The organism is Pedobacter sp. AK013, from assembly GCF_014205835.1.
Classification (GTDB): Bacteria; Bacteroidota; Bacteroidia; order Sphingobacteriales; family Sphingobacteriaceae; genus Pedobacter.
This window is the reverse complement of record NZ_JACHCQ010000011.1, coordinates 1-57,671: the sequence shown is the minus strand read 5'-3', so window position 1 is coordinate 57,671 and position 57,671 is coordinate 1. Positions and strand designations below refer to the sequence as shown.

Sequence of the window (57,671 nt, the reverse complement as noted above, 5' to 3'; positions counted from 1 at the left end):
ATTAAAAATAAGTTTCGCTCCATCTTTTGTATAAAAAAAACGATTGCTACTTGCAATGGAAAACTCTTTCCCGATCAAATCGGCTATCAATTTGGTATCGATTAACTTTCCGGTAAGGTCAAAGGTATAAAGCTTCGTCAGATCCTGTCCGATAATTTCCTTTTCATTTTTCCAGGTTGGGGCATAAACATTTATTTTAGATGCACTATCGAGCATTACATAGCCCGAATTATCAGTTTTAATCACACCTATCTTCCATAGGTTTTTACGGTTAAAAATACTGAAAGCAATTGCTCCTCCATCAGCCGACCACATGGCCTGATAATAATTATTGCCATTTACCTGCAATTTCCCCTGGCTTTTGTTTTCCATATCGGCAACCCAAATTGAACGGTACCCTGCAGAATCGCTCAGGGTATATGCCAGTTTATTTCCATCAGGAGAAATAGCCGGATCGGTGGCACCACCGAACGAAATCTGTTTCATGGTATCGATACTCGTGGCTACAATTTTATCTCCATCCTGGTAGGCCAGCGAAAAATTTTTACTACTTAAAGAAACCGTGTCTAAAACGGCTTTACCACTTTCACCCCCTGCTTTATTGTTATTACAAGAGGTGATTAGTACCACGCAAGAAATTAAAATAAAAAGGAATCTGCTACTGAATTTCGTCATGCACAATTTTACAAATAGTTTTTGTTTCTGTTATTCCAGAGACCGCGGAGAAGCTATATTTTACTTAAAACATACTTTGTGCTGATCGATTTTATGCTCCGCGGTGTTTCTTGACCTCACGGAACACAATGAGTTAAATCTTTTTCTTATCCGCGTAACCAAATACTTTTTGCAGCAAGGTTGTGCTTCTTGAGCTTAAGTTGCCCCTAATTTTGAGCTCTTCCTTAGCAACCTCAAGAAATAAACCATCTATCGCCTTTTGCGTAACGTATTCAGTTAAATTGGTGTTTACAGGTTTTACCACAGGTAAACGGTTGTATTGCGTCGTTAAATCGCTGTAATACTTGGTGGCATTTACCTTATTTAAGCTTGTGGTTACTATCGGGCTAAATTTCTGTATCAATTGTGCTGTGGTTACTCTTTTAAAATATTCGGTAGCTGCGTCATTATTACCCAAAAGGATATTGGTGGCATCGGTTAAAGTCATCTGTTTAATGGCCGATATAAAAATCGGCTTTGCTTCAGTAGCAGCATCTTCAGCGGCACGGTTTAAGCTTACGATCACATTATCGCAAAGTTTGTTCAAACCTATGCTACGTAATGTTTTTTCAACCTTTTGTGCTTCAGGAGGCATCAGGATTTTAACAGCTAAATTGCCTAAAAAGCCATCTTTAACCGAGAGCCTGTCGGCACCAGCAGAAACACCAATTTGCAGTGCTTCCTTAATTCCCTGTCCTATTTCAAAGGTAGATGGCGTTCCGGTAGCAGTAGTTGTGGTGCCCTGTTTTTCGGTTACTTTTTTAAATATATCGCTCAGTTTAATCTGAGCGCTAACATTTAGGCTTGCAAATACCAGCATAGCCAGCGATGCTGATAAAATATTGATCTTTTTCATTTGTGTGTTTAATCATACTTAGCAAAACAACTGCCATAATCTTTACACTCAAAGATAAGTCTTTGCACATGGCAATAATATTAAACTGCTTAAAAAGATAATCGACAATGTAAAAAATTTACGTCCCTCTTTTCCTAAAAAATTAGTTTATGTCCCATCACTCAGAAATATTTTTTATACTTGAAAGATAATTCGAAATAGCTACCATTTTTTTGAGGTTTATAAAAAACACAGCCGGGAACGCCCAGCAAGACGACGCCAAACTGATTGCCGAGTATAAAAATACGGGCGATTTGGACGCGTTGGGTACGCTTTACAATAAATATATGCATCTGGTGTTCGGGGTTTGCTTAAACTACTTCAAAGATGAAGAACAAAGCAAAGATGCCGTAATGCAGATTTTTGAAGAATTGGTAACCAAACTGAAAATACATGAGGTACAGAATTTTAAAAGCTGGCTTCATGTTTTAACGCGGAACCATTGTTTAATGGCGCTACGGAAATCGGCGAAGCAAAATAATGTCTCAATAGACGATACTTTTGTGGAAAATAGCGAGTTTGTGCATCTGGATATAGACAACACAAAAGAAACGCAGCTTACCATTATGGAAAAGTGTATGGAAACTTTGCCCGAAGAACAGCGAAAAAGCGTAGATTTATTTTATTTACAAGAAAAATGTTATAAAGAAGTAGCCGACATTACAGGTTACGATATGCTTAAAGTTAAGAGTTACATCCAAAATGGTAAGCGGAATTTAAAGATTTGTATAGAGAAAAACAGTAGTGAATAACGATTGGTTAGATATTGATGTTCTGGAAGATTACCTGGATGGCAAGCTTGATGCTAAGGCTATGCATTTTGTAGAAAGGCAGGCTTTAGAAGATCCTTTCGTTGCCGAAGCACTGGAGGGACTGAAGCAATCGCCCAAACGCAAGCAAACGCTTTCTATATTACAAAAACAACTGTACGACCGTGTATCAGAAAAGCCTATAAAGCGCAAACTTTGGGGCATTACCACCCAAAGGTTAAGTATTGCGGCAACCGCAACCGTGGCCTTTATTGCCGTAAGCATTTTATTCTTTATGCGCGAAACCAACCGCAGAAATGCAGAACTTGCTACACATAAAAAGGAAGGTGTGATGGTTCATTTAGACAGCTCAACCGCTGTTGCTTCAAGCCAGGTTAAAAAAGATACAACTGCACAGGCAAGCACTAAATCTGCCTTGATCGATAAAGCCATTGCTGATGCCAAAAACAGCAGTTTGGCCAAGAACACCAGAGCCGAAACAACTGTACAACCTGCTGAAAGTGAAATGCTGATCCCTAAACCAGCAGAAGTTACCAGTAATCCTGGCGCCATTAGGTTTAGGAGCATGGAAGCTTATGCAAGCAAAGCAAAAGCTATGCACAGCACCCTAAAAGACACCTCTTTAACTGCAGCCCCGGCACTAGGTTCGAGCAAAATTGCTTTTAGTGGCAACGTGGTAGACCAAGGCAGTGGCCAACCTATCCAGGGGGCGGTGGTAAAGTTAGCCGGCTCTAAAAATGTAACGGCAACTGATGCTAAAGGTTATTTCTATTTACCTGCTGATAGTAATGCAAAAGATAAAGATTTATTGATTAATGCCATTGGCTTTAAAGAATTGCCTGTAGCTGGTTTGCAAGACCCTAATGCCATTAAAAATGCATTAAGTGGCGATAAATCATTAAACGAAATTGCTTTGATTACAGGTTCAAACGGACATAAAAAAGAAAATATTGCTGCACCTAAAATTACACTGCGTGCAGAACAAAACCTGGATGGAAAACCGGCCGATGATATTACGAAGCCTATTCCGGTTTCTACCATTAACTATAGCCAATACTTAGAGAATAACAATAAGCTTTATAACCCCAAAGGTCCGGAGCAATTTGTAATTTTAAGTTTCAAAGTTAAAAGCAACGGACGGCCAACAAATATTAGCATTATAAAATCGCTAAACAAAAAAGCTGATACGGAGGCGAAACGACTGATTCAAGAAGGCCCGGATTGGGTATTACCTAAAAACGGAACGAATTCGGTAGAAATTAGCGTTAAGTTTTAATCTTGATTTAATTCGAAAGGGTACGAAGAGAAAGTGCATAGCATGCCACACAAATATTTTATTGTGGACATATTTTTCCTATGGATTCATCATTTACAGTAGCGCCCAATCTATAGCAAATAGTTTTCTTAGATTTGTCATGTTGAGCCTGTCGAAACGCCTCCCGTAATATCTAAACAGGTCTTTCAACAAGATCAGGATGATAGATCTATTCCATAATAATAGTAATGTATCAAGTTCCCCTCCTACGCAGGAATAATGGGAAACTTTTAACATTGTGGCGCTTTATGTTCTTTGCGAAAAAATTTTAGCGCCCTTTGCGCTTAAAAACAAAAAAAGGCCAAAGTTAATACCTTGGCCTTCTGTGTATATTAAAGGATTTTGTTTTTATTTTAAGTAATAGATCACAGCATAAATAATGGCTGCTAATGTAGCCGAAACCGGGATGGTTAAAATCCATGCCCAAATTAAGTTGATGGTTACCCCCCAACGTACAGCTGAAACACTTTTTACAACACCCACACCTACAATCGAACCTGTAATGGTATGCGTAGTAGAAACCGGTATACCGAAATGCTCCGTAATTCCCAATGTTACCGCACCAGCACCTTCGGCAGCAACACCTTCCAATGCGGTTACTTTGGTAATTTTCGATCCCATTGTTTTAACAATTTTCCAACCACCACTCATGGTACCTAGGGATATTGCTGAATAACAGGCAATTGGTACCCAGGCAGGCATAGCTTCGAAATTAGGAATTACTTTAGAGGCAATTAAAGCCGTAGCAATAATACCCATTACTTTTTGTGCATCGTTACCACCGTGGAAAAAACTTAATGCAGCAGAAGACAGCAATTGTAGGCGTTTAAACCATTTCTCTGCGGTTGCAGGCTTAGCATAACGACAGATATTGATGATAATCAGTGTTAATACAACTGATATCACCATACCGATTATCGGTGCCAATACAATGAAAGAAACAATTTTTATTACATAACCCATGTTTACAGCATCAAGCGGACTAGCGCCAGTAAGTAAAGCATGTGTCATACCCGCGCCGGCAAAACCACCAATTAAGGTATGCGATGAACTTGAAGGTATACCATACCACCAGGTTAACAGGTTCCAGATAATTGCAGCAACTAAACCCGCAAGGATAACCTCTAAAGTGATATAATTTTCGATTACCGTTTTAGCAACTGTATTAGCTACTTTATGGTCGGTAAAATAAAAGTAGGCAGCGAAATTGAACAACGCAGCCCATAAAACCGCCTGAAAAGGCGTAAGAACTTTTGTAGAAACAACTGTTGCAATCGAGTTAGCGGCATCGTGAAAGCCGTTAATGTAATCGAAAGCAATAGCCAGAATTACAACAACAACCAATAAGGTAGTTACCATGTTTGTTTTTTATTAAGCGTTTTTAACCAAGATAGTTTCAAGCACATTCGCCACATCCTCACACTTATCTGTCGCTTTTTCTATCGTTTGTAAAACCTCTTTTTGTTTAATTAATTCAATCGCATTGGTTTCGTATTCGAATAAACGGGCTACTGCTAATGTAAATACATAATCAGCCTGGTTTTCGCCACTGTTAATACGGATACAGGCATCAGCAATTACGCGGATGTTTTTGAAACTGCGTAACTCTTTAATTGCTTTATCAATATCAGTACACATTTCTACCAAAAGTTCGGCAATTTTAACAATCGGCTCGTTAATGGTATTCATGTTATACATCTGCATACGGTTTGCAGTACCATAAATATAATCGGCAACATCATCAACGGCAGTAGCCAATGCATGAATGTCTTCTCTATCAAATGGCGTAATAAAGTTCCTGCTCAGTTCAAGAAAAATTGAATGGGTAATATCATCACCCACATGCTCCAGGCGTTCAATTTCTTTAAAAATTGTTTTTCTGCTTTCAGCATCACCCGTGCTAACCATTTCTAAAAGGGTTTCTGCAATTTTTAATGCATTGCTACCTGCTTGTTCGAAAAGTGGATGAAACTTTCTGTCTTGAGGTGTAAAGAACTTAAAAATATTGTTCATGTTAATTTTTAATATGTTGCAAAGCTACAAGCCCAATGTTAAGTTAATGTTAATTTATTAATTATATTAACTAATTAGTAGCTTATTTACTTAGGTGCAGCTTACTTATATAGCTCTATATAACTGATAATGAACAACTAAAGAAGTTAATTGATCATTAACACAGTAACTTGTCTGCATTTTGCAAATTGCGCCTTCTTAGTAAAGGAATGATGAGCTTTTGTATACGGTAAAAGATGCAAATTACCCACCTTTTTGTAGTGTAAAAGCAAAGGTAGTGCCTATACCTGGTGTACTCCTTACCGAAATGGTTTGTTGGTGTGCCTCTAAAATGTGTTTTACAATGGCTAAGCCTAAACCTGTACCTCCAACTTCTCTTGCCCGATGAGTATCGATGCGATAAAAACGCTCAAACAAGCGTAACAAATGTTTTTCCTCTATCCCGATGCCGTTATCGGTAACCTCAATCAATACCTGATCGTGCAATTCAAAAATTTTAATGGCTGTTTCGCCACCATCAATGCCGTACTTAATACTGTTTACCAACAAGTTAATTAATACCTGCCTAATCTTTTCCCGATCTGCCGAAACCAATGTAATGGCAGTATATTTATCTTTAAAAAAGAGTTTAATGTTTTTTGCCTTAGCGCGGTCTTCGAGGTTTTCCATTACCTCTTTAGCCAATTGTACAAAATCGAATTTTTGGTAGTTAATTGGCGATTCGCCTGTTTCTAACTTTGAAATAACGTCTAAATCATTAATTAAATAACTTAGTCGCTCTACATTATTTTCTGCTTTTTTCAGGAATAAAACTGCTTGATCAGGATCGTCTACCAGGCAATCCTGTAAAGTTTCGATGTAACCTTGAATGGCAAAAAGGGGGGTTTTAAATTCATGCGAAACATTTGAAAGAAACTCTCTTCTAAACTGTTCCTGTTTTTTTAATAGGTCTATTTCTTTTTTCTTTGCGCCTGCCCACTCCTTTACTTCTTGTTCAACATCATTAATCGGATCCGAACTCACGTATTCGCCCAGTGCATCCTTTAAGTCTTTTCCTAATTTAAGGTTATGGATGAGCTTGTAGATCAGTTTAATTTTGGTGTAGATATACTTCTCTAATAAATAATAAAAAACCAAAAAACTGCAAAGAAACGATACGCCAAAAGAAATAGCCAAGTAATACAGGCTATGCTGAAAATAAAAATTAACCATCCCGATGGAAAGACCAACGGCAAGAGCAGTAAATAGAACCAGCACACTTAATTTCATGCTGCAATTTAAAGTTTTTTATGTTAAATGTGTGTTAAGAGACAAAGGGTATTCATTCTCTTTTTACGGATATTAAAACAAAAAAGCTTTCCCTTTTGAGGAAAGCTCTATAAAATACGGGTAAGTATTACTTATTTCTTTGTCGAATCGGTTTTAGCCGGAGTTGAAGCAGCAGGTTTAGTGCTGTTTAAATTTCCGCCAAGTGGAGATGGCGATGGTGTTTTATTTAAGCGCTCCTGTATAGCTGAGTTTCCAACTGCAGCACTACCACCGCTAGTTTTAGCAATTGTAGTAACGGCAAGGGTTAACACTACTATTAGCGTTAACAATACCCACGATCCTTTTTCTAAAACATCGCCAGTACGTTGTACACCAAACATGTTACTGGTGCCACCGCCTGTAGCTAAACCGCCACCTTTAGGGTTTTGAACTAAAACAAATAAGCCTAAGGCTACACACGCAATAATTAATAAAATGATTAAAAAGGTTACCATGGTAATATTATATTTTAAAATTTCTTTTCTATAGATTGGATAAGGTCGGCAAAGTAACGGCTTTTTTCCGGATATTTCAAACTTAATTTTTTATAAGTATCTATGGCTTTGTGATAAAGCATTTGCTCGATATAAATTTTAGCCAAAGTCTCCGAAACAAGGTCGTAATTGTCTTCTGCACTTTTCTTTGCCTTATTTTCGTTATCTATCTGTTCTGGCTTAGGCGGCTTGATTGTTGGATCTTCTTTTAAGAATTTCTCGATGATTTCGGCCCCCTTCGCATCTTTAATTTCGGCAGAAGGATATTCGGCTAAATGATCTGCTACCTCAAAAGGAGTCTGAATGTGAAAGATATGCTCCACATACTGCTGTTGAAACTCAGCTCTTTCTTGCTGTGGTTTATTTTGTGGCTGTAGTTTTGCCTTATCGGCACTAGGATGAGCATAGGGCTGAAAAATCTGTTCGTGCTCTTTACGCGTTTTAGCCAACCACCATAAAAACGTGTATGGAAGCTTATCGTCGTTATATTGTGAAACAAAATTCCTTTCGGGCTCGTCTGGCACTACCGTTTCGATTTCTGGGGCGGCTGCAACCACATCTGTGCTTAATTTCTGCTCAAAGGCAAAGAAATCAGTAGCAGCTACACTTTCGATAAAAGAATCGTCATCCGCAGGCAAGTCCATTAAATGGCTATCAATACCTGGCAGGTGGTTTGGTGTTTCTACGTTTATAGCTTGATTTGTGGATGATTGGGCATCATCTGCAAATTCACTTATTTCTTCAAAAACTTCGGGCTCGTCTTGTGTATATTCCGTAACGGCGACACTAATTTCAGCTTCCTGTTTTGCCTCGCCCACTGGAACCATATTTAGCACATGAAACAATACATGCCCTTGGCTATATAATGCAGCCTTTGGAATAAATGAGGCATTGGCTTTAGCCAAAAGTAGATGGATGGGCTGTGAATACGGAAATTGCTGAACCATTTCCCGCAACATGGATGCATGCTCTGGCCTAACCTTTCCAGGTTGCGCAAGTAAATCTGCCAGTAGCTTTTTGTTATCCATTATCGAGGTTTGCCGCTAAGTTAAAAAAATGTAGACGGGTTTTGAAAATTTTGTCTTTTAGAATCCTGCTTTTTACCACTGTGCAAATGCACGGTTAAAAATATCTTCCGATAATTGTTTGTTAATATTTTCGATAGCGCCAGGCAATAACGTTTGAATTGGTGCCCCATTGATTGGAAAATCAAAATATTTAGTAAAACTCTCTTCAAAACTTTCTTTTTCGTGTTCTTTTATATTGTTCTTATACTTTACCGAAACGGTTATGGTTAACCTATTTGCACCCGAAGTAGGTGTAGCACTATTTTGAAGCGCAACCGGTTTAATATCATAACCTGTTATTCTGCCTTCAAATGATGCATCACCTTCACCTGTAGGAGAAATAATCAATTTGGTCTGATTACGGATACGGCTTTTTAACGATTCGGTAATCTGGTTACTTAGTGTTGGTACCACTAAAGGCGCATTATTTTCAAATACCCGAACAACCACCGTTTTTAACCCTGTTGTTGATGCTCCGCTAAATTTATAAGAGCATGCGCTTGATATTGAAGCAAGAAGGATTAAAGCAAATATTTTTATCTTCATCAGTATTTAATTGTTTTTCAATGGTTATGGAAGCGATGAACTTATAAATTCAATTCTTTAATTTTTCTGTACAAAGTACGCTCTGAAATGCCCAATTCCTGCGCAGCAAACTTACGCTTGCCCTTGTGTTTTTTTAATGCCTTTTTAATCAGGTCTGATTCCTTATCTACTAACGACAAAGATTCTTCTACTTCCTCAGCCTCGTGCGCAAAATAATCAGCATTGTTATTGTTGTTAATGCTATTATTGCTTGGTGTAGGCTGCTGAATGGTAAAGGCATGCTCTTGCCCTGCCGGCAATTCTACATCACGGTACAGCTGATTGATATACTGTGGGTTATCTGCCAAAACGGTTGCGGTATTTCCACCGTGCTGAATAATTTCTGCAACTAGTTTTTTAAGCTCAACCATATCCTTTTTCATATCAAAAAGCACCTTGTACAAAATATCTCTTTCTGTAAAATCTTCTTTCGACTGTGCGTTAATCGCCATTGGCAAATTACTTCCGGCTTCGTTCGGGATATAGTTTAAAATAGCCTGCCCGCTTACATTTCGGTCTTTCTCTAATACACAGATCTGCTCGGCAATATTTTTTAACTGGCGAACATTACCCGGCCAGCTGTAATTGGTTAAGATCTGAATGGCATCTGGTTCGAGGTGTAATGCCGGACTACGGTATTTATCGCTAAAATCGGCAGCAAATTTTCTGAATAATAAATAAATATCTTCTTTACGCTCCTGCAAAGCCGGAATACGCAACGGAACGGTATTTAACCTGTAATATAAATCTTCGCGGAATTTCCCGTTCTTAACACGGTTATACACATCAACATTAGTGGCTGCAATAATACGAACATCTGTTTTCTGTACTTTAGACGAACCTACACGCAAGTATTCGCCACTTTCTAAAATACGAAGTAAACGTGCCTGTGTACCCAAAGGCAGCTCAGCAACCTCGTCTAAAAAAATGGTTCCACCGTTTGCCACTTCAAAATAACCTTTACGTGCTTCGTGTGCGCCTGTAAAAGATCCTTTCTCGTGACCAAACAGTTCAGAATCAATGGTTCCTTCGGGAATAGCCCCACAGTTTACAGCAATAAAAGCACCATGTTTACGGGCACTCATCTGATGGATAATTTGCGAGAACACTTCTTTACCACTACCACTTTCGCCTGTTATTAACACCGACATATCGGTTGGTGCTACCTGGCTTGCAATATCTATGGCACGATTAAGTAAAGGCGAATTACCAATAATACCGAAACGCTGTTTAATATTTTGTGTATCCATTTATGCTTTCTAAAGTTACGTCACACTGAACTTGTTTCAGTGTCTTTCAAATTAAGATGCTGAAACAAGTTCAGCATAACGGATTTTATGATACTATTTTACCAATTAATGTAGCCGATGTACATTTCTCGATAAATACATTTGCATACTGACCAGGTTTAACACCTTCTATAGCCGGAAAAATAGCCATCGCTCCGCTATCTCCTCTTCCGCAATAATCGAGATCAGATTTTTTTGAAGTGCCTTCAATCAAAACCCGTACGGTTTTACCCACCCATTCTTGCAAACGCATTAATGAATGTGCCTGTTGTTTAGCCAAAATCTCTGCTAAACGGCGTTTTTTTACTTCTTCAGGGATATCGTCTTCCAATTTACGGGCGGCTAAAGTTCCTGGTCTTTCAGAGTAGGTGAAGTTGTAAGCAAAATCATATTGCACATAATCCATCATACTCAGCGTTTCTTCATGTTCTTCCTCTGTTTCTGTACAGAAACCAGCAATGATATCGGTAGAAATTGCACAACCAGGAATTATGTTGCGGATGGCATCAATACGATTAATATACCATTCGCGGGTATAAGTCCTGTTCATTAACTCCAATATGCGGGTATTACCTGATTGAACTGGCAAGTGGATATAGTTACAAATGTTATCGTATTTAGCAATAGTATGTAAAACCTCGTCAGTAATATCTTTTGGATGCGAAGTAGAGAAACGTACCCTTAAATCTGGACTAACCAATGCTGTTTGCTCTAAAAGCTGCGCAAAGTTAACGGTTTCTGTTCCATCTTCCGATGTCCAGGTGTACGAATCTACGTTTTGGCCTAAAAGCGTCACCTCACGGTAACCAGCCTCAAATAAGCCTTTTGCTTCTTCTATAATAGAATGGGCGTCTCGGCTTCGTTCGCGGCCCCGGGTAAAAGGAACAACACAGAAAGAACACATGTTATTACAACCACGTGTAATAGAAATAAAAGCGGTTATTCCGTTGCTGTTTAACCGAACCGGACTGATATCAGCATAAGTTTCTTCGCGGGATAATAAAACATTAACTGCTTTATGTCCGCTTTCTACCTGCTCAATTAAGTTAGGCAGATCGCGGTAGGCATCGGGGCCTACTACTACATCAACCAAACGTTCTTCTTCCAAAAATTTAGATTTTAACCGCTCTGCCATGCAGCCCAAAACGCCAACAATTAATTTTGGGTTACGGCGCTTTTCTACACCGAATTGTGATAATCGGTTTCTAACCCTGGTTTCTGCGTTTTCGCGGATAGAGCAGGTATTAATGAAGATTACATCAGCCTGGTGATAATCCCCTGTGGTTTCAAATCCAGTTTCCGATAATATAGAGGCAACAATTTCACTATCAGCAAAATTCATTGCGCAACCATAACTTTCGATATATAATTTACGGGCATCGGCTTTAATCGGTGTATCTAAAATTAAAGCTTCACCTTGCCTGGCTTCATCATGCGTCTTATCCTGTACTTGTAAATCAATCATTATTTAAAAACATTTTGGGGATTGCAAAAATACATAAATAAAATTAAAAGTGACAAATTGACATATTTAGTTTAAATGTTTACAGTACGATTATGATTTTCGTCAATTGCGGGGAACAATCTTCTTATATACCGACGCTATGCTCCAAAACGATAACCGCTTTTTGGGAAATGAAAGCTTCGGTGCGAATGGCAGCCTGCAGTCCCGCCCCCGCTTCTGCCCCAATTGAAAAAATTGTGGCATCCCGCTAAGGTCGGGTTTAGGAACAAAGGACTGTACATGAAGCATACGAACACCATTAATTTTAGCACTCACCTGCCATCTAGCCCTTGGCGAAGCGGTACCCTGCAGGCCAGGAGGTACGACGGCCGAAGCGTACAAGCGAAGCAAAGGAACAAACACTGTTACTTACACTGCCCCTGCGCTCCAAAAAACATAACCACTTTTTTGGAAATGAAAGCTTTGGTGCGAATGGCAGCCTGTAGTCCCGCCCCCGCTTCTGCCCCAATTGAAAAAATTGTGGCATCCCGCTAAGGTCGGGTTTAGGAACAAAGGACTGTACATGAAGCATACGAACACCATTAATTTTAGCACTCACCTGCCATCTAGCCCTTGGCGAAGCGGTACCCTGCAGGCCCAGGAGGTACGACGACCGAAGCGTACAAGCGAAGCAAAGGAACAAACAATGTTAATAGCCCTGAACCCGCGCTCTTAAAAAACTTAACTATAAAACACTTAGCTATCCCCCCTCTTTGGTCTTTCTCCTTTAGTCTTTTAGCTTTCTATCAAAAAACCTTTCGCGTTCCCATCTGTTACCTATCGATAAGCCACATAAATAAATGACAGCGCAGCATAGAACTAAAATTTGGGCCTGGATAGGAAGTATATTCGGCATATTGATTTTAATTGTTGCATTTGGTGCTATGTTTTTAAGTGCCCGATGGAAACCTATACTGACAGAAAAAATTAAAGCCGGCGTTTACAATGGCTCCCACCATTTATATCGGATAGATTTTAAAAGTATTAACTTAAACATAATTACCGGAAGTTTGGCTTTACGTGATGTTACCTTAATTCCTGATACCTCGGTTTTTGATAGCCTAAAGAAAAAACAATTGGCTCCTGCCCATACTTTCGAGCTTAAATTAAAGAAACTACAGATTAGCCGTGTTGGAATATTAACGGCCTACTTTAAAAAACAGATAGATGTAAATGAAATCCTTTTACAGCAGCCCTCCATTAACATGTTTTTTAATAAGGTTGACAGGAAACCCGATACCATAAAAGACGAAAAATCGCTTTATGAGCAGGTTTCGAAAATCTTTAAATCAGTACATGTAAAAAGCATTAAAATTGTAGATGCCGATTTTGACTACATCAATAAAACCGCAGCAAAAAAAGTCAAAAACTCAATCAAACACCTCGATATTAACATTAATGATTTCTTGTTGGATTCGCTTTCAGGCAATGATACAACAAGGTTTTATTATATGAAAGATGCATCCTTTCAGATTGCGGGCTATAAATCGGTAACGAAAGATAAAATGTACGCCATGAAAGTTGATACCATTAGAGGTTCTACTGCATCAAAAAAAATAACGGTTAAGGGCTTTAAACTTACACCATTGTACGATGAACTTACTTTTGCAAGAAAATATAATATCCAGAAAGACCGATACAATTTAAGCTTTGATAAAATTGAATTTAACGGAGTCGATTTTATTGGTTTAAATACCGACCAAAAATTATACGCCGAATCTTTAAAAATTGGGCCCGCCAACGTTGAAGTTTTTATGAGCCGAGAATCGCCACCGCCACCAGGGTTTGATAAAGGCCGAAACTATCCCCATATGGCATTGAAAAGATTAAACATGCCTACCTTGATTGATACGGTAAAACTGAGAAACATTAATGTTAAATATGCTGAATTTAACCCTGCAAGTAAAAAAATTGGATCGGTTAACTTTAAAGCACTAACCGGAAACATTTTAAATGTAACCAACGATAGTTTACAATTGAGCAAAAAGAACCATGCCCTGGCAGATTTAAACACACTTTTAATGGGTACGGGAAAGCTGAATGTGAAAATCGATTTCAACCTTACCGATAATAATGCTGCATTTACCTACAGCGGAAACCTGGGGAAATTTGATCTAAAAAACTTAAACCCACTATCTAAAGCCCTGGGTTTAATAGAGATTGAAAGTGGCGAAGTGCAACATATCGATTTCGGTGCAACCGGAAACTTAAGATCTGCATCGGGCAAACTGAATATGCTGTACACAAACCTGAAAATAAAGCTCTTATCAGACAATATTGATGGAGAAGGGACCAAGAAAAAAGGATTTTTGTCTTTTTTGGCCAATACCGTATTAGTTAAAGATGAAAACCCGCAAAAAGGCAAAGCGCCAAGAACAGCAAGCATGACTAATACCAGGATTAATTCGGCCTCCTTTTTTAACCTGATGTGGAAAACCGTTTTTATGGGTATAAAGGACATTATAGGCCTTGGCATGGTACCTGAAAAGAATCCGGTAAAACAACAAAAAGTAATTGCAAAAAAAATAAGGGAACAAAAACGGGCAGACAGGAAAGCAGCACGAAAGGCCCGGAGAGAAAAAAACTGATTCTACATTTTTCAAATATATGTTTATAACCGTATATTGCTAATAAAACCACAACCTCTCATTGTTTTAATGCCTGATACCAAAAGATACCGTTATAAAGTTTTTAAATGGATTGCGTGTATATTACTCGGTGTTTTTATCGTACTTGCAGGTATAGCTTGGTTGTTAAATGTAAAATCTCGCCCTATTTTAACCGATAGGATCAAAACACTGCTTTATAAATCAACAGATAGTTTATATAGCATTAGTTTTACCAAGGTTTCTACCAACGTTTTTACGGGCAATGCCACCTTACAGAACGTAAAAATAACACCTGATACCAATCGGTTTAGGCAACTTATAGCCTTAAAAAGAGCGCCAAACAATTTATATACTGTTTCTTTAAAAAAACTGGTGGTTAAGCGCTTCCACCCATTAACCTTGTACCGCGAAAAAAAACTGCAATTAGAGGAAATCATATTTGATAAACCTGAGGTAACGATGGTTAATAAACAGTTCGATTTTAATGAAGGGCGTGCACCCAGACCAATTAAATCGCCTTACGATATCATTTCCAAAAACCTGAAAGAGTTTAGCATTAAAACCATCCGTTTTAAGGACGTAAGTTTTAAGTATGTGAATAAAAATGTTCCCAATTCAGTGCCTTTCGGTATTGACGACCTTAACATTACATTGACCGATTTGCTGGTTGATTCTACCTCTGCTGATGATCCTAAAAGATTTTATCTGCTTAAGGATATTGTGGTCAATCTGAATAACTATGTATACCGTACTCCAGACAAGATGTACGATGTCCAATTAGATAAACTGGATTTCAGGGCAACAACAGGTAAGCTAAGGATTAACAGTTTTGCTTTAGTACCCTTACACGATGAAATGAACTTTGGCAAAGTTGCCGGATATGCGAAAGAACGTTTCAGCATCAAGATGCACGACATTATGCTTAATGGAATCGACCTGCCATTATACATCAGCAAACAAGAACTTTGGGCAAAGGAAATGGCCATTACCAATGGTTTCGTTTCGGTATTTAACCACAATGGCCTCCCTAAAAAATCTCAGGAAAGCAAAATTGGAAAGTTTCCCCATCAGCTTTTGCAGCTTGTTCGTGCGCCTATTCTGGTCCAGAAAATACAGCTGAAAGATATAAATGTTAACTATTCGGTTTTTAATGTAGAAAGTAATCAAAGAGGTCGGATCAGCTTTGAAAATACCTCAGGAATTATAAAAAATGCAACCAACCTGGATAATATCAAGGCCATAAACCCGATAATGGAGGTTAACCTGAATACTTACCTATTTGGCCAGGGAAAGCTTGATGTGAACTTTATATTCGACCTTACGGCTAAAGATGGTAGATTTTCTTACAATGGAGTTTTACACAATTTTAACGCGCGGGTTTTAAATCAGATTACCAAACCACTTGGCTTGGTGCGCATTAACCGAGGGAATGTAGATAAATTGAAGTTTAATTTTAAAGCGAACGATTTAGGCGCCAAAGGAACGGTAGCATTCTCCTACTACGACCTTTCTGTTGCACTAATGAAAAACGACCCAGAAAAAGATCACCTGGTTACCCGCGGTTTTCTTTCTTTTCTAGCAAATGCTTTAATCATTAAATCAGAAAACCCAGGTGCAGATGGAAAACTGGTACCTGTAACCGTTAATTACAACAGGCCGGCAAATACATCTTTCTTCAACATGATCTGGAAGAGCCTTTTTACCGGCATAAAATATAGCATTGGCATTACCGAAGAAAAGCAGAACAAAGTACGTGAGCATATTGCAAAGTTTAAGGCCATGCGGGCCAATCACTTACAAAGGAAACAGAGGCGGTTAGAACGGCGGATAAAACGTGAAAGGGAACAAAATGAAAAGCGATAACATGTTGTAACCTTTTCTTATCTTTATTCTCTAAACCTTAAACTAAAATTATGATTATTGCCCTCGTTGTTATCGGATTTATATTTCTTATCGGGATTTTCTTTTACAACTCGCTCATCGGGAAGAAAAACCAGGTAACAAATGCCTTCTCTGCCATTGATGTAATGCTTAAAAAGCGGTTCGACCTTATTCCAAACCTTGTTGAAGTGGTAAAACAGTACACTACCTACGAGCAGGGAACCTTAACCAAAATAGTTGAACTGAGAGCTAAAGCAGGCTCACCAAACATCAGCAATGCAGAAAAAGCAGATTTGGATGCACAATTGGGCAGCAGCGTGAAAGGTTTAATGGTCAACATCGAAAATTACCCTGACTTAAAAGCCAATACCAATTTTATTAACCTGCAAACCACCTGGACCGAGAGCGAAGAACAGATTGCCGCTGCCAGAAGAACCTATAATGCCTCGGTAACCGATTATAATAATTCGATTATGATGTTCCCAGGCAGTTTATTTGCCGGAATGTTAAATTTCCAAGCTATTGCCGTTTTAGAAACCGCAGCTGAAGAGCGTAAAAATATTAGCGCAAAAGAACTCTTTAATAATTAATGTCGTTCGATATTGCAAATAATGTAGCCTTACAACAAGTTTTGGCTACAATGGAGATAGAACGCAAAAGAATTGCCACTACCCAAACCAAAGGCTACATTTTTATTGCCGCAGGCATTCTGCTGTGTATTCTAGGCTTCTTCCTTGGCTTTCCTATTCCTGGTGTAATTGGTGGTTTAATACCTCTTATTTATGGCGGTGTTTTGTTATTTAAAATCAACGATTCTTTAACAGCTTACCAAAATGCCTACAAAACCAATGTAATTGGCGCTGCCCTTAAATTTTTAGACGAAAGTTTATCGATTAATCCTTCTCAGGGAATCGAAGCTTCTGAGTTTATGTATACGCAGTTGTTTAGCAATGAGCCAGATCGTTATAAAACAGAGGATCTGGTAACTGGATGTGCAGATAAAACCCGGTTTTACTTTGCTGAGGTACATGCTGAATACAAAACAGTAACCCAAACCAAAGACGGAACCCGAACAGAGTGGCACGACATTTTTAAGGGCATTATCTTTGCTGCCGATTTTAATAAGAAATTTAATGGCGTAACCATTGTCAGACCAAAAGATTTCGGAGCAGCCTTTGGCGCATGGTTTTCTAAAAACCTGTTCTCCTTTGGTGGTAATGATGTAATCCAATTGGAGAATATAGAATTTGACAAGACCTTTGTAACTTATGGCTCTGATCAGGTAGAATCCAGATATATCCTTACACCTGCGATGATGGAACGCATACTAAACCTCAATCATCAAACAAAGTATAATATCAGTTTATCTTTTATCGAATCGAGGATGTACATTGCTTTCCCTTTGAACCGGAATTATTTTGAGGCGCCCGTTTTTAAATCATTGCTAAGTCCAGAAACGGTAAACGAAGATATTTCTACCATAAAATTTATGTATGATATTGTTAAGGAATTGGACCTGAATACAAGGATTTGGGGTAAGGAATAAGGCGTTTAACCGCAAAGGGCACTGCGTTTTTTCGCGGAGTTGGCAAAGGATATAAAAAGTTATTGCTTAGCGTCCTTTGCAATTTATCTTTGCACGCTTTCTGGTTAAATAGCGCCTAACTCAAATGTTTTTTTACAATTTCTTCGAGTGCAGCAATATCAAATGGTTTCGATAGGTAACTATCCGCACCAGCTTCATCGGCCAGCGAAGATATATCATTATTTGCGGAGAAATAAATTACTGGAATATGTTTTAAATCAGGATTGCTTTTTAAAGCTCTAGTTGCTTGTATCCCTCCCAAATCGGGTAACCAGTTATCCATAAAAATTAGATCAGGCATATATGCTGCAACCTGCTCTTCTATGTTGTTGGCATTTTCTGATGTTTTTATCTCATAACCCGCGTCTTCCAAAATAAATGTACAGAGATCAAGGATATCCCTATTATCATCAAAAACAAATACTTTTTTTGTAACTATCATATTAACCTCCGAAAAGCAATTAACCATTTAACTTATTTATATAATCAGCCATATCGTGGCTATCCAATATTACATGCGGCTCAACATTCAGAACCGCTTGTTGTGGCATATACGGCATTATGGCCGTATTTGGATTCTGTATAACTACCCTACCGCTATAATTGTTTACACTTTTTAACCCTTCTACTCCGTCGGCATTAGACCCTGAAAGCAAAATACAGACTAATTTTTCTTTAAAAACCTCAGCTGCTGACTGAAAGGTAACATCAATTGATGGTCGGGAGTAATTTACTTTTTCAGAATAATCTAAAGATATGCTTTGATCTTCCTCTATCAACATATGATAATCAGCAGGGGCGATAAAAACTTTGCCTGCATTTAAAAATTCCTTTTCTTCTGCTTCGCCAACTGTCAATGTCGTGCGCGATTTTAATAAATCGGTTAAAAGAGATTGATTACTGGCCTTACGGTGAACCACTAACAAAATAGGGAAGCTGATATCCTTTCTTAGGGCTGGAAAAATTTCGAGCAATACATCTAAACTACCGGCCGAACCGCCAATAATTAATGCACCACACGATATAGAATCTACAGTTTCCGCCATATTTTCTCCATTTTAACCCTTTTGTATTCTTTGGCTTTTGGCCAGAACTCCAAACTTTCTTTACTTCCTAAAGCAAGGTACCCCAATTTCTCGATGCTACTATCAAATAGGTTAAATACTTTATGCTGCAAATCTTTATCGAAATAAATTAATACATTTCTACATAAAATTAGCTGAAACTCATTAAAAGAATGATCAGAAACCAGGTTATGCGTAGAAAAGATCATCTTACTATTTAAGCTTTCATCGAATTTTGCCAAAGAGTAGTTCGCCGTGTAATAAGAAGAAAAATCTTTTAAACCACCCGATTGCAGGTAATTTTCGGAATACTGCTTTAAATAATTTAAGGGGAACATGCCTTTTTTTGCTTTATCTAAAACAGATGGATTAATATCTGTGGCATAAATAAGCGATTTATTGAGCAAATTAAGTTCTTTTAAAACAATGGCAAGCGAATAAGCCTCTTCTCCGGTAGAACAGCCCGCCACCCAAATCCGGATAAACGGATAAGTGCCCAGCACAGGAAGTACATCATTCCGCAAAGATTTATAAAAAGATGGATCCCGGAACATTTCGGTAACATTAACCGTAATTTCCTCTAAAAACCGCTTAAAATATTGCTTATCTGTCCTAACCGTATAGCGAAATTCGGCAAAACTCACAAAATTATCTAGTCCGTAAAGGCGTATAATCCTTCTTTTTATCGATGCGTGAGAGTATTCCAGAAAATCATAACCATGAGTTTCTAGAACATCATTCAACAGGAGTTCTACCTGTTCATTATCTATCGCATCACTTATCACCTGCTATTTTGTAAAATTTTCTATTTGTGTTAATAACTCATCAACATTTATCGGCTTTGAAATATAGCCCGATGCTCCTGCACTTAAGCAACGTTCCTTATCGCCAACCATAGCCTGGGCGGTTACGGCTAACACGGGTATATCCTGCATTTTAGCCGATTTCTTCATTACTGCAATCGCTTGATAACCGTCCATATCCGGCATCATCATATCCATTAAAACAATGGCAACATTATCCTGCTTTTCTAGAATAGAAAAACCGTCTTTGGCACTTAAAGCAGATAAACAATCAAAACCTTTGGCCTTTAAAACAGCTTTTAAAGCAAAAATGTTTCGGTTATCATCATCAATTATGAGAATTAATTTTTGAGGCATAAAATAAAAAATGGTTTATGATTTATGGTGATTTTCGTACAACCATACTCTTAATAATGATATCAGTTGATCCATATCTACGGGTTTACTAATGTAATCAGATGCACCCGCAGCAATGCACTTTTCGCGATCGCCCATCATGGCTTTTGCAGTAACGGCTAAAATGGGCAGGTTTCGATATTTAACATCCTGCCTGATGGCTGTTGTAGTTTCGTAACCGTCTAATTCTGGCATCATCATATCCATTAAAACAACATCAATGCCAGGGTTTTCATTTAATAATTTAAGGGCTTCTTTACCATCAGTGGCCGCTACAACTTTCATCTGGTGCTGCTCTAACATTTTAGTTAGCGAAAAGATATTTCGCACATCATCATCAGCTACCAAAACGGTTTTACCAACCAGTACATCCTGCAATTCGGAAAACTTTTTAGGTGTTTTTATTTTTTCCTTGCTTTTTTCTTCTACCAGGTGAAGGAACAGGCCTGCTTCATCCAGAATGCGTTGATAAGAATGTGCCGTTTTTACCACGATGGAGTCGGCATATTGTTTAATCCGGTTTTCTTCTCCTTTTGAAAGGTTTTTACCAGTAAAAATAATAATTGGTAAATTCTCTAAACCCGGCGTTTTCTTTACCACTTCCAGCGTTTCGTAAGCATGTTTGTCGGGAATGCCCATATCCAAAATCACACAATTAACCTCTGGTTTATGTAAGGCAGAAACACTTTCATTTACCTGATTAACAATTTCTGTCTGAATATTAAAATTGCTCAAAAAATAACTTAACGCCTTGGCATGCTGCTCATTTTCTTCTACAATAAGTACCTTTTTAGGGTGTCGGCTTAAGGCATTTTCTAGTTTTGAAAATATCTCCTGCATGTGTTCAAAAGCAAAAGGCTTGTTTATAAAGTCTACCGCACCTTTTAATAAACTTTCTTTCTTAACCTGTAAAGAAGACATAATGTGCACCGGAATCGGGCGAGTTGAAGGGTCTGACTTCAGCTCTTCCATTACCTGCCATCCATCTTTAACAGGTAATTGGATATCGAGTAAAATGGCAAGTGGCTTAAAGGTTTTCGCCATTTCTATACCTGCATCGCCACGAACGGCAACCAAACCTTTATAGTTTCTTTTCCTAGTAAAATCTAAAAGTGTTTTAGCAAAAGGGGTATCATCTTCAACAATTAAAATCACCTTATCATCAGGCTGAATATTATCTCGGTCATCTTCAACCTCTTGCGGAATATTATCTACGGTTAAATGGCTTACTTTTTTTACCGGGGGCTCCAAAGCGATTATCGGTTGGTCTACACTCGGCACAACACCATCAAAGCCTTTATTTCTATCAATGGGTAAAGTAAGCGTAAAAATACTTCCTTCGCCTTCTGTACTTTTTAAATCAATATACCCGCCCAATAGTTTGGCCAGCTCTCTACTAATTGAAAGCCCAAGGCCTGTGCCACCAAACTTGCGGCGTGTAGAGCCATCTGCCTGCTGAAAGGCTTCGAATACCATACCCTGCTTTTCTGGTGCTATACCTACTCCCGTATCGGTAACTTTAAATACCAATGCACCTAACTTTTCATTTTTAGTAATATTTAAGGTTACAGCACCTACAGCAGTAAATTTAATGGCATTTGATAGCAGGTTTTTAATGATCTGCTCTAAGCGCATTTTATCGGTATGAAAAAACTCTGGAACTTCTGGCGATTTTTCGATAACAAAGTTTAAGTTCTTATCTTTAGCTAAAGGGTTAAACAGCGAACGCATGTTGAAAATGACCTCATCAACCTTAATATTTGTTCTATCGAGTTCCATTTTGCCAGCCTCAATTTTAGAAAGGTCTAAAATTTCGTCAATTAAGCTTAAAAGACCCTGGCCTGAACTTTGAATAACCTCTGCATATTCCTGATGCTCCCGATCCATAGCCTCATTTTCGGCCATTAACCTCGACAATAACAATATCGAGTTGAGCGGTGTTCTTAACTCGTGCGACATATTGGCCAAAAACTCTGACTTATACCTTGTACTCAATTCTAAAGCTTCAGCCTTTTGCTGAATCTCTATATTACGTTCTTCTATCAGTTCATTTTTTTCTTCCAATAAGCTGCTTCTTTCCTCCAGTTCCTGGTTACTTTGCAACAGTTCTTCTTGCTGCACGCGTAATTCTTCTTCGCTGGCCTGCAGTTTTTGTGCCTGCGCTTCAAGCTCTGCATTTAAACCTTCTAACTCACTGTGCTGAACCTGCAATTCTTCTGATTGTGCCTGGGTTTCTTCCAACAACTGCTGTAGCTTTTGCCTGTTCTGCGCGCCCAATAAAGCGGTGCCCACGTCAGATGAAACCAAGTTTAAAAAGTGCAATTGCAGATCGCTGTATTTACCAATAGTACCTAGTTCTAAACCGCCAATTGAAATTTCATTTCTAATTATTGGTAACACAATTACCTGTGCAGGCTTAATATTCCCGGTAGCATGTGTAATGGTTAGTTCGTTCTGCGGAACATCATCCAATAATATTGGCTTTCCTGATTTAACCGCCTGGCCAATTAAGCCCTGGCCAAGTTCTATGGTTTGGAGTAGATTTTGTCCCCGTAAAGCATATTGCCCCTTTAAATGCAGATATCCATCATCTTTAAATAAATAAATGGCACCTACCTGGCTCTTGGTATAATTAGCCAAAAATGCTATAATATCTTCTGCCAGATGGAAAACGTCTTTTTCACCAACCATTTTCACGTTTAGGTTAGCTACGCCGGTTTGCAACCATTCGTTCTCTTCTAAAGTATCAAAAGATTTTTTCAATGATGATGACATTGTATTTAGCGAATCAGAAAGTTCGCCAATATCATCCTCGGTTTGACTATCGAGTTTTACGCCATAGTTACCATTAGAAATTTGATAGGCAATTTCTTTAATAGCAGCTATACGTTTCTCCATCTCTGATTTTTTATCTTCAATTTCTTGTTGAAGTTTAACACGTTCATCGAAATCAATTGATACCCTCCGGTAAAAAAACAAAGTAATCAGAATAGCAAGGAGCGCCGCAATTAAAATCAGGATCGGGGTATAAGATGTAAGTTTATTTAATTCGTTGGTTCTTTCTTCAAGTAATCTTTTCTCTTCAACCACCATTTTGCTTACAATTTCCCTAGCCTCATCCATATAAAGTTTGCCCTGAAACAAAACAGTTGGATCAATAACACCGCCCAAAGTTTTAATCTCTATGGTCGATTTAATGATATCCATTCTTTTAAAAAGAATATTTTTAAGTGCCGCTACATTTTTTTGCTGAAAGGCATTATCCTTGGTATCGAGTTCAACTTTTTTGAGTATTAAAGCGGCCGAATCGCTGGCACCGTAATAAGGCGTTAAAAACACCTTGTTTCCTGTTAATAAAAAGCCCCGCTGACCAGTTTCGGCATCCTTTAAATAGGATATAATGTTCTCCGCATTTAATATCACTTCATCACTTTTTTTTACCAGTTCGGTACTTTTAATAAGGTTGCCGATACTGATGTAAGAGGCCAGCGAACTGATAAATAGAATAATTAGCGATAAGCCAAGGCCTAAACGTAAATTATTTTTAAGAGTTGTTTTCATTAATATGGATTAAGGATAATTAGATTTGGTTTTTAAGGATTTCTTCTTCTGTTGTAGGAATGATAAAATAAAATTCAGAACCCTCATCTGGCACACTGTTTACACCTATTGTGCCTCCGTGGCGGTTAATGATTTCAGAGCAGATATATAAGCCAATGCCCAGGCCATTAAACCGGTTACTGTTTTCTTCTACCCGATAAAATTTATCGAAGATTTTGTGCTGCTGCTCTTTCGAAATACCTATACCAAAATCTTTCACGGCCAGATAAAGTTTTTCATCTTTAATATGCGTGGTTACATTAACCTGATTAGTACCTGGCGCATATTTAATTGCGTTGGTAATAAAATTGATGACTACTTGTTCTAAACGCATTTCATCACCAAATATCATTTCGTCTGTTTTACCCAGTTTACTGATTTTAAAATCGGGATTAGATTGCTGTAACATCTCGATAGCATTGTTTACCATATTATCAGCATAAAAGCTTCTCATGTTAAACTTCATCTTCCCGCTTTCAATTTTCGAGATATCGAGCAAATCGACAATTAACTCGTTTAGTTTTTCGAGCTGGATACTGGCTTTTTCGAGGTGGTTTTGAGCCATTGCTTTATCATCTCTATTAAGGCTGCGCTGCAATAGCTGAATATACCCCTTTACACTTGTTAAGGGCGTTTTAAGCTCATGGCTCGCAATACTGATAAATTCATCTTTTTTATGTTCGGCCTGTTTCCTGAATTCGATTTCTTCGAGCAGTTTTTCCTGTACCTCGTTAAGCTTTCTATTTTGCTCGTAAATGCGATAAAATGTTTTTATTTTAAGGAGCAATACATTAATATCAACGGGCTTGGTAATGTAATCCAATCCACCACTAAGGTATCCTTTTGTAATAAATTTTAACTCGGTATTTACAGCAGAAAGAAATATAATGGCGGTATCTTTTGCCTTACTAAAACCCGAAATGGTTTCGGCCACCTCAAAGCCATCCATATCTGGCATTTGTACATCGAGAATAATCAGGACGTAGTTATTTTTTAAAACTTTTTTCAGCGCTTCCTCCCCAGATGATGCGGTATCAACCTCAAAATTATGTGCCTGGAGTACTTTCTGTAACGAGATCAGGTTTTCGGGCCTGTCATCAACTATAAGGATCATCTTTATTAAAACAAATAAGAAGCCGGGATAATTATGTTTGGTTTGAGATTAAATCTCATTAACTGTAAACAAACAATCTGCTTTTAAAAAAGTTTTTATTTTTTTATAAATTACTTGAATTAAAGGTATCGCCCTGTCTAATATCTCCAGTTTCAAAGCCTTTTTTAAACCAATACACACGCTGTGCAGAGGTACCGTGGGTAAAAGAATCGGGTTGAACATCACCTGTAGCCTGTTTTTGCAATTTATCATCGCCAATGGCATTCGCCGCAGTTAATGCTTCTTCTATGTCGCCTTCATCCAATTTAAAATCTTTAAGGTTTTGTGCATTGTGCGCCCAAAGTCCTGCAAAGAAATCGGCCTGTAGCTCTAATTTTACTGACAAACGGTTATATTCTTTTTCGCTAACCTGGCCACGTGCCTGATCTAACTTTTCAGAAATTCCTAATAAATTTTGAACATGATGGCCAACTTCATGTGCAATTACATAAGCCTGGGCAAAATCTCCGGCAGCACCGAAACGGTTTTTTAAATCGTCATAAAATGACAAATCGATATAAACTTTATGGTCGCCCGGGCAATAAAACGGCCCAACATTGGCACTTGCATTCCCACATGCTGTTTGCACAGCTTCCCTAAATAGTCTGAGTTTAGGATATTCATACTGCTTGCCCATAGCTTGAAATTCTTTATCCCAAACTTGCTCCGTAGATTCTAGAACACCTGCCACAAACTGGGCCTGCGGATCGTTAGCTGGTACGCCCTGTTTTACTTCCTCCGTTCCTGTAGTTGCCGGAATCTGGCTAACCAAACCTGTTAAATCTCTACCAAAAATTAAGCCCAGCACTACAATTATTATACCTACGCCACCACCGAGGATGGTTTTTCCGCCCCCACCACTTCTACCGTCTTCAACATTATTACTGCCTTTACCAAACCATTGCATAATCTCTTTTTTTAGTTTAATGAATAACCTTAATTCCGGGACAATTGTTATGCTAAAGTATAAATTATTTTGATTGATTTATCCATTCTCATTTTTGTCAAAAAAAAAGAAGCCAAGTTTAAAACTTGACTTCCCTGTATTGTCTTCTTGTACTACCTGAAAGATTTACTAGCTATTAAAAACAGTAATTGCTTTTGCAATTCTTGCCTTAGTTTCTGCTATGCCCAATAATACAGCAATATCAAAAACACCTGGGCCAAATTTACCGCCAACCAGCATAATACGGAAAGGCAACATCAATTCGCCTGGTTTAAATCCTTTTTCTTCGGCAAGGGCTTTAAAAGCTGCTTCGGAAGTAACCGCATCAGTTAAAGTTAAACCATCAGCCAAAGCATTAAAAAATGCTGCTTTTTCGGCTGTCCATTTTGGCTTTACCGAATTTACGTCATATGTTGTTGGTGAGGCAAAAAAGTAACTGCTTTGTGCCACAAAATCGGGTAACAGTGTACAGCGATCTTTAATTAAATTAATAACGGTATTTAAAAAAATATCATTGTTAACTTCAATACCTGCTTTTTCGAGCTCGGTTTTAACGGCTAAATGTAAATTGCTAACTGAAGACTGTTTAATCCACTCATGATTATACCACTTGGCTTTTTCGAAGTCGAATTTAGCCCCAGCCTTACTAATTCTTTCTATCGAGAATTTTTCTTCCAGTTCTTTTAACGAGAATAACTCCTGGTCGGTACCATCATTCCAGCCTAAAAGCGCTAGCATATTGATAAAAGCTTCGGGCATAAAACCCATTTCTTTAAATCCCTTGGTTATATCTCCGGTTTTAGGATCGGTCCAGTTCATGGCATAAACCGGGAAACCTAATCGGTCGCCATCTCGTTTACTTAATTTTCCATGTCCATCTGGTTTTAAGATCAGAGGTAAGTGTGCCCATGCAGGCATCTCTGCTTCCCAGCCTAAATATTTCCAAAGTAAAATATGAACAGGTGCGGAAGGCAACCACTCTTCCCCCCTAAACGCATGACTGATTTCCATCGCCTTATCATCAACCACAACGGCTAAATGGTAGGTTGGCATTCCATCGGCCTTTAATAATACTTTATCATCAACCAACGAGGTTTCGAAACTTACATCACCACGGATTAAATCGTTAAAATGTACAATTTCATTGGCTGGTACTTTAATGCGGATAACATGCGGTGTTTTGGCCGCCAATAATTCTTCAACCTCGCTAATGGTAAGGGTCAATGAATTGCGCATCTGCATACGTGTGGCCTGCCCGTATTGAAAATTTGGAATTTCTTTCCGTTTGGTCTCTAAATCTTCCGGTGTATCGAAAGCGTAATAGGCATAACCATCGCTAATTAACTGTTCGGCAAATTTACGATAGCTTGCTTTGCGTTCGCTTTGACGGTACGGGCCATAAGCACCAGGGTTGTTAGGGCTTTCATCTGGTGTAATGCCACACCAATCTAAACAGTTTACAATATATTGTTCTGCGCCTTCTACAAAGCGGTTTTGATCGGTATCTTCTACTCGAAGTATAAAAGTTCCATTATTTCCTTTCGCAAACAAATAATTAAACAAGGCAGTGCGCACACCACCTAAATGCAAACCTCCGGTTGGGCTTGGGGCAAATCTTACTCTAACTTTCTTATCCATGATTGAATTGTTGAGCGGTTGGCGCTGGACGGTTGGCGTGATGAACGCCTATCGCCATACGCAAAGCGCAAGACGGCACAAAGATATGTTTTTCATCCATTTTATAGCGTTTTCATCTATGATGAAGCTATTATGCTTTCAAAATGATTGCTGTAAGGTTTTTGAAAAAGCATAATGGTTTTATGTTTTTTTCGTTTTGTTATTGTAATTTGGCTAGCTAAAGCATGAATCCCTATCAAAAGAAACGCCGCTGGAAGTTTTTTCTTCTCATTTTTGCCATCTTAATTGGCATTGCTTCAGTATTTTACACCGATTCTTTTGTAAAAAAAATGGAACGCGAAGAGGCCGACCAGTTTCACCTTTGGGTGAAAATCCAGGAACGGGCCATGTTTCTTTATGACAATGACGATTATCGTGATATAGTAGAAACCGTTAGGAAAAACACAAAAACGCCTGTAATCATGACAGATTCGGCCGGAATGATTACCTCATTTAACGGTCTCGACAGTACAAAAACCAATTACCCCATTTCGGATGCCAAATTAACTTACGATAGTCTTTATTTTGTGCGTCAGTTAAGGCAGATGAAAGCACAGCATCCGCCAGATGAAATGAATTTTTTAGGTAAAAAATTTAAAGCTTACTATCGCGATTCTTTCATTTTAACGCAGCTGAGGTATTTTCCCTACATCCAAATGGGTGTTATTTTTCTTTTCCTGTTAACGGCCTACGCGGCATTTAGTTCGGCCCGGCGGGATGAGCAGGACCACGTTTGGGTAGGTTTGGCGAAAGAAACGGCACACCAGCTGGGTACACCGATATCATCGCTCATGGCCTGGACGGAGTTAATGAAATCTAAGTTCGATGCTGAAGATGATCCGCTGATTGCCGAGATGGAGAACGATATTAAACGTTTGGAAATTATTACCGACCGTTTCTCTAAAATCGGTTCTAAACCTATACTCGAAGACCATACGGTTTATATCGTTATCAGCGATTTTATCCGCTATTTTAAAGTGCGAACGTCAGACAAGGTTAAATTTAACATTACCGGCGATGAGCAGGTAAGGGCGATGTTAAACGTTCCATTGTTTGATTGGGTGATTGAAAACCTTTTAAAAAATGCAGCAAACGCGATTGAAAACGAAGGCTCTATTTCCATCAATATTATAGAAAATTTAGCCAAAGAGCAGGTATTTATTGATGTGAGCGATACCGGAAAGGGTATTCCAAGATCTAAGTTCGATGCGGTTTTTCAACCTGGCTATACCACGCGTAAACGCGGTTGGGGCTTGGGTTTATCGCTTACCAAACGGATTGTAGAAAATTACCACAGTGGAGAAATTTTTGTAAAAGACTCTGAACTCGGTAAAGGCACAACTTTTAGAATAATATTAAAAAGCAGTTTAAGATATGAACCGACCACAGCCTAACGAATATCCAATTTGGGGCGAAACCTATATCAGTAAAGTTGACCGAGATATTTTCGAAATATTAAATGATCAGATCCAAAGTCTTCCGGCCCTGTTTAGGGCGAATGCCGATAAAGCTGATTATGCCTATGCCGAAGGTAAATGGACACTAAAAGAAATGCTAGGCCATATTATTGATGCTGAACGTGTTTTTGCTTTTCGCATTACCTGTTTTGCCCGAAAAGAACAGCAACCTTTACCAGGTTTCGAAGAAGATGACTATGTACTAAACGCCCGCTTTGCTGAACGCGATCTGGAAGATCTGATTGAAGAGTTTATCGCACTGCGTAAAGCCAATTTATACCTTTTTAAATCTTTAAATGAAGAAGAACTAAACAGAAAAGGTATTGCTTCGGGCAGAGAAATTAATGTAAAATCTATTTTATTTATTGTAGGTGGTCATATTTTTCACCACATTTCCATTTTAAAAGAACGTTATCATGTGGTTTAAAAATTTTACTGTTGATGAGCTGAACAGCCGTCCAAAAAATCATCTTGGAGCGCTACTCGATATCCGTTTTACCGAAATAGGTGAAGATTTTATTATCGGAACCATGCCAGTTGATGAGCGCACACACCAACCCGCTGGGATTTTACACGGCGGTGCCTCGGTGGTTTTGGCAGAAACACTGGGCAGTATTGCTTCTTATATGTGTATCGACCCAGAGAAATATGTGGCTGTGGGTTTAGAAGTAAACGCCAACCATTTACGGCCAGTAAAAAGCGGTTTGGTAAAAGGCATCTGCAAACCCTTACATATTGGGGCAAAAACCCATGTTTGGGAAATTAAAATTTACGATGAGCGGGGAAAGATGAACTGTATTAGCCGTTTAACCGTAGCGATTATTAATAAACCACAGTAAAAACGACCCTGGTTTATTTAGTTGGTTTTTGCAGGTTTCCCAATAGCCAGTTTTGCAATATTCCGGGTAAGCTCGGTTGGCGAATTGCAGTCGCAGTTAGTGAGGCCAACTACATAAATATCTTCGCTGGGAATATAAACGCCCATGGTTTTAAATCCAAATATACTTCCGCCGTGCTCTCTGGTAGCTATTCCATCGATATCTTTTAGGTGCCAGCCATAGCCGTAGCTTAACATTTTGCCGTTATTTAATTTATACTGCGAAAACATTTTCTTTGTTTCATTGGCATTGAGCAATTTATTTTGATTTAAAGCATTCTGCCACTTCAACAAATCAGCCACAGTAGACATTAACGAACCAGAAGAAAAAGGAACGCTAAAACTAATTGCCGTTTTATTTACATAAGTATTTTCTTTCTTCTGGTATCCGTAAGCCCTTTGGTTTATCACCCACCTGTCGCTGGCATAATAAGAATGGCTCATACCAACCTGATCAAAAATATGCTTTTTAATAAAATCTTCGTAACGTTCGCCCGAAACCAGTTCTATAAGATAACCCAATAGCACATAGCCTGAGTTATTGTATTCGAATCGCTCGCCAGGAGCAAAATCGACAGGTTCATTTTTGAAAAAGTCGACCATCATTTTAGGTGTCATCTCCTTTTGAGCGATGCTGCCAAGCGATTTTATTTGGGTAAAATCTCTAATGCCCGAAGTATGCGTAAGGAGCTGGTGTATGGTTATTTTATCGCCAGCCTGGTAATCGGTAATATATTTGGAAATAGGATCACTTACACTCAGTTTACCCTCCTGCTCCAGCATCAGTACCGCAACAGCCGTAAACTGTTTCGTCATTGAGCCTAGTTGGAAAACATTTTCAGGAGTCAGGTTTACCCCAAGTTCCAGATTAGCCTTTCCAAAAGCTTTTTGGTAAATCATTTTTCCTCTTTGGGCAATCATAAATACACCCCCGGGCCCTTCCTTATCTTTTAATACTGTCGTAATTAAACTATCTACCTTATCGTTTAGCTTTTGCGCCCTTACCGGAACAGCATATACTAAACTACAGGTTAAAACAAGGAAACACCCTAGGGCATAAATACGTTTTGGCTTCATTGGTTAAGATTTAATACGATTATCTTTTTTCGTTATCCAACCATTTCTTTTCCACCAGGTAAGAAACGATTAAACCCAATCCGCCGAAAATTCCGATGCAACCAAAATAAATGGCTACTGACTGCCCTTCCTCACTGTGCGTCATATCATTGCCGAATACTCCCCTAACGGTAAAGAGTGCTACCAGCAAGCCAATTCCTAAACCAACCAATAGCAAACCGAACTTTAAACTTAAAAACGGTTTTGGCGTGGCCTTATGCACACCTGGATCGATTCCCCTTTCGATCATTGCCATTTTCTCTTTATTAGATAGATAGCGGATTCCAAATACCATTGCGAATGCGCCTAAAAAAAGCGAGATTGGAACTAATATACCTTCCATGATTATAATTTTTTAATTTGTAAATATTCTATTGCTTAAATTGAACCGTGTTCTGTGTATTATGACTACATGCTTTTTAATCAGGTTACACCCTTGCTAAAAAAAATCGATAGCTTTATCAAACATTCAAAATTCCCTTGTACAGTCTGTTAAAAAATATAGAAATCTTTAAACCACTCAGCAATGAAGCTTTAGAAAGGCTGGCAGCTGTTTCCAAACTGGTAGAACATCAGAAAGGAACGATTTTACTCTATGCTGATAAAATTGAACCTTATTTCTACATCCTCGAAAGTGGTATTGCCAGAGCCTATTCTGACGGCGAAAACCAGCAGATCACCTTTTGGTTTGGGCAAAGTGGTGCCGTTCTTTTTTCTTTTAACAGCTATATTAATAACTGCCCCGGATACGAGAATGTTGAGCTTTTGGAAAATAGCCGTTTAGTTCAGATCAGGTTAACAGATCTTTTTTCGCTTTACAGCCAACATTTAGAAATTGCCAACTGGGGTAGAAAAATTGCCGAGCAGGAGCTAATTGCTACTGAAAGAAGATTAATAGACCGGGCTTTTAAAGGGGCGGCAGAGCGTTATCGGGATTTTGTAAATCAATCTCCTGAGCTGATTAAAAGAGTAGCCTTAAAACATATTGCCTCTTACCTTGGTGTAACACAGGTTACCTTGAGCCGAATAAGGGCTGCTCATAAATAAAATCATTTTTTAACATTTGTAAAATGTTGCCCGGTAAATGTGCCTTAAATTTGCGGAAACACATTTATCATGAACTGGATTATCTTAATTATAGCTGGTCTTTTTGAGGTTGGCTTTACTACCTGTCTTAAATTATCGAACAATTTTTCGAATATAAAATGGAGTACCGCTTTTTTTGTCTGCATTATTTTAAGTTTCTTATTGCTAAATAAAGCAACCCAAACTTTACCCATGGGAACTGCTTATGCAGTCTGGACAGGTATCGGTGCCGTAGGAACGGTAATTATCGGGATTTTTTACTTCAATGAACCTGCAACCTTTTGGCGGATATTTTTTATCTGCACGCTTATCGGGTCAATTGCAGGACTCAAGTTTTTCGCCTCGAATTAGTGGATAACCTGCGAAGTTTATAAGGCCAATAACACAAGCAAAACTTCGCAAGTTTTACCGGGGTCTAACACATATTTTGGGTTTACAAGGTGCACTTACGCTGTTCATAAACCTGGTGGCAGCGGCAGCCCCGAAACTTGAGTGTAAGACGGAACTCCTCTATGAAAAGCTGCCCTTCCATTTCCAAATCATAAAAAATACATCGTTGGTTTTATCTTTTTGGAGCGCAATACCTGTGCAAGAAAATAACGGAGTTCCCGTGTTCAGCTTGTACGCTTCGGCTTCGTTCCTCCGCCTGCAGAGTACCGCTTCACCCGGGGCTAGATGGCTAAAACAGCATTTCATTTTTAGGGTTTTCAAGGCGCACATACGCTGTTCGTAAACCTGATGGCAGCAGCAGCCCCGAAGCATGAGGGCTACAGCGAACAGCAGGACTGCAATCCGCCATGAAATACTGCCCTTTCGTTTCCAAAAAAACAATTCTACATTATTCATCTGACTATTTACAAATAATAAATCTCTTTAATGATGTTTCACGTGTAACCTACTTATCTTTAATGTAGTCTTACTACGAAAGATGGAGCAAAAACCTACAGATTTAGAGCTGATCCAGAAGGTATTGAACGGTGAAACCGATCAGTATTCCTTATTGGTAAAACGCCATCAGCGCTTCGTGTTTACGCTTGCTTTAAGATTTTCGAAAAACAGGGAGGATGCTGAAGAAATTGCGCAGGATTGCTTTGTAAAAGCATATAAAGCTTTGGGCACCTTTAAACAGACGGCTAAATTTAGTACCTGGCTGTACACGATCACCTATACTACGGCCATGACTTTTTTAAGGAAAAACCGCTTAGATACCACATCTATTCATGATGAAAGTACCGTTTTACAGCTCGAAAATCAGACTTCTGGCTTTAACGCTAATGGTTACGAGAGACAAGACAGCCATACTTTTTTAAACATTGCCATTACCCAGCTTTTACCAGATGATGCGGCCATTATTACGCTATTTTATAAAGGCGAGCAGAGTTTAGAAGAAATTGGCGAAGCATTGCACATGGAGCCCAACACCATAAAAGTTAAGTTGCACAGGGCCAGACAAAGACTTAAAGAAAAATTACAATATTTGTTAAAAGATGAAGTAAAGGAGTTACTATGAACACAATAGAACAACAGCTTTGGGACTATATTGATGGGAATTTGAACGATTCTTCAAAAAAAGCCATCGAAGAAAAAATTGAATCAAATGCTGAGATTAAATCGCAGTATGAGGAGCTGTTAAAGCTTAATTTAGTTTTTAATGAACTCGATCTTGATGAACCCTCTATGTCTTTCAACAGAAATGTAATGGAAAGCGTTGCTTTAGCTCCGGCCCCGGTAGCAATGAAAACAAAGGTCGACAAAAAGATTATTTACAGTATTAGCGGTTTTTTCTTGGTCTCTCTACTGGCCATATTGGGTTATGTATTTTATAATGTTAACTTCAAAATGCCTCAATTCCATTTCAAGGCGAATTTAGACTTCAATGTAGAGAAATACATTACACCTACTGCTATTTATGCCTTTCTTTTTGCAGACCTGGTGATCGGATTAATCTTTCTCGATCAGTTTTTAAGGAAGAAAGTTACTCAGAAGTAAGAAAGCTTAAATAGCTCCCGCAAATCAATTGATTTACACAGATTTATGTTCATCTGTGCTTTTCCCGAAATCTGCGCGAACTCAGCAAGGTAAATATTAACCCAAGGTTTTTAAAATCTCCAGTCCCTTGGGCCAAATACCAAAGCCAGCATCGGCATTAATATGTCCGGCGGCTCCGATATTAATAAATTCGCTTCCCCAATTTTTGGCAAAAAACTCAGCCCTTTCTATAGTTACCCATTCATCATCGGTACTGGCTACAACAATTGTTTTGAAGTTTAATTTATCTAGGCGCACATGATCGAAACCAACTGTTGCAAATGTATAACGTGGCGCTTCCAAATCGCTTGGCGCAACCAATAAGGCCCCTTTAATTATCCTTTGGTATTGTTTTGCCCAGTTAGCTATTGCAGTACAACCTAGGCTATGGCCAATTAAAACTACATCGTCAAGATTATAACCGGTAAGGGCATTATCTATATTTTCTATCCAATCTTTACTTGCCGGTAAGTCCCACTCCTGTTGATTGATACGGATAAAATTGTCTCCTGATTTTTCGAAGTGCGTTTGCCAATGGTCTGGCCCAGAATTGCCCAAACCAGGAATGATGAAATAATAAGTCATGATCTGTGAGGTAGAAAAAAGAAAATAAAAAAGGCCGCCATCGCAAGAAAGCAGCCTTCTCTGTAAATATGATAAATAAATTAAATTACTTTCACATTAACGGCGTTTAAGCCTTTTTTACCGTTAGCAACTTCGTACTGAACTTTGTCGTTTTCACGGATTTCGTCGATAAGACCTGTTGAATGAACAAAAATTTCGCTATCGCCATTCGCAGGAATGATAAAGCCAAAACCTTTAGTTACATTGAAGAATTTTACTGTGCCTTCTTGCATTGTATTAAATATTAAAATTAAGTATGCAAGGTAAGTTTTAATTTTTAAAATCAAAATAAATTTTAACATTTTTTTAACGTTAAAATTTTGTAAATAGCAGATTACTAAGGCTTTTTAATTGCCTTCCCGATCATTGTTAAAGTAATTTCGCTATTGTGCGGAATCCCTAACGTTGTCCCTGGAGCCACATCAAAAAGGTTTCGAACATAGATATCAGCAATTCCCTGAGCCACCTTTTTTTTAGCTTCAGCATTCTCGGGAAGCACATTGTAAATCGTTTTTACATGTATCCCTCCCTGAAAATCGACAACCGCCGCAACCTGGTAAGCAAAATCTTTATAAGCCCGATCTATTCTGATAATATACTGTGGAAACATATAATCGTAAGCTTCTGTCCGGTTGTTTGTTCGGTCTACCGTACTGATTTTCTCGACCCTAACAATTTTGCTTTTAGGAATAAATTGAACCGGGTTTGTAGCGGCAAAAGCACTATCGCTATTAGCATTAACCTTAGCAGAACGTTTCTCGATAAAAGCAGTATCGGCTTTGGTTGGTTTTTGCAAATCGGCAGCCTTAGCTTTCAGTTTATTTTTAATGTAATCCTGTGCATAAAAGGTCATGTTTACATCCGAACGGACATCTGAGGCTATTACCTTTCCGTCTACCTGTATACGTTGAAAAACCAGACTATCTTTACTGATGTGTTTTACTTTAAAAAATTCTGCGGCGAAGTTATATACGTTTCCGTGATCGTACTGCAGGTAAAAATTCTGCATCCTCTGTTTTTGGGGGCTCCAGGCCGACATGGTATCTTCTTTAACCACTTCTATGATCCAAGATGGTTTTTGCATAAAACCATCCTGATTAAAAGAATACCCATCTTTAAAACGGCGTTTTACTTCCACATAACGGATGCCTTTAACAGGTTCAAAAGTAAAATCCCTAAGGGTTGGATCGCTAGTTTTAGTGCCCATTTTACAGGCACTGAGCATGAGCACAAAAAAGAAAAAGTATATCGAATTTTTAATCATTTCAACAAAATCTTCGGCTAAAATAAGTTTTTTTAAGCAGTGTTGTGTTGCAATGAATTTTATCTTTTAACCTGCTTCTTTACCAAAATGACGTTAGCAACTTTACGCTGCCCTTCATGGTCCCATTTTTTATTATCAGTTGGATAGTTGATGACACCATTATCGGGCATTCCGTTTACCCACAAAGTTGTAGAACCACCGCCATCAAAATTAATGGCACTGGCACAGCCCAACCAACGCATTAATTTGGTTAGTTCGAATAAACTCATGCCTGCGGAGTTTTCATTCCTTCCATCAACGGTTAATAAAATCACGCGCCCGTTTGGTTTTATGCCCAGGCAGGTGCGAGGATGGCGTAAGCGGCTAAAGCCGGTAGTATCTAACGTTTCATCAGCATGGTTCAAAGTTAATAAAGGACCGTTTAACAAAATATTTTCAGCGGTCAGTTTGGTTTCCCAATCGGTTGTTCCATCCCACTTTTTGATCGAAATTTTTCCATTCTCAATTACAACCGCAGCTTCCTGATGCCTTGCCCGATTTCCACTCTTATCCAAGCGGTTAGTATTAATGGTTTTCCCATTAACGCGAACAAAATCTACTGAACCTCCATTTTTCACATCGAAAAAATTGCCATTTATTGCAGCAATTGCTGTATCGCGTAAACCGAAATTACTGGTGGTAAGCAGTTCTTTCTCTTCTGCACCAATAGCAAAAACGGCCTTTCGACCAGTATTTTTTATTTCTAAAAATGAAATATTTTCATTTGCAGCGAAAAGATTTTTCTGATCAAAGTGATGCTGAAATAAAACCACCTGCCTGGCAATTTTGTTTTTATGCCATTTGGTTTTTACGATTGTTAATGAATCTGTACTTTGGCCAAAAGCAGATAAACCGTATGTGAATAAGGTAGCGACAAACAATAATCTTTTAAACATGATGGCTGTTTTGATCATAAAATTAGAAAACTGTTGCGTGTTTAGCTCAAAGCATCAAGAATTATACAAACGCGGTCAATAAAAAAACCTCGCAGGTTTTGAAAACCTGCGAGGTTGCTAGCGCGAGCGACCAATTGGATGATCTGCGACGTTTTTAATATGATTGCATAACGTAATTAAGCTGTCAACTTAATCTTTATTATTTCTTCGGATCTAAAATATCTTTAATTCTTATATTTAAATCTTCGTAATGTGCTTTGGTAATGGCATCGCCTGCTGCTGCCCTGGCTTTTGTAGTAGCTAATAAGGTTTTCAGCTCTGCTCTAACTAATGGCCTGATATCAGATAAGCCAACATTAATTGGCGTTAAACCATAACTTGCTGCATAATCTGCAGGAAATCCAACCGGAAGTTCGTTTTCTTTAGTCATTAGATCCTGTAAACGGTCTACATAAGCACGTTGTAAATTACGTTTAAATGCATCTGCTCTTCCTGCAACAAAAACTGATGATCTTAAATCAGTAAATAACTCAGGTAAGGTATATGCTTTTGCAGCGCCGTTTTTTGTTTCGTTATCTAACAAACGTGCAATACGGGATGCCGATAGCAGGTTCCCCAAAGTATTTGTTTGAACACCTTTAATGCGGTTTAAAAGCACTCCGTTATCGAATTTACTTAATTGATCGTTACTGATTAACCAAAGTGGCGTAGTAAATAATTGTTGATTGAAGAAAGCAATGGCTTCTTTTTGCTTCGCCTTGGGTAAATAAGCGTAAACTGGTCCTTTTTGATCGTAGGTTTTAAAATTTTCGCTTAATCCACCAACGTTTGTGGCCACATGCCCCATATAACGGTTAAACTGGCCAACAATTTCGGTGTAGATTTCTTTTAAATCGCTGTAATCTTTTCCTTTTTGATAGGTCCATTTTTCTACGTTTGGAAGAATGCGTTTTAAATTAGCAATACCATAAGTACTTGCTTTCATCGCATTATCGCCTAAATCTTCGCTCTGTAAACGAGGATCTAATGATGTTCCCTGACGGCCATAGAAATATAAAGGATTACCTGCATTTTTTAATGTCCACTGATCTAAAACCTCTTTTTCCTGTTCTGCAGTTTTATTTCCAGGAATCCAAGAATATCCCCATTTCACTACCCATTTATCGTATTCTCCAATTTGCGGGTGAAGCTTGGTTACGCCATCGCCAGGCTGAGCGATGTAGTTAAAACGTGCATAATCCATAATAGATGGTGCGGTACCATGTTTATCTGTAAACGATTTTGAACGTAATGAATCAACCGGGTAAGCATAGCTTGAGCCAAAATTATGCGGTAAGCCTAAGGTATGACCAATTTCGTGTGAAGAAACAAAACGGATCAATTCGCCCATTTGTGCATCAGTAAATTTAGCTTTACGCACTTCAGGGTTAATAGCTGCTGTTTGTACAAAATACCAGTTACGCAATAGATTCATTACATTATGGTACCAACCAATATGCGTTTCTAGAATTTGTCCGGTACGAGGGTCGCTAATATGCGGGCCATAAGCATTTGCAATATCTGAAGCAAAATAACGAACAACCGAATATCTAGAATCTTCTACACTAAACTGAGGATCTTGTTGTGGTGTTGGCGCTTCTTTACCTATAATAGCATTTTTAAAACCAGCTGCTTCGAACGCTACCTGCCAATCGTTAATTCCCTGAATCAAAAACGGCACCCATTTTTTTGGTGTCGCAGGGTCGATATAAATTACAATAGGTTTAACCGGTTCTACCAGTTCGCCACGTTTGTATGCATTTGTATCTTTCGGAACTAAACTCCAGCGGTGAATATAGGCTGTACGCTCTGCCTTTTGTGCATTGCTTCCATAATCGATTTGAGATTGACCAAAAAAACCAACTCTGCTATCCATTATTCTGGCTTTTACAGGAGTTTTTGGCAATAATAACATCGAGGTATTGAATTCGAAAGTAACCGCTCCATTACTATTATCGGTTGGAGATTCTGCTGCGCGGTAAGTTTTAGCCGTTTTTACTTCAACATTAATAGGGAAAGTTTTTACCGTATCGATATAAGACCGTGTTGCATCGTACATGGTAACTTTATAGGCTTTACGGATCTGATCAGTAGCGCCAATTGCCATTACATCACCATTATAAAAATCGGTAACATCAATCACAACGCCAGTAGTGTCTTTATTATAGGCCTTAATTTCAAAGCTTGCCAAAATCTGTGCAAGATTAGAGTTTTGTACCGATTCGTACATATCACTGTTCGGGTCGGCCTTAGTTGAATAACTTGGTACGCGGATGTAAACCTGTTTACCTCTACGTTCCCATTTCCAAACCTGTTCGTTTAATTCTTCACCGCCATATTGCTGGTTGCCAACTTTTACGCCTGCGGGTACTTTTGCCAGTCGCGTAACCACAAGCATTTCGCGGTTAATCATCGAATCTGGTATTTCAAAATACCATTTATCGTCTACTTTGTGTGTTTTGAATAAGCCATTTGTTGTTCTGGCTTTTGCAGTAATTACTTCAGAGAATGGTTTAATTCCTTCTTTTTTTGGTGCTGCTGCTGGGGATGCAGTTGGAGCTGCAGGTGTAGCCCCTTTTGTTGTTTTAGATTTTTTCTGGGCATATGCCGAACCTGATCCAGCTACACCAAGTGCTACGATACCTGCTAGGGCAAGTACCTTAAAGTTTTTCTTCATGTGTATATAAAAGTTAGTTTGCTTGGCAATAAGAGGTTAAAGTTAAAGGCTTGTTACAGCACAATTCATTTGTAACTGGAAAATTACGCTTATCAGATCCGCTTTTCAAGGCGTACCACTTTAAAATAGACTTGATTATCTCTAAAAATTTCAAAAATTATATTTCTATCTGCTTTCGATTTAAACATTTCGGTAAGGTCGTTTAAAGAATAGGCATCAATGTTTTTAAAGTTTACCGCAATAATTTCATCATCTGGACACAAACCTGCTTTTTCCGCCGGGCTATTTTCGTCTATTTCTCCAATCATAACCCTTTTATACTCTTTCTGATCGAGATAAATCACCATACCCACCATATCGTGTTCGAAAGGGGTCTTACTTAATCCATTAGGTTTAACATAAATAAAGCCATCCTGGTAGTTAAACTGGATATTAAATTTCCGAAGTAAATCGGCACCCAAATTCCCGTTCCGTTTTGATAAATCGATCTTATCTGCAATGCTCTTAAAATTAGGGAATCCGGCAACAACATCTTTAAAAATATAACCTCCAACATTAAGTTTATCTACACGCCCAATATACCCTTTAATCTGCCCGCTAAGACTCATTCCTAAATTAGCTTTGATTTTTTTTTCTGGCAGCGGGAATTCGGTTCCTCTTAACATTTCGAGCGATAAAGCATGGCTGGCTCCGGTATCCATTAAAAACCTGGCTTCAACTGTTTTGTCGCCCGGAACATCAACTGTAGCTAAAATATATGGTTTCTGGCTCTCTATTTCAATGGGTATTTTTTTTCCGCGATATTTAATCTTAGCATCGTGATCGTAAATAATCAGCCTATTTTCACTGTACCTGATATCAACAATAAAGCTGTTAAAAAAACTAAAACCCAGTAAACCATAAATTTTCAGCCCTAAATGCCCCGACAGGTTAAAGAGATCTTCTTTTAAGATTGCCGTAGGTATATGCTTGATGCTTGCACTCCCTACTTTAACATCGAGGTTTTGAGAAACATAAGCCTCAACGGTTTCGATGCCCAGGCCAGAGACCGTAATTTTACGGAGCATACTAAAATTCAACGAATCGATAATAGATGGATCTGTGATAATCATAGGCCCAACTCCGGTGTCAAGAACAAAATCATATGGTCCTTTTCCGTTTACATACACCGGAATAACCATTAGGTTTTTGATACACTTAAAAGAAATAGACTGTTTTTGGCGATTTCTTTTAAAAAGGAACTCTTGCCCAAACCCAGAAAAAGCAAGAAATATAAATCCCAGGCAAATTGTTAGTTTACGTAAACAGATTATTACACCGGGGTTATACTTGGTTAACATTAAACTAAATTTAATAAATTAGTTGATAATTATGTCCCTAAATTTAGAACATGTTTCCCTTAAAAAATCATAATTTTATTTTTCTTGCATTTGTACTATCTGTTTGTTTATTAACAAGTTGCTCAACCAATAAAATCATTTCAAAAAAAGTAGCTAAAGAATTTAAAAATTCGCAGGTGATTAAGCAATATCAGGTTGGCTTTGCACTTTATAACCCGACAGATAAAAAAATGATTTTTCAGAAAGATGCCGATAAGTATTTTACCCCGGCATCTAATACCAAACTTTACACTTTTTTTGCGAGCTTAAAAATGCTGCCAGACTTAATGCCTGCCTTAAGATATATTGAGCAGAATGATTCATTGATTTTTTGGGGAACCGGAGATCCGGCTTTTTTACAATTTGCAGTAAAAGACAAATCGGCCTACAACTTTCTCCTGTCATCAAATAAAAAGCTGTTCTTTTCTGCAGGGCGATATTCGGGTAATTTCTTTGGCGATGGCTGGTCGTGGGATGATTACGATTATTATTATCAGCCAGAAATTACCGAAATGCCTATTATGGATAACATGGTTACTTCTACTTATGCCGGTCCAAATAAAATTAATATTGAACCAAAGGTTTTTGCTCCATGTTTTGAAATAGATTCTACAAAGAAAATGGGCGGCTTTCAAGTAAGCAGAGATTTTTTAAGCAACCGCTTTCATTATCCAGCCGTTGCGGTAAAGCCAGGCTACAATCAACAAAACCCATATAAAACCAGTGCACAAGTTACTGTCGAAATATTAGCAGATACTTTACACAAACCTGTTGGCATAATAAATCTAAAAATACCATCAGATGCTAAAACCTTACCTGGCGCAAAGCGCGATTCGGTTTTAAAGCATATGATGCTGCCCAGCGACAATTTTATTGCTGAGCATTTGTTGTTGGTTTGCTCCAACCAGATTGGCGATACCTTAAGTACAACAAAAGCGATAGATTACATCACGAAAAATTATCTTTCTTTTCTACCTGATAAAATAAAATGGGTTGATGGATCTGGCTTGTCCCGTCAGAATTTATTTACTCCCCGTGATAATGTATACCTCCTTGATTCTATTTACAGATTGGTAAACAACCCGGAAAAGCTTTTTAATCTATTACCTGCCGGTGGTAAAAGTGGCACTTTAAAAAGTGCCTACCCCAAAACCGATAAACCTTTTGTTTTCGGAAAAACAGGTTCGCTCGGGGGTGTTCATAATCAAAGTGGATATGTACGCACAAAAAAGGGAAAAACATATATTTATTCTTTCATGAACAACAGCTTTATAAAACCAACTGCCGAGGTACGTACAGAAATGGTGAGGATAATCACTTATATACACGATAATTTTTAAATGTATGTAGCATAAAAAACACCTAACCTATGAAAAAAATCTACCTATTGATTGGCATTTCTACCCTGCTCATCATGTCATCTTGTAAGAAAAACGATCCTATAACAGTTCCAACTGAACCTCCTATGCCTAATACACCATATGTGCCCGACAACAGTTTTAAAGTTATAAGCTATTTTCCAAGTTACCGGGATCCGGCCGGTGTTGCAGACTCGAAGTTCAAAATGATTACGCATCTGTTTTATGCCTTTCTAAACCCCAATACAGATGGAAGTTTAGTGGCATTGGCACAACCTGACCGGTTTACAACCGTAATGCAAAAAGCAAGGGCAAATGGCGTAAAAACAGGTATTTCGATATCTGGCACGAAAAGTATTTTTGTAACCATGGCAGCATCAGCAACAGCCAGAAACCTGTTTGTAAAAAACGTACTCGCTTTTGTTAAAACAAATAATCTTGACGGCGTAGATATGGACTGGGAGTATCCAAGTACCAGCGATGGATCGGCAGACAATTACGTCCTTTTAATGAAAGAACTTTCAGATTCGCTGCACAAAAACCATAAATTTTTAAGCGCAGCTATAACCCCGGGTGTATATGCGGGCAGTATTCGTGATGGATTAAAATTGGAAGTTTTCCCTGCCGTAGATTTCTTTAATATTATGGTTTATGATGGCATTGGTTGGGATAAAAATGAGCCTTTTCAACATGCATCGTACAATATGGCCGTTGCCAGTTTAAATTACTGGCTAAGCACGCGCGGTATGCCAAAGGAAAAAGCCGTTTTAGGTATCCCGGCTTATGGTAAAAATGCCAGTAATTCGGCGAAAGCTTATCGCGATTTTGTAGCCGCGGGCGCAGATATAAGTTTAGATAATGCATTAATTGATGGTGTTCAATTTTACTTTAATGGAACGATAACCACCAGGAAAAAAGCTAAACTCGCTAAAGATATTGCAAATGGAATCATGTTCTGGGAATTTTACCATGATGACAATGGCGATAAATCTATTATCCGTGCTGCAAATGATGAGCTTGGCAGAAACTATAATTAATATGAAGCTTAACTTTAAATCGATTGGTCAACCCTTTTCTAACAAAATAAATATTGGGGGAAGTACCTATTTATATTTTGGCGGAACAGCTTATTTGGGCATTCCTCAAAACCAGGATTTTATTGATTTATATATTGAAGGGATTAAAAAATTCGGTTTAAACAACGGAACAAGTCGCACCAATAATATTCAATTAGGTATTTACGACGATGCCGAAAAAGTAGCTGCGGCTCGGTATGGAGCAGAAGCGGCCCTAATTACTTCAAGTGGTTATTTAGCTGCGCAGCTTACTGTTAATGCTTTGTCGAAACTAGGACAGGTAATTTATGCCCCCGCAGCACACCCATCCTTGTGGTTAGCAGAAAATCAAACCAGAAACTTCATATCGTTTAAAGCATGGGAACTGGAAACGATTGAAAGGATAAACAGATCTGATGAAAAGACCTGGGTTTTGATTAGCAATTCTATGAACAATCTTATACCCGAAATTTATAATTTCGATTTTGTAAAAAAAATCAGCAGGGATAAAAATATAATTCTGATTGTTGACGATTCTCATGGAATAGGTGTAAACAACAATGGTATAGGGGCCATTGTAAATCTCCCCAAACAAGAGAACATCGAAAATGTAGTTGTTGCCTCTATGGCGAAAGCTTTGGGTGTAGATGCAGGTATTGTTTTGGCCTCCAATAAAATAACGGATAAACTTAAGAGTACAAACACTTTTATTGGTGCCTCTCCATCTAGTCCAGCCGCGCTCTATGCATTTATCCATGCCGAAGAAATATATCGAAAGGCTTTAAACAAACTTAAAAACAACATGCTGCTGTTTGAAACAGCATTAGATCTTACCTGGAAACATGAATGGGATTTTCCTGTTTATCTGCTGGGTGATGTAAATTTCTCACAGCATCTTTTACAAAAGCAGATCCTGATTTCGTCTTTCCCTTATCCAGATCCTACCGGCGAAACCTTAAACCGTATAGTGCTTTCTGCCTGGCATGAAAAAGATGATATTGAAAAGCTAATCGCTGCTATAAATTTTTAACCTTTTATCCAATTAATTTTCGAATATTTATAACATGAAAAAACTGTTCGTATTACTTTTGTTAACGCTGCTCTTTGCCAATATGGTTTCTGCACAAACCACTAATGTTTGGATTGTTAGACATGCAGAGAAAGATAAATCGAACCCACAGGATACCAACCCCAACCTCTCTGATGAAGGAAGAATCCGTGCAGGAGATTTAGCAACCTACCTAAAAAAGATAAAATTTGATGTTGCTTTTGCCACACCAACAAAAAGAACGCATCAAACATTAGATTCATTGGTGATTCCGAAGGTGATTGATTATAAAGACATCAAATCACTTGTAGATAGTATTAAAACCAATTATGTTGGCAAAACCGTTATTGTAGCGGGCCATTCTAATACCGTGTTGCAGATTATTGAAGCCCTTGGAGGCAAAAAGCCTAAAGATGAATTAACTGATGATGATTACGATTATATTTTTGAGCTATCAGTAAAGGCAGATAAGGCCAGGGTAAAAATGGAACAATACGGGAGGCCGCATCATTTGTAGTTTAGTGGTGTCTGGTGTTACCACCTGACACTTGTTACACTAAATACCAATAATTAGTGTAAGATGACAGCATCTTATACCACGGATAGATAGTATAATAAAAATAGTCGACGTTAGGTTAATTCTAGTGGTGTCCGGTGTTACCACCTGACACTCGTTAACTAAATACCAATAATTAGTGTAAGATGGCAACATCTTACACCACGGAAAAGGTTAGATTTCTCCATTCCATTGCGTTCCATTCGAAACGACTAAACTAATTTGGTATACTCTCGCCTATTGAACTATGACTATTGAATAAATTTACCATTGAGAAGTTAAGAAAATTAAGGTTTTAAGAATGTAGAATCAGGTCCTGAAAAAGTTCAGGATGACGCTCATCCTAAAGATTATAACTTGGTATCCAAACTAATGAACTACTGGCTAATGAACCAATTAACCACTAAAGCTTCTCGAAGGGAATATCCATTAAGTCGAACTTTTTCCAACCAGAGAAATCGTAGTGCCACCATTCATTTTCTAGCACATTCATCTGATACTTGCCCATTATAGCAATCAGAAAATCGCGGTTTTTTTTTGCCTCTGGCGATACATTTTTGTATTTCGCCGCGGCAGCAGCCAAAAAACTATCGTAAGGAGTTGGCATTGTTATTTCTTTGCCCGTTTTCAGATCAATCAGGGTTAAATCTACCGCACAGCCCCTATTATGCTTAGATCCTTTCGATGGGTTAGCTACAAAATTTTTATCACTGGCCTTTTTATAAAACTCAACAGTAACAGCATAAGGCCGATAACCATCGAATATTTTTAAACCATAGCCTTTTTTATTTAATTCCTTTTGGATTTTTTTTAACGATTCTACTACTGGCTTTCTGGCAAAAGCTCTTGCCTGTTTATACATCACCTGTTGCATAAAATTATTATTGGTAGCGTAGCGGATATCTAATTTGATATTGGGAATGGCTTTTTTAATTTCAATCAATTCATTATCCGAATTCGTTTTTATAGATGTCAGATATTGATTATAAGAACTCACCACTACCAGCTTCTTTTTAGGTATTGGTGTGCTTTGGGCAATAGCAAATAAAGAAAATAATACAAAAAATATAAGGCAACTTACTTTCATAACAGAATTGGCTTAAGTTGGCCGTCATTGTGAGGAGGAATAACGAGGCAATCTTAAAACGATCGCTACAGACCAAAGCTTTAGAATTGCTTCGTGCCTCTCAATGACGAAAATGTAATTATTGATTCGAAACCACTAATAACTCAAGATCTTTAAATGGTAGATTAAACATATCGGCCAAATCTTTATTGGTACAATTACCTTGATAAATATATAGCGCTTCGCGTATACCTGGATTATTCCAAACCATATTCATTAGGCCACCAAATTCACCAATATCTAACAAAATAGGTGCAAAAATGTTCGTCAATGCGTATGATGCCGTTCTTGGCACACGCGAGGCAATATTAGGCACACAATAGTGGATTACATCGTATTTTCTGAATACGGGATTGGTATGGTTGGTCACTTCTGAAGTTTCAAAACAACCTCCCTGATCAATACTCACATCGATTACCACCGAGTGTGGTTTCATTCGGGCAACGGTTTCTTCCATTACTACACACGGGCTACGGCCGTGCGAAGCTCTTATGGCACCTATTACCACGTCGCAGGTTACAATAGCTTTGTTCAAAACAATAGGTTGCATTACCGAAGTAAATACCCTGCTACCCAAATTATTCTGCAAGCGGCGTAAGCGGTAAATGGAACTATCGAAAACTTTTACTTCGGCACCTAATGCCAAGGCCGTTCTGGCGGCATATTCGCCCACCGTTCCAGCGCCCAAAATAACGATTTCTGTTGGGGGAACACCAGTAAAGCCTCCTAGCATTAATCCCTTACCTCCTGTTACATTGCTCAAATATTCTGCAGCAATTAAAATGGAGGTCGACCCTACTATCTCGCTCATAGCACGTACCACGCTCAACACATTACCCTCATCGCGAAGATTCTCAAAACATAATGCATTAATCTTTTTGTGCATTAATGCCTTCAGGTAATCTTGCTTTAAAGTTCCCGTTTGTAGCGAAGAAATAAGTGTTTGCCCCTTATGCATCATCTCAATCTCTTCCAGCGTGGGCGGCGCAATTTTCACCAGGATATCTGCATCAAAAACTTCTTTTTTGTTATAGGCAATTTTAGCGCCCTGCTCGGCATACTCCGTATCAGAAAAATTAGCTCCAGTGCCGGCCCCACTTTCTAAAACAACACGGTGCCCGTTGTTTATCAACAACGCTACAGATAAAGGGGTTAATGCAATTCTATTTTCCTGAAAAGAAATTTCCTTGGGTATTCCTATATATAGACTGTTTTTTTTATTTCTGGTTTCCAGCTTTGCCTCTTGCGTTTGTAGTAAACCCTGACGAGCTATATCGGCCATTCCTTCGCGTAATCCTGTAGCCATGTTAAATTTAAAATTTTGATAGTTTTAGGTTGTTCAAGGTACGGAAAATCTGTTAATTTATTGATAACTAAATGTTATACCTTCGAAAGCCTGAATAATCTGCGGTTTTCATCCAACACATTAATCTCAATTTTAATAAGTTTTTCGGGTAACAATTCTTCCACCCGCTCCGGCCATTCTATTAAACAAACACCACCACCATAAAAATACTCTTCATAACCCAAGTCATAAGCTTCATGAATATCTTTTATTCTATAAAAATCGAAATGGAACACCGGACCTTTAGGGCTTTCGTATTCATTAACGATAGAATAGGTCGGGCTCGAAACTACATCATCAACACCCAAGTGTTTACAGAAATTTTTAATGAAGGTTGTTTTTCCAGCTCCCATATCGCCTTCAAAAATGAAGACCTTTTGGTCACCGGCAAAATCTGAAAGCTGCTGTGCAACAGCAGGTAAATCTGCTAAACTATTAACTTCGATATCCATTTAATAAAATAAAAGCAAAAGTAATACATAATTGCATTGCTTTTGCCTTTTATACATCGTTTCGACCGCATTGGAGAAATCTTTCCCGAAATGACCTTGCCAAAGATTTCTCCATTCCGCTGTGCTCCAGTTGAAATGACGAATTTATTTATATTCTATCTTGGCGAATACGTCACCACCGGAATAATCATTTCCTCGAGTGAAATACCTCCATGCTGGAAGGTTTCGTTGTAATAGTTCACAAACTGATTGTAATTATTCGGATAAACGAAATAGCTATCCTCTCTTGCAAAGATATAACTGCTACTGATGTTGATTTTAGGCAACAAAGCATCGTGAGGGTTTTTAATCAAAAACACATCCTTTACGTTAAAATTGAGGTTTCTACCTTGTTTGTATCTTAAATTGGTATTTGTACTTCTATCGCCGATTACCTTAACCGGTTTTTTAACACGGATGGTTCCGTGATCGGTGGTAATGATTACTTTTACCTTTTTCTGAGAGATTTTTTTCAGTAAGTCCCAAAGTGGTGAATGCTCAAACCAAGATAAAGTTAGGGAGCGGTAAGCAGCGTCATCATTAGCCAGCTCGCGGATCATCTGCATATCCGTTCGGGCATGACTTAACATATCAACAAAATTGAATACAATCGCATTGAAATCGTTTTGTAACAAATTATTCGTCTGGTCTACCAAATCCTTTCCCTGTTCGAAAGTTAAGATTTTGTTATAACTAAACTTACAATCTTTCCTGATGTTGCGTTTAATATTATCGGCTAAAAAAGCCTCTTCGTGCATATTTTTCCCACCTTCGTCATCATCGTTCTGCCAAAGCTGAGGGAAACGTTTCTCCATATCCAAAGGCATCATTCCTGAAAAAATGGCGTTACGGGCATATTGTGTGGCCGTGGGTAAAATACTGGTGTACATATCCTCCTCGTCAATCCTGAAATATTCAGAAATTAAAGGATTGATGATTTTCCACTGATCGTACCTTAAATTATCAATGAGGATAAAAAAGACAGGTGTTGTCTCGTTAATATGTGGGAAAGCCTTTTTCTTTAACAGTTCGTTAGAAAGCAACGGGGCTTTATCTTTTTCTTTAATCCACCCTAAATAATGTTCTTCAACAAATTTAGAAAACTGCGCATTGGCTTCTTGTTTTTGCATGGTTAAAATTTCATGCATCTGCGGATCATCTAATTTTTCTAGCTCAAGCTCCCAAAAAACAATCTTCTTATAAACCTCAACCCACTCTTCATAATTCAGCCTATCTCCTAAGGTCATTCCTAAACGGCGGAAATCCTGTTGATAAGCCATAGAAGTTTTCTCGCTTACCAGGCGTTTGTTATCAATCAGTTTTTTAATAGTTAACAAAACCTGTTTCGGGTTTACCGGTTTAATCAGGTAATCGTCAATCTTGCTGCCAATCGCATCCTCCATCAAATTTTCTTCTTCACTTTTCGTAATCAGCACAACGGGAACATCTGGATTAAGATTTTTAATGGCCGATAGGGTTTCGATCCCACTCATACCGGGCATATTTTCGTCCAAAAAAACCAGATCAAAATGAGCTTTCCCAAATGCTTCCAGCGCATCGTTTCCATTGGTAAATGTGGTTACATTATAACCTTTATCATTTAGTAATAATATATGAGGTTTTAATAAGTCGATTTCATCATCGGCCCATAATATTTTAGTTTCTTGCATGTTATTGTAAAAATAGGTAAGTATTGCTTTTTAATTTTGGCAGGTAAATCAAACTGTAAATAAAAATAGCAATTTTTGTACCGTATCTATCTATTTAACTATTTTTAACGATTGAACAAGAAGAAAATAATAAATGACCCGGTATACGGTTTTATCAGCATTCCGTCCGAATTAGTTTACGATGTGATCTCACATCCTTATTTCCAGCGTTTGCGCTACATCAAACAGCTCGGAATGACTCATTTGGTTTATCCAGGTGCTCTACATACACGTTTCCACCATGCATTAGGTGCCATGCATTTAATGAATTTAGCCATAAATCTTTTAAGGAGTAAAGGCCATACCATAACCGATGGTGAAGAAGAATCCGCCATTTTGGCCATTTTATTGCACGATATCGGCCATGGTCCTTTTTCGCATGCATTAGAACATTCTTTGGTAAGTGGAATTAGGCACGAAGATATTTCGACAAAACTGATGCATGATCTGAATGCACATTTTGATGGACGTTTAACCCATGCCATTGAGATTTTTAACGGTACCTACCCTAAAAAATTTCTACATCAATTAATTTCTGGTCAGTTAGATCTAGATAGAATGGATTATTTAAACCGCGACAGCTTTTTTACGGGTGTTAGCGAAGGTGTAATCAGTTTCGATCGGATTATTAAGATGTTTAACGTTTACGATGATGATTTGGTAATTGAGGAGAAAGGCATTTATTCCATCGAGAAATTTTTAATCGCCCGGAGATTGATGTACTGGCAGGTTTATCTGCACAAAACCGTTATTTCTGGCGAGATGATTTTGGTAAAATTATTAGAGCGTGCAAAAGAACTATCAGCCGCTGGAGCCGATTTATTTGCTTCACCATCATTAAATTATTTTTTGAAAAACGATATTAACGAGGCTAATTTCTTCTCTCAGCACGAAAATCTCGAGCATTTTACCAACCTCGACGACCAGGATATTTATGCAGCCGTTAAAGTTTGGGCCAAACATGACGATAAAATTTTGTCTACTTTATGTAAAATGCTTACTTCCAGAAATCTCTATAAGGTAGAAATGGGTAACGAAATGGCTAATCGCGACCGTGTAAACTTTTTGCAGGATGCCGCTATTAATTTATTAGAAATCAAACCGGAAGAGGTCCGATATTTCGTTTTTACCGATTCTATTCAAAACCGCGCTTATAATGCCGGTGTTGGAAATATTAAGATTTTGATGAAAAATAACGATATTGTTGATATTGCAAAGGCATCTGATTTATCTAACCTGGAGTCGCTGCAAAAAACGGTAGAAAAATATATCCTCTGTTACCCCAGAGGGATTTAAAGTTATTTAACAAAATATTTAACTTTTAGTGCCGTTTTAAGTCTTATTATTGTGTAAAATATACACCTTTAACCCGAGCAGGTTTTTTTGTTCATATCAATTTAACATATACCTTTGTACGATGCAATTTACTGCCACGCAGATAAGTCAGTTTCTAAACGGTTCCATTGATGGTAACCCTGATGTAGCCGTTACCGAACTTTCTAAAATAGAAGACGGGAAGGAAGGCTCTTTGTCTTTTCTTTCGAACCCTAAGTACGAAAACTTTTTGTATTCTACTCAGGCGTCAGTTGTTATCGTATCAAAGGATTTCGCTCCTACACAACCATATACCAGTACATTAATACGTGTAGAAAATCCATACAGCGCTTTTACAATCTTATTAGATAAATACAACGAAGCCGTTAATGCCCAAACCACACAATCCGGAATTGATAAACTGGCATTCGTTCATCCAACGGCAAAAATTGGCAAGAATGTCTTTATAGATGCTTTTGCATATGTTGCTGAGAATGTAGAAATTGCCGATGGCTGTAAAATAAATTCGCAAACCTTTATCGGTGCGAATTCTAAGGTCGGTAATAACAGCACTTTTTTCCCTGGTGTAAAAATTTATCACAATTCTATAATCGGTAGCAGAGTTGTTATTCATTCCAATACCGTTATCGGAAGCGATGGCTTTGGTTTTGCCCCACAAAAAGACGGCACTTACAATAAAATCCCACAGATTGGAAACGTTATCATCGAAGACGATGTAGAAATTGGCGCAAATACAACCGTAGATCGTGCAACAATGGGATCAACAATTGTAAAAAAAGGTGCAAAAATCGATAATCTGATCCAAATTGCGCACAATGTAGAGATTGGCGAAAACACTGTGCTAGCCGCTCAATCAGGTATATCAGGAAGTACAAAAATTGGCCCTAACAGTGTTGTTGGCGGTCAGGTTGGTATAGCCGGGCACTTAACATTGGCAAAAGGCACACAGATTGGTGCACAGGCTGGCATTAATTTTAATATTACAGAAGAAAATAAACAATGGCATGGTAGTCCGGCGCAGCCACTGCGCAACTGGATGCGTGCCTCAGTAATTTTCAAACATCTTCCAGATGTAGAAAAAAGAATAAATGCGCTCGAAGAGGAATTGAAAAAGCTTACAGCTGAACTGGAAAAGAATACAATACACAATGAACGTTAGACAAAAAACGATTAAACAAGAAATATCAGCATCTGGTGTTGGTTTACACACAGGCGCTAATGTTACTTTAACATTTTGCCCGGCCCCCGAAAATCATGGCTTTAAATTTCAGCGTATTGATTTAGATGGCCACCCCATTATTGAAGCCGATGCAGATAACGTTACCGATACCTCACGAGGCACCACACTTACCCAAAATGGCGCTAGCGTAAGTACTGTAGAGCACGTAATGGCGTCGCTGGTTGGTATGGACCTCGATAACGTACTCATTAAATTAGATGGTCCAGAAACACCAATTATGGACGGAAGCTCTATCCAGTTTGTTGATTTACTGGAAGAAGTAGGTACAGTTGAGCAAAATGCGGACCGCGAGTATTTCACCATTCCGCATAACATTACCTATACCGAAGAAGATAGGAAAGTGGAAATTGTGGCCATGCCGTTAGACGACTATCGTTTTACGTGTATGATCGATTATAACTCTCCTGTTCTGGGTAGCCAACACGCAGGCATTAATACCATTGCAGAGTTTAAGAAAGAAATTGCCTCTTGTCGTACTTTCTGTTTCCTTCACGAATTGGAATACCAGTTATCGCACAATTTAATTAAAGGCGGCGATTTAAATAACGCCATTGTAATTGTAGACAAAGAAGTTACGAAAGATGAATTAAGCCACCTGGCTAAATTATTTAACCGTAAAGATATCGATGTTGCCCCGCAAGGGATTTTGAACAACATGGAACTGCGTTATCAAAACGAGCCTGCCCGTCATAAATTATTAGATATGATTGGCGATTTGGCTTTAGTTGGGATGCATTTAAAAGGCCATATTATGGCTGCCCGCCCTGGCCACGCTGCAAACGTTGCCTTTGCAAAAAAGATTAAAGCAGCCATTAAAAAAGAGAAAAACAAAAAAATACAAAAGGTATACGATCCAAATGCAAAACCATTATTTGATGTAGTTAAAATAATGGAGATTTTGCCACACCGTCAGCCATTTTTATTTGTTGATAAGATATTGGAACTCTCTAAAAACCATGTGGTAGGCGTTAAAAACGTAACCATGAACGAAGAGTTCTTTAAAGGCCACTTTCCTGGTGCCCCGGTATTTCCGGGTGTATTGCAGATTGAGTCTATGGCACAGGTTGGCGGAATCCTTGTCCTCTGTACGGTTCCCGATCCTGAAAATTACCTTACTTATTTCCTAAAAATAGATAACGTACGCTTTAGAGCTCAGGTTCTTCCTGGCGATACTATTGTTTTCCGTTGCGATTTACTTGAACCCATCAGAAGGGGCATTGCCCAGATGAAAGGTGTGGGTATGGTTGGCGAAAAAATCGTTGTCGAAGCCGAAATGATGGCTCAAATTTCAAAAGTTAAACAAGCAGAACCCGCTCAATAATGATACAACCCTTAGCATATATACATCCTCAGGCAAAAATTGCCGAAAACGTGGTAATTGAACCTTTTGTCGTGATACATAAAGATGTTGTGATTGGAGAGGGAACGTGGATCGGATCGAACGTTACCATTATGGATGGTGCACGTATCGGTAAAAACTGCCGCATCTTTCCTGGTGCGGTGATTTCTGGCGAGCCTCAGGATCTAAAATTTGCCGGTGAGGTAACCACTGCAGAAATTGGCGACAATACCACCATCCGCGAATGTGTAACCATTAACCGGGGTACTAAAGATAAATGGAAAACGGTTATCGGTAGTAATTGTCTTATCCAGGCCTATTCGCACATTGCACACGATTGCGAGGTTGGAAACAACTGTATTTTTTCTAACAGCACCACTTTAGCTGGCCACATTACCATTGGTAACAATGTTGTTCTGGCTGGTTTGGTTGCCATACATCAGTTTGTTAAAGTAGGTTCTTACGCCTTTGTAACTGGTGGTTCATTGGTACGTAAAGATGTTCCACCTTATGTTAAAGCAGCTCGGGAACCACTTTCTTATGCGGGCATTAACTCTGTGGGTTTGCGTAGAAGAGGTTTTACCAATGAGCAGATTGATGAGATTCAAGAAATTTACCGCGTGCTTTTTGTAAAGCACAATAACGTAACGAAAGCTTTAGACATGATCGAAGCCGAATTTAAACCTACTGAAATACGTGATGAAATTGTAGATTTTATCCGCAATTCTAACCGGGGGGTAATGAAGGGTTTTGGCATGGGAAGCTAATAAGGTAGAAGGCCGAAGGTTTTGAGGTAGAGGGTAAAATCCATTGCCTTAACCAAATTCAAACAAATATTCATGAGTGATTTAACGCTGATCAGAACCGATTCAGAACATACCGATTTTAGAACATTGGTTGCCTTGCTCGATCAGGATTTAGCGATTAGAGATGGTGACGACCACTCTTTCTATGCTCAGTTTAATAAGATTGATAACATTAGGCAAGCGATTGTTGCTTATCACAATGGAAATCCTGTTGGCTGTGGCGCTATTAAACCTTTCTCAGCAACTGAGGCTGAGGTTAAAAGGATGTTTGTTCATCCGGATAATAGAAAACAAGGTATTGCCGCTAAAGTTTTAAATGCCCTGGAAAGCTGGGCCGCTGAACTTGGTTTTACTGCATGTGTATTAGAAACGGGCAAAAAACAGCCAGAGGCCTTTGCGCTTTACAAAAAAGTAGGCTACAACATTATACCCAACTACGGGCAATATATTGGCGTTGATAACAGCGTTTGTATGTCTAAACTCCTAAACGCCTGGTAAAATGAATATCTCTTTAAATAACGTTGGAAGAAGGTTTAATAAGGAGTGGATCTTCAGAAATTTAAGTGCTGAATTTTCTTCTGGAAACAGTTATGCAATACTAGGCCCTAATGGCTCTGGTAAATCAACATTATTAAGTGTGCTAACAGGCAGTTTATCTCCTTCTGAGGGAGTAATCTCATTCTCCGATACAAAAGACATCCCGGTAGAAAACGTCTATAAATATATCAGTTTGGCTGCACCATACCTTGAATTGGTTGAGACTTTCACCCTAAGAGAGATTATTGACTTCCACTTTAAGTTCAAAAATTTTGCCCCGGGCCTTGATGCCAAAAAGCTGATCGGGATTTTAGGACTGGAAAAAGCAACAAACAAAGAAATTAAATACTTTTCATCGGGAATGAAACAAAGAACAAAACTGGCTTTGGCTTGCTGCACAGATACGCCAATTTTATTTTTAGATGAGCCAACCAGTAATTTAGACGTTCAGGGAATAAGTTGGTACCGTGAACTAATCGAAAATTTCGGAAAAGCGCGCTTAACAATAATTGGCTCTAATCAGATTCAGGAATATGATTTCTGCACAAATCAAATACAAATATCAGATTACAAGTAAGTTAACCAAAAACATCACCCCTTACGAAACGTCTGCTTTGTCATACATTTGTATTAAAAATAAATTTTTAAAAAAATATTTTGTAATTCACAAATTATATCTACCTTTGCACCACCAAAAAGAGAAACAATTATTTAATTTATCTCTCTAAGTAAAAGATCAAATTTTCCGTATTTCGGAATCAAAATATAGCCTGCAAAGGCAAAGAGTTTTTCATAGTTTAGTTTGAGGTTTAGGTTGATTATGCCTTTGGAGTGGTTCCCAAAGGCATTTCTTTTATACGGGTATTTTTCTTCATAAACCTCACAGATTATATTTTTTGCACATCCTATGAAACCCGTGAGGTTTTGATAGATCGGTTTTAAGGATTACATTCCTTTTTTTAACTTTGGCATTCAAAAATTGACAAAACAATATTTCATTATCAAATGGCAAAGGCATCAGAAGTAAAAAACGGAAACGTGCTTCGTTTTAACGGAGAGTTGGTAAGTGTTGAAGAGTACATCCACCGTACCCCAGGAAATTTAAGGGCTTTTTATCAGGCCCGTATGCGCAATGTAAAAACCGGAAAAATTGTAGAATACCGCTTCCGGACCGATGAGGAGGTGACCATATGCCGTGTAGAAACCAACGACTACCAGTATCTTTATGAAGATGGCGATTATTTAGTGGTCATGGACAACAATACTTTTGAGCAGTACAATATCCCCAAGTTGCTTTTCGGAAACTCCATTAAGTTTTTAAAAGAGGGCATGAATGTAACTGTCGCTTTTGAAAGTGATGAACCGATTGTTGCCCAGCTTCCTAATAGTGTAGAGCTGGAAATTACCTACTCTGAACCAGCTGTTAAAGGCGACACCTCTACCAGTGCACAAAAATATGCCACTGTAGAAACCGGCGCCGAAATTAGGGTTCCTTTGTTTATTAATCAAGGAGATAAGGTTAAGGTTGACACCAAAACCGGCGAATATATGGAACGGGTAAAATAATATGAATCGGGTTATAAATTTGCTTAAACCCTAAGCCTTATACCTTAAACCTTTATAGGTTTTTATCAAAATAATTTTACCTTTGCCGTCACGAAAAACTGAAATATAAATCCAATTTAGGATAACACAATATGGCAAAAGCATCAGAAATCAAAACAGGTAACATTCTTCGTGTAAATAACGAGCTGGTTACTGTTGACGAATGGAATCATCGTACACCTGGTAAAGGTGGTGCATTTTACACCGGTAAATTCCGTAACATTAAAACAGGTAGAATTGTAGAAGCCCGTATGAATACAGACGAGGCTGTTGAAATTTGCCGTGTAGAAACCAACGATTACCAATACCTTTACGAAGATGGCAACTACCTGGTAGTAATGGACAATAACTCTTACGAGCAATTTAATGTTGAAAAAACCTTATTCGGTTCTGCAATTAAATTCTTAAAAGAAGGTATGAACATTATTGTTTCTATGGAAAGCGATGAGGCTATTATGGCACAATTACCGAACTTCGCCGAATTTGAAATCACCTACTCTGAACCAGCTGTTAAAGGCGATACTTCTACAAACGCTTTAAAAGCAGCAACATTAGAAAATGGCGTTGAAGTTAAAGTACCAATGTTTGTTAACCAGGGAGATAAAATTAAAATTGACACCCGTACAGGCGACTACGTTGAGCGTGTAAAATAGTTAGTAAGATTTAACTGAGCCCTTGAATTAGCTTTCAAGGGCTTTTTTATTTAGATTTTACGTCATTTCGAGGGATAATTTATGCACAATATCAGTGAAAGAGGTTTTTTTGCAATGATAGGCTGCGAGGAATCATCATTGCGAGAAGGCTTTTCAGCCGACGAAGCAATCTTACAACGAGCGCTACTAGCGTGTGCTTTAAGATTGCTTCGTTCCTCGCAATTGTAAAGGTTTAGTAATTCGGTAACAGAATTAGCTTTGTAAATAGCTAATTATGATTTATGCGAATAAACACTAATGACCTTACCTTAAAGCGCA

The 57,671-nt window shown here is 38.3% G+C and carries 56 protein-coding genes (1 of these 56 running past the window's edge); 25 read left to right on the top strand and 31 right to left on the bottom strand.

The window, feature by feature from the left end:
- Together HDC90_RS09575 and HDC90_RS09570 are read right to left on the bottom strand one after the other, a co-directional pair.
- Positions 1-675: the 5' portion of a PD40 domain-containing protein gene (locus HDC90_RS09575; protein WP_184465743.1), read on the bottom strand. Its footprint begins 261 nt before the window's first position; the window shows 675 of its 936 coding nt (coding positions 1-675); it begins with the start codon at positions 673-675; its stop codon lies beyond the left edge, outside the window.
- A gap of 133 nt (positions 676-808) precedes the next feature.
- A complete protein-coding gene (locus tag HDC90_RS09570) occupies positions 809-1,570 on the bottom strand; it encodes a DUF4197 domain-containing protein (protein ID WP_184465741.1) in 762 nt (253 codons plus the stop codon).
- Positions 1,571-1,782: 212 nt separating this feature from the next.
- Here HDC90_RS09570 and HDC90_RS09565 point away from each other — a divergent pair, with 212 nt between their 5' ends.
- Entirely contained in the window at positions 1,783-2,361 is a 579-nt protein-coding gene (locus HDC90_RS09565; RefSeq protein WP_167295996.1) for an RNA polymerase sigma factor, read from the top strand.
- Positions 2,354-3,655 (top strand): carboxypeptidase-like regulatory domain-containing protein, encoded by a 1,302-nt coding sequence (locus HDC90_RS25735; RefSeq protein ID WP_184465739.1) that lies wholly within the window; start codon positions 2,354-2,356, stop codon positions 3,653-3,655. Before HDC90_RS09565 ends, HDC90_RS25735 begins: the two co-directional genes overlap by 8 nt.
- Positions 3,656-4,042: 387 nt before the next feature.
- On the opposite strand, the gene HDC90_RS09555 is transcribed toward HDC90_RS25735, so the two are convergent.
- From HDC90_RS09555 to miaB, 8 genes are all read right to left on the bottom strand, one after another.
- Positions 4,043-5,053, bottom strand: coding sequence for an inorganic phosphate transporter (locus HDC90_RS09555; RefSeq protein WP_108197143.1), 1,011 nt, complete (start codon positions 5,051-5,053; stop codon positions 4,043-4,045).
- Between the two features lie 12 nt (positions 5,054-5,065).
- Positions 5,066-5,707 carry a DUF47 domain-containing protein gene (locus HDC90_RS09550; RefSeq protein WP_184465737.1) on the bottom strand — a complete coding sequence of 214 codons (642 nt, stop codon included), beginning with the start codon at positions 5,705-5,707 and terminating at the stop codon, positions 5,066-5,068.
- Between the two features lie 243 nt (positions 5,708-5,950).
- Complete coding sequence (locus tag HDC90_RS09545; RefSeq protein ID WP_184465736.1) at positions 5,951-6,976, bottom strand: cell wall metabolism sensor histidine kinase WalK; 1,026 nt, start codon at positions 6,974-6,976, stop codon at positions 5,951-5,953.
- Positions 6,977-7,107: 131 nt separating this feature from the next.
- Complete coding sequence (secG, locus tag HDC90_RS09540) at positions 7,108-7,470, bottom strand: preprotein translocase subunit SecG (RefSeq protein ID WP_184465734.1); 363 nt, start codon at positions 7,468-7,470, stop codon at positions 7,108-7,110.
- Between the two features lie 14 nt (positions 7,471-7,484).
- Complete coding sequence (locus HDC90_RS09535) at positions 7,485-8,537, bottom strand: hypothetical protein (RefSeq protein ID WP_184465732.1); 1,053 nt, start codon at positions 8,535-8,537, stop codon at positions 7,485-7,487.
- Between the two features lie 72 nt (positions 8,538-8,609).
- Positions 8,610-9,122 carry an LptE family protein gene (locus HDC90_RS09530; RefSeq protein ID WP_184465730.1) on the bottom strand — a complete coding sequence of 171 codons (513 nt, stop codon included), beginning with the start codon at positions 9,120-9,122 and terminating at the stop codon, positions 8,610-8,612.
- A gap of 41 nt (positions 9,123-9,163) precedes the next feature.
- A complete protein-coding gene (locus tag HDC90_RS09525) occupies positions 9,164-10,411 on the bottom strand; it encodes a sigma 54-interacting transcriptional regulator (RefSeq protein WP_184465727.1) in 1,248 nt (415 codons plus the stop codon).
- 85 nt (positions 10,412-10,496) lie between these two features.
- Complete coding sequence (miaB, locus tag HDC90_RS09520; RefSeq protein WP_184465725.1) at positions 10,497-11,915, bottom strand: tRNA (N6-isopentenyl adenosine(37)-C2)-methylthiotransferase MiaB; 1,419 nt, start codon at positions 11,913-11,915, stop codon at positions 10,497-10,499.
- An 839-nt stretch (positions 11,916-12,754) separates the two neighbouring features.
- On the opposite strand from miaB, the gene HDC90_RS09515 reads away from it, so the two are divergent.
- The 4 genes from HDC90_RS09515 to HDC90_RS09500 all read left to right on the top strand — a co-directional run bounded on the left by HDC90_RS09515 (position 12,755) and on the right by HDC90_RS09500 (position 17,990).
- Positions 12,755-14,542: a DUF748 domain-containing protein gene (locus HDC90_RS09515; RefSeq protein WP_184465723.1), complete on the top strand. Its 1,788-nt coding sequence runs from the start codon at positions 12,755-12,757 to the stop codon at positions 14,540-14,542.
- 69 nt (positions 14,543-14,611) lie between these two features.
- A complete protein-coding gene (locus tag HDC90_RS09510) occupies positions 14,612-16,426 on the top strand; it encodes a hypothetical protein (protein ID WP_184465722.1) in 1,815 nt (604 codons plus the stop codon).
- Between the two features lie 50 nt (positions 16,427-16,476).
- On the top strand, positions 16,477-17,034 hold the full coding sequence (locus tag HDC90_RS09505) for a LemA family protein (protein WP_184465721.1): 558 nt from the start codon (positions 16,477-16,479) through the stop codon (positions 17,032-17,034).
- Entirely contained in the window at positions 17,034-17,990 is a 957-nt protein-coding gene (locus tag HDC90_RS09500; RefSeq protein ID WP_184465720.1) for a DUF3137 domain-containing protein, read from the top strand. Before HDC90_RS09505 ends, HDC90_RS09500 begins: the two co-directional genes overlap by 1 nt.
- Before the next feature lie 115 nt (positions 17,991-18,105).
- Here HDC90_RS09500 and HDC90_RS09495 read toward each other — a convergent pair whose 3' ends face one another.
- From HDC90_RS09495 to gltX, 8 genes are all read right to left on the bottom strand, one after another.
- The gene (locus tag HDC90_RS09495; RefSeq protein WP_184465719.1) at positions 18,106-18,471 is read right to left on the bottom strand and encodes a response regulator; all 366 of its coding nucleotides are present in this window, start codon (positions 18,469-18,471) and stop codon (positions 18,106-18,108) included.
- A 19-nt stretch (positions 18,472-18,490) separates the two neighbouring features.
- Positions 18,491-19,075, bottom strand: a complete 585-nt coding sequence (locus tag HDC90_RS09490) for a chemotaxis protein CheB (RefSeq protein ID WP_184465718.1) — start codon at positions 19,073-19,075, stop codon at positions 18,491-18,493.
- Entirely contained in the window at positions 19,060-19,878 is an 819-nt protein-coding gene (locus HDC90_RS09485; protein ID WP_184465717.1) for a protein-glutamate O-methyltransferase CheR, read from the bottom strand. Before HDC90_RS09485 ends, HDC90_RS09490 begins: the two co-directional genes overlap by 16 nt.
- A 3-nt stretch (positions 19,879-19,881) precedes the next feature.
- On the bottom strand, positions 19,882-20,253 hold the full coding sequence (locus HDC90_RS09480) for a two-component system response regulator (protein ID WP_184465716.1): 372 nt from the start codon (positions 20,251-20,253) through the stop codon (positions 19,882-19,884).
- A gap of 15 nt (positions 20,254-20,268) precedes the next feature.
- Positions 20,269-23,853 (bottom strand): response regulator, encoded by a 3,585-nt coding sequence (locus HDC90_RS09475; RefSeq protein ID WP_184465715.1) that lies wholly within the window; start codon positions 23,851-23,853, stop codon positions 20,269-20,271.
- 19 nt (positions 23,854-23,872) lie between these two features.
- The gene (locus HDC90_RS09470; protein ID WP_184465714.1) at positions 23,873-25,006 is read right to left on the bottom strand and encodes a hybrid sensor histidine kinase/response regulator; all 1,134 of its coding nucleotides are present in this window, start codon (positions 25,004-25,006) and stop codon (positions 23,873-23,875) included.
- A gap of 103 nt (positions 25,007-25,109) precedes the next feature.
- Entirely contained in the window at positions 25,110-25,952 is an 843-nt protein-coding gene (locus HDC90_RS09465) for a neutral zinc metallopeptidase (RefSeq protein WP_184465713.1), read from the bottom strand.
- Between the two features lie 168 nt (positions 25,953-26,120).
- The gene (gltX, locus tag HDC90_RS09460) at positions 26,121-27,629 is read right to left on the bottom strand and encodes a glutamate--tRNA ligase (protein ID WP_184465712.1); all 1,509 of its coding nucleotides are present in this window, start codon (positions 27,627-27,629) and stop codon (positions 26,121-26,123) included.
- Positions 27,630-27,853: 224 nt separating this feature from the next.
- Between gltX and HDC90_RS09455 the strand changes: the two genes are divergently transcribed.
- Genes HDC90_RS09455 through HDC90_RS09445 form a run of 3 tightly spaced genes read left to right on the top strand, consistent with a single transcriptional unit; the run spans position 27,854 to position 29,964 of the window.
- Positions 27,854-29,062 carry a HAMP domain-containing sensor histidine kinase gene (locus HDC90_RS09455; RefSeq protein ID WP_184465711.1) on the top strand — a complete coding sequence of 403 codons (1,209 nt, stop codon included), beginning with the start codon at positions 27,854-27,856 and terminating at the stop codon, positions 29,060-29,062.
- The gene (locus tag HDC90_RS09450) at positions 29,043-29,552 is read left to right on the top strand and encodes a DinB family protein (RefSeq protein WP_184465710.1); all 510 of its coding nucleotides are present in this window, start codon (positions 29,043-29,045) and stop codon (positions 29,550-29,552) included. Before HDC90_RS09455 ends, HDC90_RS09450 begins: the two co-directional genes overlap by 20 nt.
- On the top strand, positions 29,542-29,964 hold the full coding sequence (locus HDC90_RS09445) for a hotdog fold thioesterase (RefSeq protein ID WP_184465709.1): 423 nt from the start codon (positions 29,542-29,544) through the stop codon (positions 29,962-29,964). Before HDC90_RS09450 ends, HDC90_RS09445 begins: the two co-directional genes overlap by 11 nt.
- A gap of 17 nt (positions 29,965-29,981) precedes the next feature.
- Here HDC90_RS09445 and HDC90_RS09440 read toward each other — a convergent pair whose 3' ends face one another.
- A complete protein-coding gene (locus HDC90_RS09440) occupies positions 29,982-31,079 on the bottom strand; it encodes a serine hydrolase (protein WP_184465708.1) in 1,098 nt (365 codons plus the stop codon).
- A gap of 19 nt (positions 31,080-31,098) precedes the next feature.
- Positions 31,099-31,461, bottom strand: coding sequence for a DUF6249 domain-containing protein (locus HDC90_RS09435; RefSeq protein WP_184465707.1), 363 nt, complete (start codon positions 31,459-31,461; stop codon positions 31,099-31,101).
- Positions 31,462-31,598: 137 nt separating this feature from the next.
- Here HDC90_RS09435 and HDC90_RS09430 point away from each other — a divergent pair, with 137 nt between their 5' ends.
- Positions 31,599-32,165: a Crp/Fnr family transcriptional regulator gene (locus HDC90_RS09430; protein WP_184465706.1), complete on the top strand. Its 567-nt coding sequence runs from the start codon at positions 31,599-31,601 to the stop codon at positions 32,163-32,165.
- Positions 32,166-32,234: 69 nt separating this feature from the next.
- A complete protein-coding gene (locus tag HDC90_RS09425; RefSeq protein ID WP_184465705.1) occupies positions 32,235-32,555 on the top strand; it encodes a multidrug efflux SMR transporter in 321 nt (106 codons plus the stop codon).
- A gap of 159 nt (positions 32,556-32,714) precedes the next feature.
- On the opposite strand, the gene HDC90_RS09420 is transcribed toward HDC90_RS09425, so the two are convergent.
- Entirely contained in the window at positions 32,715-33,050 is a 336-nt protein-coding gene (locus HDC90_RS09420; RefSeq protein WP_184465704.1) for a hypothetical protein, read from the bottom strand.
- An 82-nt stretch (positions 33,051-33,132) separates the two neighbouring features.
- Here HDC90_RS09420 and HDC90_RS09415 point away from each other — a divergent pair, with 82 nt between their 5' ends.
- Positions 33,133-33,714 (top strand): RNA polymerase sigma factor, encoded by a 582-nt coding sequence (locus tag HDC90_RS09415; RefSeq protein ID WP_184465703.1) that lies wholly within the window; start codon positions 33,133-33,135, stop codon positions 33,712-33,714.
- The gene (locus HDC90_RS09410; protein WP_184465702.1) at positions 33,711-34,193 is read left to right on the top strand and encodes an anti-sigma factor; all 483 of its coding nucleotides are present in this window, start codon (positions 33,711-33,713) and stop codon (positions 34,191-34,193) included. The genes HDC90_RS09415 and HDC90_RS09410 overlap by 4 nt, the downstream gene beginning before the upstream one ends.
- Before the next feature lie 96 nt (positions 34,194-34,289).
- Here HDC90_RS09410 and HDC90_RS09405 read toward each other — a convergent pair whose 3' ends face one another.
- The 6 genes from HDC90_RS09405 to HDC90_RS09380 form a co-directional block, all read right to left on the bottom strand.
- Complete coding sequence (locus HDC90_RS09405) at positions 34,290-34,817, bottom strand: alpha/beta hydrolase (protein WP_184465701.1); 528 nt, start codon at positions 34,815-34,817, stop codon at positions 34,290-34,292.
- Between the two features lie 80 nt (positions 34,818-34,897).
- Positions 34,898-35,089, bottom strand: a complete 192-nt coding sequence (locus HDC90_RS09400) for a cold-shock protein (RefSeq protein ID WP_010599196.1) — start codon at positions 35,087-35,089, stop codon at positions 34,898-34,900.
- 104 nt (positions 35,090-35,193) lie between these two features.
- Complete coding sequence (locus tag HDC90_RS09395) at positions 35,194-36,063, bottom strand: hypothetical protein (protein ID WP_255497572.1); 870 nt, start codon at positions 36,061-36,063, stop codon at positions 35,194-35,196.
- A gap of 116 nt (positions 36,064-36,179) precedes the next feature.
- Positions 36,180-37,055: a phosphodiester glycosidase family protein gene (locus HDC90_RS09390; protein WP_184465699.1), complete on the bottom strand. Its 876-nt coding sequence runs from the start codon at positions 37,053-37,055 to the stop codon at positions 36,180-36,182.
- A 199-nt stretch (positions 37,056-37,254) separates the two neighbouring features.
- The gene (locus tag HDC90_RS09385) at positions 37,255-39,771 is read right to left on the bottom strand and encodes a zinc-dependent metalloprotease (protein ID WP_184465698.1); all 2,517 of its coding nucleotides are present in this window, start codon (positions 39,769-39,771) and stop codon (positions 37,255-37,257) included.
- A 92-nt stretch (positions 39,772-39,863) separates the two neighbouring features.
- Complete coding sequence (locus HDC90_RS09380; RefSeq protein ID WP_184465697.1) at positions 39,864-40,952, bottom strand: aspartyl protease family protein; 1,089 nt, start codon at positions 40,950-40,952, stop codon at positions 39,864-39,866.
- Between the two features lie 209 nt (positions 40,953-41,161).
- Here HDC90_RS09380 and HDC90_RS09375 point away from each other — a divergent pair, with 209 nt between their 5' ends.
- Genes HDC90_RS09375 through HDC90_RS09360 form a run of 4 tightly spaced genes read left to right on the top strand, consistent with a single transcriptional unit; the run spans position 41,162 to position 45,128 of the window.
- Positions 41,162-42,490 carry a D-alanyl-D-alanine carboxypeptidase gene (locus tag HDC90_RS09375; RefSeq protein ID WP_184465696.1) on the top strand — a complete coding sequence of 443 codons (1,329 nt, stop codon included), beginning with the start codon at positions 41,162-41,164 and terminating at the stop codon, positions 42,488-42,490.
- 29 nt (positions 42,491-42,519) lie between these two features.
- A complete protein-coding gene (locus tag HDC90_RS09370; RefSeq protein ID WP_184465695.1) occupies positions 42,520-43,545 on the top strand; it encodes a glycosyl hydrolase family 18 protein in 1,026 nt (341 codons plus the stop codon).
- Positions 43,487-44,593, top strand: a complete 1,107-nt coding sequence (locus tag HDC90_RS09365) for an aminotransferase class I/II-fold pyridoxal phosphate-dependent enzyme (RefSeq protein WP_255497571.1) — start codon at positions 43,487-43,489, stop codon at positions 44,591-44,593. The genes HDC90_RS09370 and HDC90_RS09365 overlap by 59 nt, the downstream gene beginning before the upstream one ends.
- Positions 44,594-44,627: 34 nt before the next feature.
- Positions 44,628-45,128, top strand: a complete 501-nt coding sequence (locus HDC90_RS09360) for a phosphoglycerate mutase family protein (protein ID WP_184465694.1) — start codon at positions 44,628-44,630, stop codon at positions 45,126-45,128.
- A gap of 442 nt (positions 45,129-45,570) precedes the next feature.
- Here HDC90_RS09360 and HDC90_RS09355 read toward each other — a convergent pair whose 3' ends face one another.
- From HDC90_RS09355 to HDC90_RS09340, 4 genes are all read right to left on the bottom strand, one after another.
- Positions 45,571-46,254, bottom strand: coding sequence for a M15 family metallopeptidase (locus tag HDC90_RS09355; protein ID WP_184465693.1), 684 nt, complete (start codon positions 46,252-46,254; stop codon positions 45,571-45,573).
- A gap of 118 nt (positions 46,255-46,372) precedes the next feature.
- The gene (locus HDC90_RS09350) at positions 46,373-47,599 is read right to left on the bottom strand and encodes an alanine dehydrogenase (RefSeq protein ID WP_184465692.1); all 1,227 of its coding nucleotides are present in this window, start codon (positions 47,597-47,599) and stop codon (positions 46,373-46,375) included.
- Positions 47,600-47,673: 74 nt separating this feature from the next.
- On the bottom strand, positions 47,674-48,090 hold the full coding sequence (gene tsaE / locus HDC90_RS09345; protein ID WP_184465691.1) for a tRNA (adenosine(37)-N6)-threonylcarbamoyltransferase complex ATPase subunit type 1 TsaE: 417 nt from the start codon (positions 48,088-48,090) through the stop codon (positions 47,674-47,676).
- Positions 48,091-48,245: 155 nt separating this feature from the next.
- Entirely contained in the window at positions 48,246-49,799 is a 1,554-nt protein-coding gene (locus HDC90_RS09340) for a PglZ domain-containing protein (protein ID WP_184465690.1), read from the bottom strand.
- Positions 49,800-49,910: 111 nt separating this feature from the next.
- On the opposite strand from HDC90_RS09340, the gene HDC90_RS09335 reads away from it, so the two are divergent.
- The 8 genes from HDC90_RS09335 to efp (HDC90_RS09300) all read left to right on the top strand — a co-directional run bounded on the left by HDC90_RS09335 (position 49,911) and on the right by efp (HDC90_RS09300) (position 57,353).
- A complete protein-coding gene (locus HDC90_RS09335; protein WP_184465689.1) occupies positions 49,911-51,134 on the top strand; it encodes an HD domain-containing protein in 1,224 nt (407 codons plus the stop codon).
- 121 nt (positions 51,135-51,255) lie between these two features.
- The gene (lpxD, locus tag HDC90_RS09330) at positions 51,256-52,332 is read left to right on the top strand and encodes a UDP-3-O-(3-hydroxymyristoyl)glucosamine N-acyltransferase (RefSeq protein WP_184465688.1); all 1,077 of its coding nucleotides are present in this window, start codon (positions 51,256-51,258) and stop codon (positions 52,330-52,332) included.
- Positions 52,322-53,734, top strand: coding sequence for a bifunctional UDP-3-O-[3-hydroxymyristoyl] N-acetylglucosamine deacetylase/3-hydroxyacyl-ACP dehydratase (locus tag HDC90_RS09325; protein ID WP_184465687.1), 1,413 nt, complete (start codon positions 52,322-52,324; stop codon positions 53,732-53,734). Before lpxD ends, HDC90_RS09325 begins: the two co-directional genes overlap by 11 nt.
- Positions 53,734-54,519 carry an acyl-ACP--UDP-N-acetylglucosamine O-acyltransferase gene (gene lpxA, locus HDC90_RS09320; RefSeq protein ID WP_010599175.1) on the top strand — a complete coding sequence of 262 codons (786 nt, stop codon included), beginning with the start codon at positions 53,734-53,736 and terminating at the stop codon, positions 54,517-54,519. The genes HDC90_RS09325 and lpxA overlap by 1 nt, the downstream gene beginning before the upstream one ends.
- A 72-nt stretch (positions 54,520-54,591) precedes the next feature.
- Positions 54,592-55,056, top strand: coding sequence for a GNAT family N-acetyltransferase (locus HDC90_RS09315; RefSeq protein WP_184465686.1), 465 nt, complete (start codon positions 54,592-54,594; stop codon positions 55,054-55,056).
- Between the two features lies 1 nt (position 55,057).
- On the top strand, positions 55,058-55,672 hold the full coding sequence (locus HDC90_RS09310) for an ABC transporter ATP-binding protein (protein WP_184465685.1): 615 nt from the start codon (positions 55,058-55,060) through the stop codon (positions 55,670-55,672).
- 428 nt (positions 55,673-56,100) lie between these two features.
- Complete coding sequence (gene efp, locus HDC90_RS09305; RefSeq protein ID WP_184465684.1) at positions 56,101-56,661, top strand: elongation factor P; 561 nt, start codon at positions 56,101-56,103, stop codon at positions 56,659-56,661.
- A gap of 131 nt (positions 56,662-56,792) precedes the next feature.
- A complete protein-coding gene (gene efp, locus HDC90_RS09300) occupies positions 56,793-57,353 on the top strand; it encodes an elongation factor P (protein ID WP_124558901.1) in 561 nt (186 codons plus the stop codon).
- The last annotated feature ends 318 nt before the right edge of the window (positions 57,354-57,671 follow it).

What these genes read in the sequence shown, in the direction of transcription:
- HDC90_RS09570 (WP_184465741.1), bottom strand. Translation starts at nt 1,570, where the DNA reads ATGAAAAAGATCAATATTTTATCAGCATCGCTGGCTATGCTGGTATTT.
- HDC90_RS09555 (WP_108197143.1), bottom strand. Translation starts at nt 5,053, where the DNA reads ATGGTAACTACCTTATTGGTTGTTGTTGTAATTCTGGCTATTGCTTTC.
- HDC90_RS09550 (WP_184465737.1), bottom strand. Translation starts at nt 5,707, where the DNA reads ATGAACAATATTTTTAAGTTCTTTACACCTCAAGACAGAAAGTTTCAT.
- HDC90_RS09545 (WP_184465736.1), bottom strand. Translation starts at nt 6,976, where the DNA reads ATGAAATTAAGTGTGCTGGTTCTATTTACTGCTCTTGCCGTTGGTCTT.
- secG (WP_184465734.1), bottom strand. Translation starts at nt 7,470, where the DNA reads ATGGTAACCTTTTTAATCATTTTATTAATTATTGCGTGTGTAGCCTTA.
- HDC90_RS09535 (WP_184465732.1), bottom strand. Translation starts at nt 8,537, where the DNA reads ATGGATAACAAAAAGCTACTGGCAGATTTACTTGCGCAACCTGGAAAG.
- HDC90_RS09530 (WP_184465730.1), bottom strand. Translation starts at nt 9,122, where the DNA reads ATGAAGATAAAAATATTTGCTTTAATCCTTCTTGCTTCAATATCAAGC.
- HDC90_RS09525 (WP_184465727.1), bottom strand. Translation starts at nt 10,411, where the DNA reads ATGGATACACAAAATATTAAACAGCGTTTCGGTATTATTGGTAATTCG.
- miaB (WP_184465725.1), bottom strand. Translation starts at nt 11,915, where the DNA reads ATGATTGATTTACAAGTACAGGATAAGACGCATGATGAAGCCAGGCAA.
- HDC90_RS09515 (WP_184465723.1), top strand. Translation starts at nt 12,755, where the DNA reads ATGACAGCGCAGCATAGAACTAAAATTTGGGCCTGGATAGGAAGTATA.
- HDC90_RS09510 (WP_184465722.1), top strand. Translation starts at nt 14,612, where the DNA reads ATGCCTGATACCAAAAGATACCGTTATAAAGTTTTTAAATGGATTGCG.
- HDC90_RS09505 (WP_184465721.1), top strand. Translation starts at nt 16,477, where the DNA reads ATGATTATTGCCCTCGTTGTTATCGGATTTATATTTCTTATCGGGATT.
- HDC90_RS09500 (WP_184465720.1), top strand. Translation starts at nt 17,034, where the DNA reads ATGTCGTTCGATATTGCAAATAATGTAGCCTTACAACAAGTTTTGGCT.
- HDC90_RS09495 (WP_184465719.1), bottom strand. Translation starts at nt 18,471, where the DNA reads ATGATAGTTACAAAAAAAGTATTTGTTTTTGATGATAATAGGGATATC.
- HDC90_RS09490 (WP_184465718.1), bottom strand. Translation starts at nt 19,075, where the DNA reads ATGGCGGAAACTGTAGATTCTATATCGTGTGGTGCATTAATTATTGGC.
- HDC90_RS09480 (WP_184465716.1), bottom strand. Translation starts at nt 20,253, where the DNA reads ATGCCTCAAAAATTAATTCTCATAATTGATGATGATAACCGAAACATT.
- HDC90_RS09475 (WP_184465715.1), bottom strand. Translation starts at nt 23,853, where the DNA reads ATGAAAACAACTCTTAAAAATAATTTACGTTTAGGCCTTGGCTTATCG.
- HDC90_RS09470 (WP_184465714.1), bottom strand. Translation starts at nt 25,006, where the DNA reads ATGATCCTTATAGTTGATGACAGGCCCGAAAACCTGATCTCGTTACAG.
- HDC90_RS09465 (WP_184465713.1), bottom strand. Translation starts at nt 25,952, where the DNA reads ATGCAATGGTTTGGTAAAGGCAGTAATAATGTTGAAGACGGTAGAAGT.
- gltX (WP_184465712.1), bottom strand. Translation starts at nt 27,629, where the DNA reads ATGGATAAGAAAGTTAGAGTAAGATTTGCCCCAAGCCCAACCGGAGGT.
- HDC90_RS09455 (WP_184465711.1), top strand. Translation starts at nt 27,854, where the DNA reads ATGAATCCCTATCAAAAGAAACGCCGCTGGAAGTTTTTTCTTCTCATT.
- HDC90_RS09450 (WP_184465710.1), top strand. Translation starts at nt 29,043, where the DNA reads ATGAACCGACCACAGCCTAACGAATATCCAATTTGGGGCGAAACCTAT.
- HDC90_RS09445 (WP_184465709.1), top strand. Translation starts at nt 29,542, where the DNA reads ATGTGGTTTAAAAATTTTACTGTTGATGAGCTGAACAGCCGTCCAAAA.
- HDC90_RS09440 (WP_184465708.1), bottom strand. Translation starts at nt 31,079, where the DNA reads ATGAAGCCAAAACGTATTTATGCCCTAGGGTGTTTCCTTGTTTTAACC.
- HDC90_RS09435 (WP_184465707.1), bottom strand. Translation starts at nt 31,461, where the DNA reads ATGGAAGGTATATTAGTTCCAATCTCGCTTTTTTTAGGCGCATTCGCA.
- HDC90_RS09425 (WP_184465705.1), top strand. Translation starts at nt 32,235, where the DNA reads ATGAACTGGATTATCTTAATTATAGCTGGTCTTTTTGAGGTTGGCTTT.
- HDC90_RS09420 (WP_184465704.1), bottom strand. Translation starts at nt 33,050, where the DNA reads ATGAATAATGTAGAATTGTTTTTTTGGAAACGAAAGGGCAGTATTTCA.
- HDC90_RS09415 (WP_184465703.1), top strand. Translation starts at nt 33,133, where the DNA reads ATGGAGCAAAAACCTACAGATTTAGAGCTGATCCAGAAGGTATTGAAC.
- HDC90_RS09410 (WP_184465702.1), top strand. Translation starts at nt 33,711, where the DNA reads ATGAACACAATAGAACAACAGCTTTGGGACTATATTGATGGGAATTTG.
- HDC90_RS09405 (WP_184465701.1), bottom strand. Translation starts at nt 34,817, where the DNA reads ATGACTTATTATTTCATCATTCCTGGTTTGGGCAATTCTGGGCCAGAC.
- HDC90_RS09400 (WP_010599196.1), bottom strand. Translation starts at nt 35,089, where the DNA reads ATGCAAGAAGGCACAGTAAAATTCTTCAATGTAACTAAAGGTTTTGGC.
- HDC90_RS09395 (WP_255497572.1), bottom strand. Translation starts at nt 36,063, where the DNA reads ATGGGCACTAAAACTAGCGATCCAACCCTTAGGGATTTTACTTTTGAA.
- HDC90_RS09390 (WP_184465699.1), bottom strand. Translation starts at nt 37,055, where the DNA reads ATGTTTAAAAGATTATTGTTTGTCGCTACCTTATTCACATACGGTTTA.
- HDC90_RS09385 (WP_184465698.1), bottom strand. Translation starts at nt 39,771, where the DNA reads ATGAAGAAAAACTTTAAGGTACTTGCCCTAGCAGGTATCGTAGCACTT.
- HDC90_RS09380 (WP_184465697.1), bottom strand. Translation starts at nt 40,952, where the DNA reads ATGGTTATTCCGGTGTATGTAAACGGAAAAGGACCATATGATTTTGTT.
- HDC90_RS09375 (WP_184465696.1), top strand. Translation starts at nt 41,162, where the DNA reads ATGTTTCCCTTAAAAAATCATAATTTTATTTTTCTTGCATTTGTACTA.
- HDC90_RS09370 (WP_184465695.1), top strand. Translation starts at nt 42,520, where the DNA reads ATGAAAAAAATCTACCTATTGATTGGCATTTCTACCCTGCTCATCATG.
- HDC90_RS09365 (WP_255497571.1), top strand. Translation starts at nt 43,487, where the DNA reads ATGGCGATAAATCTATTATCCGTGCTGCAAATGATGAGCTTGGCAGAA.
- HDC90_RS09360 (WP_184465694.1), top strand. Translation starts at nt 44,628, where the DNA reads ATGAAAAAACTGTTCGTATTACTTTTGTTAACGCTGCTCTTTGCCAAT.
- HDC90_RS09355 (WP_184465693.1), bottom strand. Translation starts at nt 46,254, where the DNA reads ATGAAAGTAAGTTGCCTTATATTTTTTGTATTATTTTCTTTATTTGCT.
- HDC90_RS09350 (WP_184465692.1), bottom strand. Translation starts at nt 47,599, where the DNA reads ATGGCTACAGGATTACGCGAAGGAATGGCCGATATAGCTCGTCAGGGT.
- tsaE (WP_184465691.1), bottom strand. Translation starts at nt 48,090, where the DNA reads ATGGATATCGAAGTTAATAGTTTAGCAGATTTACCTGCTGTTGCACAG.
- HDC90_RS09340 (WP_184465690.1), bottom strand. Translation starts at nt 49,799, where the DNA reads ATGCAAGAAACTAAAATATTATGGGCCGATGATGAAATCGACTTATTA.
- lpxD (WP_184465688.1), top strand. Translation starts at nt 51,256, where the DNA reads ATGCAATTTACTGCCACGCAGATAAGTCAGTTTCTAAACGGTTCCATT.
- HDC90_RS09325 (WP_184465687.1), top strand. Translation starts at nt 52,322, where the DNA reads ATGAACGTTAGACAAAAAACGATTAAACAAGAAATATCAGCATCTGGT.
- lpxA (WP_010599175.1), top strand. Translation starts at nt 53,734, where the DNA reads ATGATACAACCCTTAGCATATATACATCCTCAGGCAAAAATTGCCGAA.
- HDC90_RS09315 (WP_184465686.1), top strand. Translation starts at nt 54,592, where the DNA reads ATGAGTGATTTAACGCTGATCAGAACCGATTCAGAACATACCGATTTT.
- HDC90_RS09310 (WP_184465685.1), top strand. Translation starts at nt 55,058, where the DNA reads ATGAATATCTCTTTAAATAACGTTGGAAGAAGGTTTAATAAGGAGTGG.
- efp (WP_184465684.1), top strand. Translation starts at nt 56,101, where the DNA reads ATGGCAAAGGCATCAGAAGTAAAAAACGGAAACGTGCTTCGTTTTAAC.
- efp (WP_124558901.1), top strand. Translation starts at nt 56,793, where the DNA reads ATGGCAAAAGCATCAGAAATCAAAACAGGTAACATTCTTCGTGTAAAT.